The sequence below is a fragment of the Pseudomonas sp. MF6747 genome (genome assembly GCF_963890955.1).
GTDB lineage: Bacteria > Pseudomonadota > Gammaproteobacteria > Pseudomonadales > Pseudomonadaceae > Aquipseudomonas.
This window is the reverse complement of record NZ_CAWPSZ010000001.1, coordinates 57,672-114,205: the sequence shown is the minus strand read 5'-3', so window position 1 is coordinate 114,205 and position 56,534 is coordinate 57,672. Positions and strand designations below refer to the sequence as shown.

At 61.3% G+C, this 56,534-nt stretch carries 50 protein-coding genes and 2 pseudogenes (2 of these 52 cut by a window edge); 27 read left to right on the top strand and 25 right to left on the bottom strand.

Going from position 1 to position 56,534, the window contains the following annotated elements; translation table 11 throughout:
* The 4 genes from AACW30_RS00495 to betI form a co-directional block, all read right to left on the bottom strand.
* Nucleotides 1-548, bottom strand: the beginning of a protein-coding gene (locus AACW30_RS00495) for a TldD/PmbA family protein (RefSeq protein ID WP_200622105.1). 895 nt of this gene lie to the left of the window's left edge; the window shows 548 of its 1,443 coding nt (coding positions 1-548); it begins with the start codon at nt 546-548; the stop codon falls past the left edge of the window.
* A gap of 196 nt (nt 549-744) precedes the next feature.
* Nucleotides 745-2,448 (bottom strand): choline dehydrogenase, encoded by a 1,704-nt coding sequence (betA, locus tag AACW30_RS00490; RefSeq protein ID WP_119737535.1) that lies wholly within the window; start codon nt 2,446-2,448, stop codon nt 745-747.
* Between the two features lie 135 nt (nt 2,449-2,583).
* Nucleotides 2,584-4,056, bottom strand: a complete 1,473-nt coding sequence (gene betB, locus AACW30_RS00485) for a betaine-aldehyde dehydrogenase (RefSeq protein ID WP_106575609.1) — start codon at nt 4,054-4,056, stop codon at nt 2,584-2,586.
* Nucleotides 4,057-4,166: 110 nt separating this feature from the next.
* Nucleotides 4,167-4,760, bottom strand: a complete 594-nt coding sequence (gene betI / locus AACW30_RS00480) for a transcriptional regulator BetI (protein ID WP_106575608.1) — start codon at nt 4,758-4,760, stop codon at nt 4,167-4,169.
* Between the two features lie 391 nt (nt 4,761-5,151).
* On the opposite strand from betI, the gene AACW30_RS00475 reads away from it, so the two are divergent.
* Nucleotides 5,152-7,086 (top strand): BCCT family transporter, encoded by a 1,935-nt coding sequence (locus tag AACW30_RS00475; RefSeq protein WP_237266762.1) that lies wholly within the window; start codon nt 5,152-5,154, stop codon nt 7,084-7,086.
* Nucleotides 7,087-7,183: 97 nt separating this feature from the next.
* Here AACW30_RS00475 and choV read toward each other — a convergent pair whose 3' ends face one another.
* From choV to AACW30_RS00460, 3 genes are all read right to left on the bottom strand, one after another.
* Nucleotides 7,184-8,362 carry a choline ABC transporter ATP-binding protein gene (choV, locus tag AACW30_RS00470; RefSeq protein ID WP_106575606.1) on the bottom strand — a complete coding sequence of 393 codons (1,179 nt, stop codon included), beginning with the start codon at nt 8,360-8,362 and terminating at the stop codon, nt 7,184-7,186.
* Nucleotides 8,359-9,204: a choline ABC transporter permease subunit gene (gene choW / locus AACW30_RS00465; RefSeq protein ID WP_200622103.1), complete on the bottom strand. Its 846-nt coding sequence runs from the start codon at nt 9,202-9,204 to the stop codon at nt 8,359-8,361. The genes choV and choW overlap by 4 nt, the downstream gene beginning before the upstream one ends.
* Before the next feature lie 66 nt (nt 9,205-9,270).
* A complete protein-coding gene (locus tag AACW30_RS00460) occupies nt 9,271-10,218 on the bottom strand; it encodes a choline ABC transporter substrate-binding protein (RefSeq protein WP_106575605.1) in 948 nt (315 codons plus the stop codon).
* A 414-nt stretch (nt 10,219-10,632) separates the two neighbouring features.
* On the opposite strand from AACW30_RS00460, the gene AACW30_RS00455 reads away from it, so the two are divergent.
* Complete coding sequence (locus tag AACW30_RS00455) at nt 10,633-12,009, top strand: L-serine ammonia-lyase (protein WP_124418628.1); 1,377 nt, start codon at nt 10,633-10,635, stop codon at nt 12,007-12,009.
* A gap of 499 nt (nt 12,010-12,508) precedes the next feature.
* Entirely contained in the window at nt 12,509-13,612 is a 1,104-nt protein-coding gene (locus AACW30_RS00450) for a GlxA family transcriptional regulator (RefSeq protein ID WP_005792167.1), read from the top strand.
* Nucleotides 13,613-13,707: 95 nt separating this feature from the next.
* Here AACW30_RS00450 and AACW30_RS00445 read toward each other — a convergent pair whose 3' ends face one another.
* The 6 genes from AACW30_RS00445 to AACW30_RS00420 all read right to left on the bottom strand — a co-directional run bounded on the left by AACW30_RS00445 (nt 13,708) and on the right by AACW30_RS00420 (nt 19,146).
* A complete protein-coding gene (locus AACW30_RS00445) occupies nt 13,708-13,971 on the bottom strand; it encodes a hypothetical protein (protein WP_106575603.1) in 264 nt (87 codons plus the stop codon).
* A gap of 367 nt (nt 13,972-14,338) precedes the next feature.
* Complete coding sequence (locus AACW30_RS00440; RefSeq protein WP_179609933.1) at nt 14,339-15,499, bottom strand: gamma-butyrobetaine dioxygenase; 1,161 nt, start codon at nt 15,497-15,499, stop codon at nt 14,339-14,341.
* A 9-nt stretch (nt 15,500-15,508) separates the two neighbouring features.
* On the bottom strand, nt 15,509-15,988 hold the full coding sequence (locus tag AACW30_RS00435; protein ID WP_200622101.1) for a thioesterase family protein: 480 nt from the start codon (nt 15,986-15,988) through the stop codon (nt 15,509-15,511).
* A gap of 118 nt (nt 15,989-16,106) precedes the next feature.
* Nucleotides 16,107-17,072, bottom strand: a complete 966-nt coding sequence (locus tag AACW30_RS00430) for an L-carnitine dehydrogenase (RefSeq protein WP_119737551.1) — start codon at nt 17,070-17,072, stop codon at nt 16,107-16,109.
* A gap of 164 nt (nt 17,073-17,236) precedes the next feature.
* Nucleotides 17,237-18,124 (bottom strand): 3-keto-5-aminohexanoate cleavage protein, encoded by an 888-nt coding sequence (locus AACW30_RS00425; protein ID WP_200622099.1) that lies wholly within the window; start codon nt 18,122-18,124, stop codon nt 17,237-17,239.
* A 77-nt stretch (nt 18,125-18,201) separates the two neighbouring features.
* Nucleotides 18,202-19,146: a choline ABC transporter substrate-binding protein gene (locus tag AACW30_RS00420; protein WP_106575598.1), complete on the bottom strand. Its 945-nt coding sequence runs from the start codon at nt 19,144-19,146 to the stop codon at nt 18,202-18,204.
* 194 nt (nt 19,147-19,340) lie between these two features.
* On the opposite strand from AACW30_RS00420, the gene AACW30_RS00415 reads away from it, so the two are divergent.
* The gene (locus tag AACW30_RS00415) at nt 19,341-20,285 is read left to right on the top strand and encodes a GlxA family transcriptional regulator (protein ID WP_200622097.1); all 945 of its coding nucleotides are present in this window, start codon (nt 19,341-19,343) and stop codon (nt 20,283-20,285) included.
* 68 nt (nt 20,286-20,353) lie between these two features.
* Nucleotides 20,354-21,520, top strand: coding sequence for an AAA family ATPase (locus AACW30_RS00410; protein WP_106575596.1), 1,167 nt, complete (start codon nt 20,354-20,356; stop codon nt 21,518-21,520).
* Between the two features lie 123 nt (nt 21,521-21,643).
* Here the strand turns inward: AACW30_RS00410 and AACW30_RS00405 are convergent, their stop codons facing one another.
* The 3 genes from AACW30_RS00405 to AACW30_RS00395 are packed head-to-tail and all read right to left on the bottom strand — an operon-like array spanning nt 21,644 to nt 23,022.
* The gene (locus tag AACW30_RS00405; RefSeq protein ID WP_106575595.1) at nt 21,644-22,060 is read right to left on the bottom strand and encodes a DUF3010 family protein; all 417 of its coding nucleotides are present in this window, start codon (nt 22,058-22,060) and stop codon (nt 21,644-21,646) included.
* A gap of 37 nt (nt 22,061-22,097) precedes the next feature.
* A complete protein-coding gene (locus tag AACW30_RS00400; RefSeq protein WP_200622095.1) occupies nt 22,098-22,580 on the bottom strand; it encodes a hypothetical protein in 483 nt (160 codons plus the stop codon).
* Nucleotides 22,581-22,620: 40 nt separating this feature from the next.
* Nucleotides 22,621-23,022 (bottom strand): lysozyme inhibitor LprI family protein, encoded by a 402-nt coding sequence (locus AACW30_RS00395; protein WP_119737558.1) that lies wholly within the window; start codon nt 23,020-23,022, stop codon nt 22,621-22,623.
* A 218-nt stretch (nt 23,023-23,240) separates the two neighbouring features.
* Here AACW30_RS00395 and AACW30_RS00390 point away from each other — a divergent pair, with 218 nt between their 5' ends.
* The 6 genes from AACW30_RS00390 to etfB all read left to right on the top strand — a co-directional run bounded on the left by AACW30_RS00390 (nt 23,241) and on the right by etfB (nt 31,006).
* Nucleotides 23,241-24,218 (top strand): dipeptidase, encoded by a 978-nt coding sequence (locus tag AACW30_RS00390; RefSeq protein WP_119737560.1) that lies wholly within the window; start codon nt 23,241-23,243, stop codon nt 24,216-24,218.
* A 77-nt stretch (nt 24,219-24,295) separates the two neighbouring features.
* The gene (locus tag AACW30_RS00385; protein ID WP_106575592.1) at nt 24,296-24,826 is read left to right on the top strand and encodes a DUF5943 domain-containing protein; all 531 of its coding nucleotides are present in this window, start codon (nt 24,296-24,298) and stop codon (nt 24,824-24,826) included.
* A gap of 16 nt (nt 24,827-24,842) precedes the next feature.
* A complete protein-coding gene (gene dgcA / locus AACW30_RS00380) occupies nt 24,843-26,903 on the top strand; it encodes a dimethylglycine demethylation protein DgcA (RefSeq protein WP_119737562.1) in 2,061 nt (686 codons plus the stop codon).
* Nucleotides 26,904-27,061: 158 nt separating this feature from the next.
* A complete protein-coding gene (gene dgcB, locus AACW30_RS00375) occupies nt 27,062-29,005 on the top strand; it encodes a dimethylglycine demethylation protein DgcB (protein WP_200622093.1) in 1,944 nt (647 codons plus the stop codon).
* On the top strand, nt 29,005-30,225 hold the full coding sequence (gene etfA, locus AACW30_RS00370; protein WP_200622091.1) for an electron transfer flavoprotein subunit alpha: 1,221 nt from the start codon (nt 29,005-29,007) through the stop codon (nt 30,223-30,225). The genes dgcB and etfA overlap by 1 nt, the downstream gene beginning before the upstream one ends.
* A 10-nt stretch (nt 30,226-30,235) precedes the next feature.
* Nucleotides 30,236-31,006, top strand: coding sequence for an electron transfer flavoprotein subunit beta (gene etfB, locus AACW30_RS00365; RefSeq protein ID WP_119737570.1), 771 nt, complete (start codon nt 30,236-30,238; stop codon nt 31,004-31,006).
* Between the two features lie 865 nt (nt 31,007-31,871).
* Here the strand turns inward: etfB and gbcA are convergent.
* The gene (gene gbcA / locus AACW30_RS00360) at nt 31,872-33,167 is read right to left on the bottom strand and encodes a glycine-betaine demethylase subunit GbcA (protein ID WP_106575586.1); all 1,296 of its coding nucleotides are present in this window, start codon (nt 33,165-33,167) and stop codon (nt 31,872-31,874) included.
* 283 nt (nt 33,168-33,450) lie between these two features.
* Here gbcA and gbcB point away from each other — a divergent pair, with 283 nt between their 5' ends.
* The gene (gbcB, locus tag AACW30_RS00355) at nt 33,451-34,551 is read left to right on the top strand and encodes a glycine-betaine demethylase subunit GbcB (RefSeq protein WP_106575585.1); all 1,101 of its coding nucleotides are present in this window, start codon (nt 33,451-33,453) and stop codon (nt 34,549-34,551) included.
* 138 nt (nt 34,552-34,689) lie between these two features.
* Here the strand turns inward: gbcB and AACW30_RS00350 are convergent, their stop codons facing one another.
* Nucleotides 34,690-35,730 carry a threonine aldolase family protein gene (locus AACW30_RS00350; protein WP_200622089.1) on the bottom strand — a complete coding sequence of 347 codons (1,041 nt, stop codon included), beginning with the start codon at nt 35,728-35,730 and terminating at the stop codon, nt 34,690-34,692.
* 90 nt (nt 35,731-35,820) lie between these two features.
* Between AACW30_RS00350 and AACW30_RS00345 the strand changes: the two genes are divergently transcribed.
* From AACW30_RS00345 to fdhA, 10 genes and pseudogenes are all read left to right on the top strand, one after another.
* Nucleotides 35,821-36,549: a TraX family protein gene (locus AACW30_RS00345; protein ID WP_200622087.1), complete on the top strand. Its 729-nt coding sequence runs from the start codon at nt 35,821-35,823 to the stop codon at nt 36,547-36,549.
* Nucleotides 36,550-36,648: 99 nt separating this feature from the next.
* Nucleotides 36,649-36,762 (top strand): annotated as a pseudogene (locus tag AACW30_RS00340) (TraX family protein); the annotation flags it as partial.
* 92 nt (nt 36,763-36,854) lie between these two features.
* A pseudogene (locus AACW30_RS00335) lies at nt 36,855-36,962 on the top strand (TraX family protein); the annotation flags it as partial.
* Between the two features lie 234 nt (nt 36,963-37,196).
* Nucleotides 37,197-38,450, top strand: a complete 1,254-nt coding sequence (gene glyA, locus AACW30_RS00330; protein ID WP_106575582.1) for a serine hydroxymethyltransferase — start codon at nt 37,197-37,199, stop codon at nt 38,448-38,450.
* A gap of 22 nt (nt 38,451-38,472) precedes the next feature.
* Complete coding sequence (locus AACW30_RS00325) at nt 38,473-39,723, top strand: sarcosine oxidase subunit beta (protein WP_010207084.1); 1,251 nt, start codon at nt 38,473-38,475, stop codon at nt 39,721-39,723.
* 15 nt (nt 39,724-39,738) lie between these two features.
* Nucleotides 39,739-40,041 (top strand): sarcosine oxidase subunit delta, encoded by a 303-nt coding sequence (locus AACW30_RS00320; RefSeq protein WP_074847785.1) that lies wholly within the window; start codon nt 39,739-39,741, stop codon nt 40,039-40,041.
* On the top strand, nt 40,038-43,055 hold the full coding sequence (locus tag AACW30_RS00315) for a sarcosine oxidase subunit alpha (RefSeq protein ID WP_200622084.1): 3,018 nt from the start codon (nt 40,038-40,040) through the stop codon (nt 43,053-43,055). The genes AACW30_RS00320 and AACW30_RS00315 overlap by 4 nt, the downstream gene beginning before the upstream one ends.
* A gap of 122 nt (nt 43,056-43,177) precedes the next feature.
* On the top strand, nt 43,178-43,810 hold the full coding sequence (locus tag AACW30_RS00310; RefSeq protein WP_106575580.1) for a sarcosine oxidase subunit gamma: 633 nt from the start codon (nt 43,178-43,180) through the stop codon (nt 43,808-43,810).
* Between the two features lie 171 nt (nt 43,811-43,981).
* Complete coding sequence (purU, locus tag AACW30_RS00305) at nt 43,982-44,839, top strand: formyltetrahydrofolate deformylase (RefSeq protein ID WP_032883972.1); 858 nt, start codon at nt 43,982-43,984, stop codon at nt 44,837-44,839.
* A 184-nt stretch (nt 44,840-45,023) separates the two neighbouring features.
* Nucleotides 45,024-46,223, top strand: coding sequence for a formaldehyde dehydrogenase, glutathione-independent (fdhA, locus tag AACW30_RS00300; protein WP_034116135.1), 1,200 nt, complete (start codon nt 45,024-45,026; stop codon nt 46,221-46,223).
* 206 nt (nt 46,224-46,429) lie between these two features.
* On the opposite strand, the gene AACW30_RS00295 is transcribed toward fdhA, so the two are convergent.
* On the bottom strand, nt 46,430-47,107 hold the full coding sequence (locus tag AACW30_RS00295) for an anti-sigma factor (RefSeq protein WP_106575578.1): 678 nt from the start codon (nt 47,105-47,107) through the stop codon (nt 46,430-46,432).
* The gene (locus tag AACW30_RS00290) at nt 47,104-47,730 is read right to left on the bottom strand and encodes a sigma-70 family RNA polymerase sigma factor (RefSeq protein ID WP_234452425.1); all 627 of its coding nucleotides are present in this window, start codon (nt 47,728-47,730) and stop codon (nt 47,104-47,106) included. The genes AACW30_RS00295 and AACW30_RS00290 overlap by 4 nt, the downstream gene beginning before the upstream one ends.
* A gap of 151 nt (nt 47,731-47,881) precedes the next feature.
* Between AACW30_RS00290 and AACW30_RS00285 the strand changes: the two genes are divergently transcribed.
* Nucleotides 47,882-48,454 (top strand): DUF2780 domain-containing protein, encoded by a 573-nt coding sequence (locus AACW30_RS00285; protein WP_106575576.1) that lies wholly within the window; start codon nt 47,882-47,884, stop codon nt 48,452-48,454.
* Here the strand turns inward: AACW30_RS00285 and AACW30_RS00280 are convergent.
* Complete coding sequence (locus AACW30_RS00280) at nt 48,451-49,338, bottom strand: acyltransferase (protein WP_119737591.1); 888 nt, start codon at nt 49,336-49,338, stop codon at nt 48,451-48,453. The genes AACW30_RS00285 and AACW30_RS00280 overlap by 4 nt on opposite strands.
* A 170-nt stretch (nt 49,339-49,508) precedes the next feature.
* Between AACW30_RS00280 and rloA2 the strand changes: the two genes are divergently transcribed.
* The 4 genes from rloA2 to creD are packed head-to-tail and all read left to right on the top strand — an operon-like array spanning nt 49,509 to nt 53,554.
* Nucleotides 49,509-50,024, top strand: coding sequence for a retropepsin-like aspartic peptidase RloA2 (gene rloA2 / locus AACW30_RS00275; RefSeq protein WP_106575574.1), 516 nt, complete (start codon nt 49,509-49,511; stop codon nt 50,022-50,024).
* A gap of 9 nt (nt 50,025-50,033) precedes the next feature.
* Nucleotides 50,034-50,702, top strand: a complete 669-nt coding sequence (creB, locus tag AACW30_RS00270; RefSeq protein ID WP_179609926.1) for a two-component system response regulator CreB — start codon at nt 50,034-50,036, stop codon at nt 50,700-50,702.
* Nucleotides 50,702-52,141, top strand: a complete 1,440-nt coding sequence (gene creC, locus AACW30_RS00265; protein ID WP_179609925.1) for a two-component system sensor histidine kinase CreC — start codon at nt 50,702-50,704, stop codon at nt 52,139-52,141. Before creB ends, creC begins: the two co-directional genes overlap by 1 nt.
* Before the next feature lie 51 nt (nt 52,142-52,192).
* Entirely contained in the window at nt 52,193-53,554 is a 1,362-nt protein-coding gene (creD, locus tag AACW30_RS00260) for a cell envelope integrity protein CreD (protein WP_200622081.1), read from the top strand.
* Nucleotides 53,555-53,740: 186 nt separating this feature from the next.
* Here creD and AACW30_RS00255 read toward each other — a convergent pair whose 3' ends face one another.
* The 4 genes from AACW30_RS00255 to AACW30_RS00240 all read right to left on the bottom strand — a co-directional run.
* A complete protein-coding gene (locus AACW30_RS00255) occupies nt 53,741-54,370 on the bottom strand; it encodes a glutathione S-transferase (protein WP_106575570.1) in 630 nt (209 codons plus the stop codon).
* A 157-nt stretch (nt 54,371-54,527) separates the two neighbouring features.
* The gene (locus AACW30_RS00250) at nt 54,528-54,710 is read right to left on the bottom strand and encodes a hypothetical protein (RefSeq protein WP_119737602.1); all 183 of its coding nucleotides are present in this window, start codon (nt 54,708-54,710) and stop codon (nt 54,528-54,530) included.
* Nucleotides 54,707-55,810 (bottom strand): PepSY-associated TM helix domain-containing protein, encoded by a 1,104-nt coding sequence (locus tag AACW30_RS00245; RefSeq protein ID WP_169367743.1) that lies wholly within the window; start codon nt 55,808-55,810, stop codon nt 54,707-54,709. The genes AACW30_RS00250 and AACW30_RS00245 overlap by 4 nt, the downstream gene beginning before the upstream one ends.
* A 62-nt stretch (nt 55,811-55,872) precedes the next feature.
* Nucleotides 55,873-56,534, bottom strand: partial view of a TonB-dependent siderophore receptor gene (locus AACW30_RS00240; protein WP_106575567.1) — the end only. Its footprint extends 1,768 nt past the window's final position; 662 of the gene's 2,430 nt are visible here — the last part of the coding sequence; its start codon lies off the right edge, out of view — the gene reads right to left on this strand; the stop codon is at nt 55,873-55,875.

Below are 56,534 nucleotides of genomic sequence, written 5' to 3'. Positions count from 1 at the left end.
CCGTCAAACGCGGTGACGCTCAGGCCCGGGTAGACGAAACGCTGAGCCTGGCGCAGTTCGGCACCGGCGCTGTTGAGGTAGATCTGCTCCACGCGGGTGGTGCCCAGGCTGACTTCCCAACTGACCAGACGCTCGTCCTTGGGCACGCTGGCAGACTCATCGCCCAGCAATTGGTAGCAGTCGCTCAAGGACGGGAAGGGCTGGTCGAGGTCCGGTGATAGGTAGTCGGCGACGTCACTGGAGACCGGCTGCGTGTGCAGGTCGAGCAGGGCGTGGGGCAAGATTCGCCGGGCTTGCTGTTCAGCGCGCTCAAGGGCGGCTTGCAGGCCGGCAAGGGAGATATCGTTGGTGGCGGCGTAGGCTTCCACGCCGTTCAGACGCACGGTGAGCATGGCGCCCTCGTCGTGGTTCAGGTGTGGCGGCTCGGCGACGTTTTTGCGCACTGAGAGGTACTGGCCGGACTCGCGCACGTAGCGCAGGGAGAAGAAGTCGGCGGTGGTGCGCAGGGCACTGAAGTGTTTTTTGAGGGTGGCGTGGTGGTCGAACATGGGGCCTTCCTTGTGGGCGGCTCGGCGCGGGCAGGCAAATAGAGTAGGCCTGGGCTGGGAGCTGATCAAGGAAAGCGGTTTTGCAGCGTCTGGTCGGGCCCTATCGGGGGCAAGCCCCCTCCCACATTTTGACCCTGTGCACCCGATCAAGTGTGGGAGGGGGCTTGCCCCCGATAGGAGCGCCGCGGTGTATCAGTTACTGCGCGGTCGGGCCCACTTCACGCATCGGCTTGCCACGCACCGGCGCATCGCCTGCCACGTAGTAATCCGCAGTGCTGCGCGGCAGCGGCTGACGGCCACGGATCTTGTCGGCGATTTTTTCGGCGATCATGATCGTCGGCGCGTTCAGGTTACCGGTGGTGATGATCGGCATGATCGACGCATCCACAACGCGCAGACCCTGCATGCCATGCACACGGCCTTCGCCATCCACTACAGCCATCTCGTCGGTGCCCATCTTGCACGAGCAGGACGGGTGGAACGCGGTTTCGGCGTGCTCGCGGATGAACTTGTCGAGTTGCTCATCGGTTTGCACTTCAATACCCGGGCTGATTTCGCGGCCACGGTATTGGTCCAGCGCCGGCTGTTGCATGATTTCACGGGTCAGGCGGATGCCGTCACGGAATTCCTGCCAGTCCTGCTCGGTGGCCATGTAGTTGAAGAGGATGCTCGGGTAATCCCGTGGGTTCTTCGACTTCAATTGCACGCGGCCACGGCTTGGCGAACGCATGGAACCCATGTGCGCCTGGAAACCGTGCTCTTTCACACCGTTGCTGCCGTTGTAGTTAATCGCCACCGGCAGAAAGTGGTACTGGATGTTCGGCCATTCGAATTCCGGACGCGAACGGATAAATCCGCCGGCCTCGAACTGGTTGCTGGCGCCGATGCCAGTGCCGTTGAACAGCCACTCGGCACCGATGGCCGGTTGGTTGTACCAGAGCAGCGACGGGTACAGCGACACTGGCTGGGTGCAGGCATATTGCAGGTACAGCTCAAGGTGGTCCTGCAGGTTTTCGCCGACGCCTGGCAGGTCGTGAACCACCGGGATGTCGAGGCTTTCGAGCAGCTTGGCCGGGCCGACGCCGGAGCGTTGCAGCAGTTGCGGCGACGCGATTGCGCCGCTGCACACCAATACTTCTTTACGCGCACGGGCTTCAACGCGCTCTTCGGCGGCGCCGATCAGGTAACGCACGCCAACGGCACGCTTGCCTTCAAACAAGACTTTGTCGGTGAGGGCGTGGGTGACGATGGTCAGGGTCGAACGCTTTTTAGCCGTGTCCAGGTAACCGCGTGCGGTGCTGGCGCGACGGCCTTTAGGCGTGACGGTACGGTCCATCGGGCCGAAGCCTTCTTGCTGGTAGCCGTTCAAGTCGTCGGTGCGCGGGTAACCGGCCTGCACGCCGGCTTCAACCATGGCGTGGAACAGTGGGTTGTTGCCGGCTTTAGGCGTGGTCACGCTGACCGGGCCGTCGCCACCGTGGTAGTCGTTCGGGCCGATGTCGCGGGTTTCGGCTTTACGGAAATACGGCAGGCAGTCGAGGTAAGTCCAGTTTTCCAGACCTGGCAGCTTCGACCAGTTGTCGTAGTCCATCGCGTTGCCACGGATGTAGCACATGCCGTTGATCAGCGAGGAGCCGCCCAGGCCCTTGCCGCGACCGCATTCCATCCGGCGACCGTCCATGTGTGGCTCTGGATCGGTTTCGTAGGCCCAGTTGTAGCGACGGCCTTGCAGCGGGAACGCCAGCGCGGCCGGCATTTGGGTACGGAAGTCAAAACGGTAATCCGGGCCGCCGGCTTCCAGCAGCAGGACGGTGACGCCTTCGTCTTCGGTCAGACGGGTCGCCAGGGTGTTACCGGCGGAGCCGGCACCCACAATGATGTAATCGTATTCTTGGGACATAAATGCACCCTCTTTGAAGTGTGGTCAGGTCGGGCCTCATCGGGGGCAAGCCCCCTCCCACAGGGGACTGCATGCCAAATGTGGGAGGGGGCTTGCCCCCGATGGCGGCCTCGCAGGCAATCCAACGCTTGGGTGTTAGAACACCGAGGCGTAGTCGCCCAGCTCAACCTGTACCGATTTGATGCGGGTGAAGTTGTTCAGCGAGCTGATGCCGTTCTCACGGCCCACACCGGACTGCTTGTAGCCACCGACCGGCATCTTGGCGTCGGATTCGCCCCAGGCGTTGATCCAGCAGATACCCGCTTCCAACTGATGAATCACGCGGTGAGCGCGGTTCAGGTCTTTGGTGACCAGGCCAGCAGCCAGGCCGAAGTCGGTGTCGTTGGCGCGGCGGATCACTTCTTCTTCGGTCTCGTAAGTGAGGATGCTCATCACTGGGCCGAAGATTTCTTCACGGACGATGGTCATCTCGTCGGTGCAGTCGGTGAACACGGTCGGGGCCACGTAGGCGCCTTTGGCAAAGTTGCCATCGGTCAGACGGTCGCCGCCGCACAGGACGCGGGCGCCTTCTTCCTTACCTTTGGCGATGTAGCCGAGCACGCTTTCCATGTGGGCGAAGCTGACCAGCGGGCCGAAGTTGGTGTTCTCGTCTTGCGGGTCGCCAATGCGGATGCGCGCAACACGCTCAACGATCTTGGCTTCGAAGGCTGCCTGCAGGTGCTTAGGCACAAAGACACGAGTGCCATTGGTGCAGACCTGGCCGGAGCTGTAGAAGTTGGCCATCATCGCGATGTCGGCCGCGCGATCCAGGTCGGCGTCTTCGAACACGATCAGCGGCGACTTGCCGCCCAGTTCCATGGTCACTTCTTTGAGCGAAGAGCTCGAAGCGCTGGCCATGACTTTCTTGCCGGTGTCGGTGCCGCCGGTGAACGAGACTTTCTCGATGCGCGGGTGCTCGGTCAGCCAGGTGCCGACTTCACGGCCGCTGCCGGTCAGGACGTTGAACACGCCAGCCGGCACGCCAGCTTCGGTGTAGATCTCGGCGAGTTTCAGGGTGGTCAGCGAGGTGACTTCGCTTGGCTTGAAGATCATCGCGTTACCGGCAGCCAGGGCCGGTGCGGATTTCCACAGGGCGATCTGGATCGGGTAGTTCCACGCGCCGATACCGGCGACCACGCCCAGCGGCTCGCGGCGGGTGTAGACGAACGAGGTATCGCGCAGTGGGATCTGCTCGCCTTCGATGGCCGGCACCAGGCCTGCGTAGTATTCCAGCACGTCGGCGCCGGTGACGATGTCGACGTATTGGGTTTCGGAGAAGGCTTTACCGGTGTCCAGGGTTTCCAGCGCGGCCAGCTCATCGTTGCGCTCACGCAGGATGTCGACGGCACGGCGCAGGATGCGCGAACGCTCCATGGCGGTCATCGCGGCCCAGATTTTCTGGCCTTTTTCGGCGCTGACCACGGCACGTTCAACGTCTTCCTTGGTAGCACGTTGCACTTGGGCGAGAACTTCACCGTTAGCCGGGTTGATGGCTTCGAAGGTGGCATCGCTGCCAGCGTCGCTGTAGCCGCCGTCAATGTAGAGTTTTTGCAGTTCGAAACGGGCCATAAAGTCCTCGCAAGTGCATAAGTGGTTGGCGTTACCCGCCGCCGGTGAGCCATGGGGTTTCTGGCAACACTGAGCGGCAGACGTTCAGGGGTTGAGCGGTTATGTGTGCTCTAACTCACCTGCTTGGCCAATTGGAAATCCATGTATTCGTAAGCGATCCGTTGCGCCTGCTCCGTGTCGAAAGCGTCTCCCGACAGGGCGCCGCGCAACCACAAACCGTCGATCAAAGCCGCCAGGCCCCGGGCTGCGCTGCGTGCATCTTCCAGCGGCAGCACTCGGCGAAACTGGCAGCACAGGTTGGAATACAGACGGTGATCGTTGATCCGCTGCAGCCTGTGCAATGACGGGTGGTGCATGCTGGTTGCCCAGAAGGCCAGCCAGGTTTTCATCGCCGGGCCGTTGACTTGGCTGGCGTCGAAGTTGCCGCCGATGATCACCTGCAGGTGGGCACGGGGGCTGTCGTCTTTTAACGCTTGCCGGCGTTCGTGGACGTTCTCGATCAGCACATTCATCAAGTACCGCATCGTCGCGGCGATCAGGCCATTCTTGTCCTGAAAGTAGTGACTGATGATGCCGTTCGAGACGCCGGCCAAACGGGCGATCAGCGCAATGCTGGCATCTCCCATTCCGACCTGATCGATGGCCGTCAAGGTGGCTTCGATCAACTGCTGGCGGCGTATGGGTTGCATACCGACCTTGGGCATGTAGCACCTCTCCTTAGGCCTGCCGGTGGGCGATAAACGTCCGTCGGCTTGAAGGCCAGTCTATTTTGTTTTGATTGAACGTTCAATCAACAAAGAATAAGCTCTGCGACAAATGGTCGCGACCTGCAGATATTTCCTACCTGTGAGCCACTGCCTCTGACACCTGCAAAAACCCTTGAAACAGGCCGTATCAGGGCCTGGCCACTGCTTCGGCGCGGCTCAAGAATTTTCGGGGTGTCTTTATAACACCCGTCCGTCGACTGCCGAAAAATCGATGTCCCGGGATAACCGTTGCCTTGTGTTTCTCTCTCGCACTGCCTGGAGCATCTGCGCCATGAGTTCTGCCTCTCTTATAAAGACCCCGCCGGAAAAGGTCCGGGTCAACGGTTGGGTGTTCTACACCTCCACCGCGCTCATTCTGTTGTTGACCGCCATTCTGATCATCGCCCCGCAGGAGGCCGGGCGCATGCTCGGCGTAGCACAGGCATGGCTGTCGAAAAGCTTCGGCTGGTACTACATGGTGGTCATCGCTGCCTACCTCGTGTTTGTGGTCGGCCTGGCGTTTTCGTCCTACGGCAAGTTGAAACTGGGCAGCAAGGACGACACCCCGGACTTCAGCTACGGCGCCTGGGCCGGCATGCTGTTCTCGTCGGGCATCGGCATCTCGCTGTTGTACTTTGGTGCCTCGGAGCCTTTGGACCACTACTTCAACCCGCCCGAAGGCACGGCCGCCAGCAATGGCGCGGCACGCCAGGCGTTGCAACTGACGTTCCTGCACTGGGGCCTGCACGGCTGGGCGATCTATGCCTTGGTCGGCCTGGCCGTGGCGTACTTCGCGTATCGCCACAACCAGCCGCTGGCCTTGCGTTCGGCGCTGTACCCGCTGGTGGGCGAGCGTTGGGTGAAGGGCGCGGCCGGCCACGCGGTGGACGGTTTCGGCATGTTCGTGACCCTGCTGGGCCTGGTGACCAACCTGGGGATTGGTTCGATGCAAGTGTCGTCCGGGCTTGAAAACCTGTTCGGCATGGCGCACAGCAACACCAACCTGTTGATCGTGATCATCGTGATGAGCACCGTAGCGACCATCGCTGCCGTGTCGGGTGTGGAGAACGGCATTCGCCGCCTCTCCAACCTCAACATCGTGCTGTTCAGCGGCTTGCTGATCTTTGTGCTGCTGTTCGGCCCCACCCTGCACCTGCTCAATGGCTTGGTGCAGAACACCGGCGACTACCTCAACGGTATCGTGCTGAAAACCTTCGACCTGTATGTGTACGAAGGCGACGCCGACAAAACCGAGCGCTGGATGGGCCTGTGGACGCTGTTCTACTGGGCCTGGTGGATTTCCTGGGCGCCGTTTGTGGGCATGTTCATCGCGCGTATTTCCCGTGGCCGCACCGTGCGTGAACTGGTGGCCGGCGTGCTGCTGATCCCGCTGGGCTTCACCTTGGCGTGGTTGTCGATCTTCGGTAACTCGGCGCTGGACCTGGTGCTCAACCACGGTGCCGTGGAGTTGGGCAAGACGGCGCTGGAACAACCGTCGATGGCCATCTACCAATTGCTGGAGCATTACCCTGCGTCGAAAATCGTGATCGGCGTGTCGATCTTCGTGGGCTTTGTGTTGTTCCTGACCCCGGCGGATTCCGGCGCGGTGATGATGGCCAACCTGTCGTGCAAAGGCGGCAATGTGGACGAAGATGCGCCGCACTGGCTGCGGATCTTCTGGTCGGTCGTGATCACCCTGGTGACCATCGGCCTGCTGTTTGCCGGCAACTTCGAAGCCATGCAAACCATGGTGGTGCTGGCGGGGCTGCCGTTCTCGGTGGTGCTGATTCTGTTCATGTTCGGTTTGCACAAGGCCATGCGCCAGGACGTGGCCATCGAACAGGAGCAAGCGCAATTGGCTGAGCGTGGCCGCCGTGGTTTCAGCGAGCGTTTGACTGCCCTGGACCTGCAACCGAGCCAGGCCACCGTGCAGCGCTTTATGGACAAGCACGTAACGCCGGCCTTGGAAGAGGCGGCGACGGCGCTGCGTGAGCAAGGGCTGGAAGTGCAGACCTTGTTGGGCAAATCCAAGCGTTGCATCGGTGTGCGCATCGAGATGGAAGAGGGCAACCCGTTTGTCTATGAAGTGAGCCTGGATGCGTATTCGTCGGCACCGAGCGACTTGCCCGAAGAAGAGCGCACACGTTACTACCGGGCCGAGGTCTACCTGCACAACGGACCTCAAGAGTACGACCTGATGGGCTTTACCCAGGAACAGATCACCCGGGACGTGCTCGATCAGTTTGAAAGCCATCGGCAGCTCCTTGGCCGTGTCTATAGCTGATAGTTAATCCGAGTGGCGCCTTCCCTGGCGCCGCTGTTTCAAGATTGGAATGGGGTCAAATGTAGGACCCAGTTCATTCAGCCGATCTGTGCACTGCTCAGCCCAGGTTCTTGCCTAGCAGGGCATGGTAAAGCTCGCTGTCCCCCAAAATTCCCACCACCTGGTTGTTGTTATGCAGCACCAGTTTGTTCCCGGTGTGATAACGAATCTGCAACGCATCGCGCATGCCGATATTGGAGTCCACCAGCGTCGGTACCCGGCCCAACCCTTCCACGGCTTGCCCCGGTGCCCAGTTCTGCAGGTTCATCACCGCTCCATTCTGGCGGGCGCCCTGGATCGTGTTGCCTTCGGCCAGGTCCAGCCAGGAATCGCCGCCCGGATCGAGGCACACCGAGCCGTTGACCCGCGTGCAGTTGTCCAGCGTGCGCATCAGGCTGCGGCCGCACAGCACGTTCAGCGGGTTGGTATGGGCGACGAAGGTGCGCACATAGTCATCCGCCGGGTTCAGCACGATCTCTTCCGGCACGCTGTACTGGATGATCTTGCCGTCTTTCATGATTGCGATGCGGCTACCCAATTTGAGCGCCTCATCGAGGTCGTGGCTCACGAACACAATGGTCTTGCTCAGCTTGCGTTGCAGCTCCAGCAGTTCATCCTGCAGGCCTTGGCGAATGAGTGGGTCGAGGGCTGAGAAAGGTTCGTCCATCAGCAGGATATCGGCGTCCATTGCCAACGCGCGGGCCAGGCCGACGCGCTGCTGCATGCCGCCGGACAGCTCGTCGGGCTTCTTGTTACGCCATTGGGCCAGGCCCACCAGCTCGAGCTTTTCATCCACCAGCGCGCGGCGTTCTTTCTCCGGACGGCCCTGCATCTCAAGGCCGAAGCTGATGTTTTCACGCACCGTCAGCCACGGCATCAATGCGAACTTCTGGAACACCATGGCGATGCGCTTGGTGCGCATCATTTTCAGCTCGGCCGGGGTGCACGACGCAATGTCGATCTGGCGACCTTCATGCTCCACAAACAGCTGGCCACGGCTGACGGTGTTGAGGCCATTGATACAACGCAGCAAGCTGGATTTGCCGGAACCGGACAGGCCCATCAGCACGCAGATTTCGCCTTTCTCGATGTCCAGGCTGGCTTTTTCAACGCCGACAATCTGCCCGGTCTTTTTCAGGATTTCGTTGCGGTGCATGCCCTGGTCAAGCAGCTTGAGGGCTTCGCGCGGGTCTTTGGAGAAGATCACATCGACATTGTCGAATCGGATAATGCTCATGCATCACCCCCTACTTTGGCGTCGGGTTGTTTGCAGATGCGGTCGAGCATGATGGCCAGCAACACGATTGCCAGGCCGGCTTCAAAGCCCAGGGCGATGTCGGCGGTGTTGAGTGCGTTGACCACCGGCTTGCAGAGGCCGTCAGCGCCTACCAGGGCCGCGATTACCACCATCGACAACGACAGCATGATGCATTGGGTAATGCCGGCGGCAATGCTCGGCATGGCGTGGGGCAGTTCAATGCGTGAGAGCAACTGACGGCGCGAGCAGCCAAAGGCCTTGCCGGCGTCCATCAATTCTTGCGGCACATCGCGGATGCCCAGGTAGGTGAGGCGGATCGGCGCGGCAATCGCGAACACCACCGTGGAAATCAGCCCGGGCACCACACCCAGCCCGAAGAGGGTCAGGGTAGGGATGAGGTAGACGAAGGTCGGCACGGTCTGCATCAGATCGAGCACCGGCCGCATCAGGGTGTAGAACATCGGTTTGTGCGCGGCAACAATGCCCAGCGGCACGCCAATGACCACGCAGACCAGGGTGGCGAACAGCACCTGCGCGAGGGTTTCCATGGTTTCCTGCCAGTACCCCAGGTTCAGGATCAGCAGGAAGGAGGCGATGACAAATACTGTCAGGCCCCATTTGCGTTGAATGAAGTGAGCGAGTAGCGCAATCAGACCGATCAATGCCAGCGGATTGAACCAGGTCAGCGCAAACGTCACGCCGTGGATCATCGTTTCCAGGGTCGATGCGATTGCGTCGAAGTAGTTGGCGCCGTGTTGGGTCAACCATTCGACGAAGGCAGCGATGTACTGGCCTAGTGGGATTTTCTGTTCAGTCAGCATGGTAGTGAATGTCCACATGCGAAGGGGAAAACATCCCGGGCCAGCGCACCGGCCCGGGGTCAGCGATTACTTGTCCAGGTAAGCTTTGACCGCCTCCAAACCGGGTTTGCCATCCACGGTGGTCACACCGGCCAGCCAGGTGTCGAGCACTTGTGGGTTCTTCTTCAGCCAGGCTTTGGCTGCGGCGTCGGGCTTCATCTTGTCGTCGAGGACGTTACCCATCAGGGTGCTTTCCATGTTCAAGGTGAACGACAGGTTTTTCAGCAATTGGCCAACGTTGCTGCATTCCTGGGTGTAGCCCTTGCGAACGTTGGTGTAGATGGTGGCCTGGCCGTAGTTGGGGCCGAACGAGTCATCGCCACCGGTCAGGTACTTCATCTTGAAGCGGGTGTTCATCGGGTGCGGTTCCCAGCCCAGGAACACGATGGCCTGGTCACGCTTGGAGGCGCGTTCCACTTGCGAGAGCATCCCGGCTTCGCTGGACTCGACCACTTTGAAGCCGGCGGTTTTCAAGCCGAAGGCGTCTTTGTCGATGAGGGTCTGGATGGTGCGGTTGCCGTCGTTGCCCGGCTCGATGCCGTAGATCTTGCCGCCGAGTTCATCCTTGAATTTGACGATGTCGGCGAAGTCTTTCAGGCCCTTGTTGTACAGCGCCTCCGGGACCGCCAGGGTGTACTTGGCGTTTTCCAGGTTGGCGCGCACGGTTTCCACGGTGCCGGCATCACGGTACTGCTTGATGTCGTTTTCCATGGTCGGCATCCAGTTGCCGAGGAAGATGTCCATGTTCTTGCCGTCGGCCAGTGACTTGTAAGTCACCGGTACCGAAATCATCGTGGTGCGCGGCTTGTAGCCCAGGCCCTTGAGGACTTCGCTGGTGGTTGCGGTAGTCACGGTGATGTCGGTCCAGCCGACATCGGAGAAGTTGACGGTCTTGCACTGTTCCGGTTCTGCAGCGTGTGCCAGGACTGGCAGACTCAGCATGGCGGCCAACAACAACGAGGGTGAACCTTTCATCGGGGTAGACTCCTGTGTCTTTTCTGGCGGCATTCGCCGCGCTTTATAAGTGTTGCGGTTGGGGCGTGCATCGCGGCGACGGCACGGTGCCTTGCAAACGAGTCGAGACTGATCATGTACCAGTGAAAATCTGACGCCTACAGGGGGCGTCGTATCCAGTACAGGGATGGTCGTATCCAGTGTCGGTGACGTCGCTTACAGGTTTTTCCAATGGCAAAACCGCAGTTTTTACCAATCTGCACCGCTAAAAACGGCCAAAACGCCCGATCGCACGGGAGCGACGCTGGTGAGCATGGTTACGTCGGTGTGAGACGCCGTGAGGGCAAGCAAAAGCTTGATGATGCCGCCATCTGGGCGATCTGAGCGTAGCACCTCGTTCAAGCCTGGCCGTGCTTATCGAGGAGTTCTACCGCAATGGCTATCAGTGTTTTCGACCTGTTCAAGATCGGCATCGGGCCTTCTAGTTCTCACACCGTCGGCCCCATGCGCGCCGCGGCGTTGTTCGTCCAGGCATTACGTGAACGTGAACTGTTGGAACAGGTCAGGCGCGTTGAAGTTCAGCTGTACGGCTCATTGTCGGCCACCGGCATCGGCCACGGCAGCGACACCGCCACCATCATGGGCCTGATGGGCGAGTGGCCGGACGCAATCGACCCGGCGCACATCGGCTTGCGTATTCACACCCTGCGCGAGACCGACACGCTCTTGCTCGACGGCCGCCTGCCGGTGCCCTTCGTCTGGGCGCGCGACATGCGCCTGCTTGACGAAAACCTGCCGTTTCACCCTAACGCCATGACCCTTGTGGTGTTCGGCGATGACGGCGAGCTGCACCGCGATACCTACTATTCGGTCGGCGGCGGTTTTGTGGTGGACCAGGCCCAGGCGCAAAGCGGCGTGGCTGACATGGACCGTACCGAGCTGCCGTATGATTTTTCCAGCGCTGTAGAGCTGTTGCAGCTGTGCAAAACCCATAACCTGCGCGTGGCCGAGTTGATGCTGGCCAACGAAAAGACCTGGCGCAGCGAAGAAGAAATCCGCAGCGGCCTGATGAAGCTCTGGCGCGCCATGCAGGATTGCGTGGAGCAGGGCCTCAAGCACGAAGGCATCTTGCCGGGTGGCTTGAACGTGCGGCGCCGCGCCGCCAAGTTGCACCGCAGCTTGCAGGAGTTGGGCAAGCCGAACGTGATTGGCTCGACCTTGAGCGCGATGGAGTGGGTCAACCTGTTCGCCCTGGCGGTGAATGAGGAAAACGCAGCGGGTGGGCGCATGGTCACCGCACCGACCAATGGCGCGGCGGGGATCATCCCGGCGGTGCTGCACTACTTCATGAAATTCAGCGACGAGGTCACCGAAGCCAACGTGGTCGACTATTTGCTCAGCGCGGCGGCCGTGGGAATTTTGTGCAAAAAGAACGCCTCGATTTCCGGCGCCGAAGTCGGCTGCCAGGGTGAAGTGGGTTCGGCGTGCGCCATGGCCGCGGCGGGGCTGGCGGAAATTCTTGGCGCCACGCCGGAACAATTGTGCAACGCCGCCGAAATCGGCCTGGAACACAACCTCGGCCTGACCTGCGACCCGGTGGGCGGGCTGGTGCAAGTGCCGTGCATCGAACGCAATGCGATTGCGGCGGTGAAAGCGATCAACGCAGCGCAGATGGCCCTGCGTGGCGATGGCCAGCACTTTATCTCCCTGGACCGGGTGATCCGCACCATGCGTGATACCGGCGCGGACATGCACGACAAGTACAAAGAAACCTCGCGGGGCGGGTTGGCGGTGAGTGCGGTTGAGTGTTGATCCAGTGATACCGCCATCGCAGGCAAGCCAGCTCCCACAAGGGAATGCATTCCAAATGTGGGAGCTGGCTTGCCTGCGATAGCGTTAGATGCAGCAACACTGCTCATAAAGTGAACACCCGGATCCAAAAGCGCCACCTTTTAGCGCGTCGCAAACAGATAAGTAGCCCCCAAACGATTTCCCGTCCGCCCACCGGGTTCCCGTGCGTGCGGTGACAGACGTTTCCTACGCCCGCAAAGCGCCTTCCCACAAGTGCTACCGATCTGCTCACACCCTGTGAGCGGGCGCGCTCCGACGTCCTTTTCGGGGCCTATCCCGCACTTCCCACGCGGGCTTATATAGACGCGTCATCAGGTCGTTTTCAGGAGTTATTGAATGGCCATTCAATTTTAGGCATGGCATTTGCTCTATCAATTCAAAGCCTCTCCTTTCCAGGGTGAGCGCAATAACAAGAGCCTCGCCTGAGGCCATCACCCGCTTTGTGTGAGGAGATACCGCGATGACGTCGTTCAACTCCGGGGCTCAACCCCAGAACCGTGCGCCTCAATCCATCGGCTTTTTGCTGCTGGACAATTTCACGCTGATTTCCCTGGCCTCGGCAGTGGAACCCCTGCGCATGGCCAACCAGCTGTCCGGCCGCGAGCTGTATCGCTGGACAACCCTGAGTGTCGACGGAAACCAGGTGTGGGCCAGCGACGGTCTGCAAATCACCCCCGATGCCTCCATGCACAAAGCCCCGGCCCTGGACACTGTGATCGTGTGCGGCGGCGTGGGAATCCAGCGTACCGTTACCCGTGAGCACGTGTCGTGGCTGCAAAGCCAGGCGCGTCAGTCGCGTCGTCTTGGCGCGGTGTGCACCGGCAGTTGGGCCTTGGCCTGCGCCGGTTTGCTCGACGGTTTTGATTGCAGCGTGCACTGGGAATGCCTGGCGTCGATGCAGGAAGCCTTCCCGCGCGTGGCCATGAGCACGCGCCTGTTCACCCTCGACCGCAATCGCTTCACCAGCTCCGGCGGCACCGCGCCGCTGGACATGATGCTGCACCTGATCAGCCGCGACCACGGCCGTGAACTGTCCGCCGCCATCTCCGAAATGTTTGTGTACGAACGCATCCGCAACGAACAGGATCACCAGCGCGTGCCGCTCAAGCACATGCTCGGCACCAACCAGCCGAAGCTGCAGGAAATCGTCGCGCTGATGGAAGCCAACCTCGAAGAGCCGATCGACCTGGACGAGCTGGCGGTGTACGTCGCCGTGTCGCGTCGTCAGTTGGAGCGGCTGTTCCAGAAATACCTGCACTGCTCGCCGTCGCGTTATTACCTGAAGCTGCGCCTGATTCGTGCGCGGCAACTGCTCAAGCAAACGCCGATGTCGATCATCGAAGTGGCCTCGGTGTGCGGGTTTGTGTCCACGCCGCACTTCTCCAAGTGCTACCGCGAATACTTTGGCATTCCGCCGCGCGATGAGCGCGTGGGGTCCAACACCACCCAGCAAGTGGCGATGATGCCGATTCCACAGGCGCTGGTGTTGTCACCGTTGTCCGGGCCGATGTCGGCGTTGAGCCAGGCCAGGAATGAGTCGACGTTTGCGAGTGTGAGGCTCTAGACCGAGTCGGCTTCACCGCAGGCAAGCCAGCTCCCACATTTTGATCTGTGAATACAGTCAAATGTGGGAGCTGGCTTGCCTGCGAAAGCGATCTATCAGGCGCCAGAGTTCTGCTTGAACTGCACCAACGCCGGCAACAACTGCTTGTCGATCGCCTGGCGCACCGCCGGCAAGATCGTCGCACTGCCGGTGTACATCTGTTCCACCATGCCCTTGAGCGCCTTGGCCCGTGCAGCGCTCAAACCACGTACCGCGCACTCGCAAGCCTGCTCGGCGGTGGCACCGCTGGAGACTTCAAAACCCAGCGAGCGCAGTTGGCCCAGCAGGTCATCCTGGTCAATCAAATCCGCGTGCATCATGACGTTCATCCTGGTGTAGGGAGCGGGGACTGACTGGGATTCTGGTAGCCCCCCGGCCGGTCGGCAAGGGCAGAATTGACGAATGGCTCATATGGCTATGAGCAGGTCGTTTTCGGGTCATTTACCGAAAGAAGTAATAGGCACACTGAATGCCAGGCACGCACCTTGAAGGTTTGGTCACCCTCGGGATGTCACGCTCACACCAAGCACTCTGCCCCGATCCAGTCACGGCTTGATCGGGGCTTTTTTTGCCTGGGGTTTGTGGTGATTGCACTGGCCTCTGCGCGAGCAAGCCCGCTCCCACATTTTGAATTGTGAACGCAGTCCAATGTGGGAGCGGGCTTGCTCGCGAAGGGCGCACCTCGGTTTACCTTTGCAACACCAATATCCTGGACAGCAACTCATCCCGGTCAATGTAACAACCCTGAAAATGCCGCGCCCCGGAAGCTGGGTCAAACGCATTGCGCGCATGCAAGGTGCGGCGGTTATCAAAGCACCACAACTCCCCCGGATTCAGCCGTTTGACCAGCCTGAAACGGTCCTCGCGGGTCATCGCAATAAAGCGCCGATACGCGCGATACAACAACGGCATCTGCTCCACCGGCGCCTCGAACGGCCCGCGCAGAAAGTTGGCCATGCGGATCTCCGCCACGTCACCCAAGGCATCCAGCGCAATGATCGGCGCCAGGCGGCGATAGTCGCTGTGACGGTCTTTATTGCGAAACTCCACGGGGATTTCACACAGCGCGCGAAACGCCTCGGGGTCTTCAGTGCGCAGCGCATGGGCGATGGCGAACCCATCGACAAAAATGCTCTCGCCGCCCGTGGCCTCGTTCACCAGGCAATGCAGAAATTGCAGCCCCGGTTGCAGCTCGCGCGTTGGCAAATCGCTGTGCAACGGCAGGTTGAAAGCGGTGTACGCATTGCTGTCGGCATCGGCCTTGGACTGCACGTTGAACAGCACACCGAAGTTGCTCTCGCGGATAAACGAAATGCGCTTGGCGATCAGCGCCAGCGAGCCAGGTTCGGTGGGCACGCCACGGATTTGCGTGAGGCCCGAGTCACGCAAGGCCAGCAACCATTGCAGCAGGATGTTCGGGTCTTGCATCACGGCCGCGTAGTCGAAAACGGGCAACGCGAAGGTGCTGTCCCATCGCTGCGATGCGGGCTTGGCTGCACGGCGTTCGGCGCGTGATTCGTCGTCATAGGCATGGGCCCGCAACCAGCCCGGATCGTAGTGGCTGCGATGGCCGCCGCTCCATTGCACACTCAGGCATCCCTGATCGATATGCGCGCTGACGGCAGTCAGGTGTTCGTCGACATCGACAATCTCGAGCACCTGCTCGCGGGTCACGCTGTACACGCATTGCGCGCACGGGCAGTTGTCGCGCAGCCACTGATGATGAAACGGACTCACCCGCCCATCGGCCCATTGCACGCGTAGCTGATCGGTCAGCACCTGCACCTCGGCGAGGTCGCTGATCGTTGGGTAGGTACGAAAATCGGCAACAGCGGCGGCGGTTTGCATGGTGGCTCCTTATTGTTTTTTGGGCGGCAATCCAATCACGCGGCCGAGGAGGGCGGGGCGCGCCAGCTCGGCCTGCTGCGCGCTGATCGCGGTGAGTTTTGCCAGGGTGGCCTCGGTAAACGGCGCCGAATGCGGACCGGCGAGATCGACGTGCAGCAACATCTGTTCGTTGCCCGCCAATTCCTTCTCGTCGCCCACCAAGTGCAGACTGTGATAGAGGTGCAGACGCTTGGCATCGTGGGCGATCAGCTGAGTGCGCACCTCTACCTCGGCACCGAGTTTCACCTCATGCAGGTAGTTTAGGTGCAGTTCCAAAGTGAACAGTGAATGGCCGCTGGCCTCACGGTTTTCACTGTCCAAACCCAGGGTGTCCATCAGTGCGTCGGTGGCGTAGCTGAAGATCAGCAGGTAGAACGCATCGCGCAGGTGGCCGTTGTAATCCACCCACTCGGGCTGGATTTTGGTGGTGTAGGTGGTCAATGCAGGCATGTCTGGGATTCCAGGTCATTACTCGGTCAACTGTGGGAGCGGGCTTGCCTGCGATGGCGGCGGTGAGTCGTACACCGCTGTCGCAGGCAAGCCCGCTCTCACAGGAAATCAACAGCCGTTACTCAGCGAAGCTCATACCGTGTTTGGCTTTGGTGGTCTTCACCGCCTCAAGCACCGCCAACAGGCAATCATCACGATAGCGTTCCAGCGCCGAAATGCTGTGTGTGCCCAACTGCTCACTGGTGCCATCGACCACATCGTCGATCAACTTGTCGGTCAACTCCGGTGCCGGCAAATACGTCCACGGCAACTGCAGCGCCGGGCCGAACTGCGCCATGAAGTGGCGCATACCGGCATCGCCGCCCGCCAGCGTGTAGGTGAGGAAGGTGCCCATGAACGACCAGCGCAAGCCGGCGCCAAAGCGGATCGCATCGTCGATTTCACCGGTGGTCGCCACGCCGTCATTCACCAGGTGCAGCGCCTCACGCCACAGCGCTTCGAGCAAGCGGTCAGCGATAAACCCCGGCACTTCCTTACGCACGTGCAACGGGCGCATGCCAAGGGATTCATACACCTTGATCGCCGCCTGAATCGCTTCGGGCGCGGTGTTTTGGCCGCCCACCACTTCCACCAGCGGCAGCAGGTAAACCGGGTTGAACGGGTGGCCGACCACGCAGCGTTCCGGGTGGGTGGAACCTTCGTAGAACTCACTCGGCAACAGACCCGAAGTACTCGACCCAATCAGTGCATTCGGCTTGGCCGCCGCGCTGATTTTGCTGTGCAGTTCAAGTTTCAGCTCCAGGCGTTCCGGGGCGCTTTCCTGGATGAAGTCGGCGTCTTTCACGCACGCTTCAATGGTGGTAACAAAGCGCAGGCGGTCTTGAGACGCACCCGGTGCCAAACCTTGTTTCTCCAACGCGCCCCAGGCATTGGCGACGCGCTTGCGTAGGGCCGCTTCGGCGCCGGGCGCGGGGTCCCAGGCGACCACATCCAGGCCGTGGGCGAGGGCGCGAGACACCCAGCCGCTGCCGATAACGCCGCTGCCGAGGGCGGCGAAGGTTTTGATTTCAGTGATAAAGCGCATGGCAATTTCCTAAAGTATTCGCAAATTCTGTGTGAGGAACCGGTTCAAATGTGGGAGCGGGCTTGCTCGCGAAGGCGGTGTGTCAGTTGTTGCATTCGGTGACTGATTCACCGCCTTCGCGAGCAAGCCCGCTCCCACCTTTTTAATTCGGTTTCGGCAGGAAGTTAGCCGCGCTTGGTCAGGCCCATCTTGATTCGACCTTGCGCCGGGGTCATGACCCGCGCGCCGAGGCGGCTGAGGATTTCACTGGCGCGTTCCACCAGTTGGCCATTGGTGGCGAGCACGCCCTTGTCCAGCCACAGGTTGTCTTCCAGGCCGACGCGCACGTTGCCGCCCAGCAGCACCGCTTGGGCCGCCATCGGCATTTGCATACGGCCGATACCAAAGCCGGCCCACACCGCATCGGCGGGCAGGTTGTCGACCATGGCTTTCATCGTGGTGGTGTCGGCCGGAGCCCCCCAGGGGATGCCCAGGCACAGTTGGAACAGCGGGTTGTCGAGCAGGCCTTCCTTGATCATCTGCTTGGCGAACCACAGGTGGCCGGTGTCGAAGATTTCCAGCTCGGCCTTAACGCCCAGCTCCTGGATACGCTTGGCGCCAGCACGCAGCTGGGCCGGGGTGGAGACGTAAATGGTGTCGCCATCGCCAAAGTTCAGCGTGCCGCAGTCCAGGGTGCAGATTTCCGGCAGCAGCTCTTCCACGTGCGCCAGGCGCGTCAGCGGGCCGACCAGGTCGGTGTTGGGGCCGAACGCCATCGGGTGTTCGCCGCCGCCGATTTCCAGGTCGCCGCCCATGCCGGCGGTGAGGTTGACGATGATGTCGATGTCGGCCTCGCGGATGCGCTCCATCACTTCGCGGTACAGCGCGACGTCGCGGCTGAATTTGCCGGTTTGCGGGTCACGCACGTGGCAGTGCACCACGGTGGCACCCGCCTTGGCGGCTTCCACGGCGGCGGCGGCGATTTGTTTGGGCGTGACCGGCACGTGTGGGCTTCTGCCGGTCGTGTCGCCAGCACCGGTGAGTGCGCAGGTGATGATGACGTCGTGGTTCATGAGTCGGTTCCTTACAGGCGGGCGTAGTGATGCCGCTCGCAGCCAACAGCGGCTGCGACGCGGTGATTCGGATCAGGTTATTGGCTGGTCAATTGCAGGTTGGCTGCGGCCGGTTTGCCATCGAAGGTGGTCACGCCTTCCAGCCAGCGCTGCTGGTCCTGCGGGTGGTCCTTGAGCCACTGCCTGGCGGATTCGAGCGCGTCTTTGTGATCCAGCAACGGCTGCATCATTCGGCTTTCGTCGGCGGCGGTGAAGGTCAGGTTGGTCAGCAGCTTGTGCACGTTCGGGCACTGTTCGGCGTAGGTCGGCGAAGTGACGCTCCACACCGTGGCCATGCCTTCGTTCGGGCCCAGGGCGTCGTCGCTGCCGGTGAGGTAGGTCATGGCAACGTTGACGTTCATCGGGTGTGGCGCCCAGCCAAAGAACACCACGGCTTCCTTGCGGCGTACCGCGCGGTCGACGGCGGCGAGCATGCCGGCTTCACTGGACTCCACCAGCTGGAATTTGCCCAGGCCGAACTGGTTTTTGGCGATCATCGCCTTGATCTGGGTGTTGGCGCCCGAACCTGGCTCGATGCCATAGATCTTGCCGCCCAGTTCTTTCTCGAACCTGGCGATGTCGGCGAAGGTTTTCAGGCCCTTGTCCGCCAGGTAAGTCGGCACGGCGAGGGTGGCGCGTGCGTCTTCCAGGCTGGGTTTTTCGAGGACTTTGACTTGCTTGGCGTCGACAAATGGCGTGATGGTCTGGGTCATCAGCGGGTTCCAGTAACCCAGGAACAGGTCCAGGCGTTGGTCGCGAATGCCGGCGAAGATGATTTGCTGGGAGGCGCTGGTCTGTTTGGTCTTGTAGCCGAGGCCGTCGAGCAACACTTGGGTCATGGCGCTGGTGGCGATCACGTCGGTCCAGTTCACCACGCCCATGCGCACGTTCCGGCAAGATTCTGCATCGGCCGCGAGTACGCTGGTGCTCAAAATGGCGCTGGCGCTGAGTGCAAGCACGCAGCGGCTGATCAGTCGGTTCATGGTGGTTCCCTCGGCAGGTCGTTATTGTGGGTTCCGGCGTCTTTGTGCGCCGTGGCATCAAGTTACGTACCTTCGGGCCCGACAAAACGCACGGCGGCGACCCGCTCTTGCACTGCAGCGACCTGTGCTCTTGAATGGCCGGTTGAACTGGCGTATCACAGTGACCACGCTGCCCGTCTTACGAGAGCGCCACCATGTCCCAGGATTTCTACTTTCTGCTGATGCCGGGTTTCTCGGCCATCGGCTTTATCTCTGCGCTCGAACCGCTGCGCGTCGCCAACCGCTTTCGCGGCGAGCTGTACCGCTGGCACGTGCTGAGCGCCGATGGCGGCGCGGTGCTGGCGAGCAATGGCATGTCGGTCAATGCCGACGCCGCATTGGAGCCGCTGAAAAAAGGCGCGACGCTGATGGTGGTCGCCGGCTTCGAACCCTTGAAGTTCACCACGCCTGCGCTGGAGCACTGGCTGCGCCGCCTCGACCACGACGGCGTCACCCTCGGCGCCATCGACACGGGCGCCTGTGTGCTCGCCGAGGCCGGCTTGCTCGATGGCCACCGCCTCACGCTGCATTGGGAAGCTATTGACGCCTTTAAGGAATCTTATCCACAGCTCACCGTGACCCAGGAGCTGTTCGAAATCGACCGTCGTCGCATCACGTGCGCGGGCGGCACGGCGTCCATCGACCTGATGCTCGACCTGATCGCCCAGGCCCACGGCCCGGACCTTGCGATCCAGGTTTCCGAGCAATTCGTACTCGGGCGCATCCGCCCACGCAAAGACCACCAGCGCATGCAGATCGCCACGCGCTACGGCATCAACAACAAGAAGCTGGTGCAAGTGATCGGTGAAATGGAACAACACACCGAACCGCCGCTGACCACCCTGGCACTGGCCGAGGCGATCAAAGTCACCCGGCGCCAGTTGGAGCGGTTGTTTCGTCTGCATTTGAACGACACGCCAAGCAACTTCTACCTCGGCCTGCGCCTGGAAAAAGCCCGGCAGCTACTGCGTCAGAGCGACATGAGTGTGCTGGAGGTGAGTATTGCGTGCGGGTTTGAGTCGCCTTCTTACTTCACGCGCAGCTATCGGGCGCGGTTTGCCAAGTGCCCAAGGGAGGATCGGCGACGAGAGGCGGTTTGACGGGCAATTATAGTCAATTATACTCGCCACTATAATTTATAGTCCTTTCCATAATTGAGTATAAAAGCATGTCGAAGAACAGCGGCTTCGTGTTTCGCCGCCCCGCCCTGGCAAGCAGTATTGCCGACGGTTTGGTGGGGGCCGGTATTCAGGATTTTACCTCTGGCCTGTTTCTCGCGGCGCCGCGCCGCACCGGCAAAAGCACCTTTTTGCGTGAAGACCTGATCCCCGAGTGTCAGCTGCGGGGTTGGCTGGCGGTGTATGTCGATCTCTGGGCCGATAAAGAGAAAGATCCGGCGGAATTGATCGCCAGCGCCATTGCCGCTGCGCTGGTTCCCTTTGAGAAGGGCATTCGCAAATTGGCCAAGAACATTGGCATCGAGAAACTAAGCTTTCTGCGCACCCTGTCCTGGGACTTCACCAAGCCACAATTGCCCGTCGGTGCCACACTGACCCAAGCCCTGGAGTTGCTGCACAGCGCGGCGGAAAAACCTGTGGTGCTGGTGATTGACGAAGCCCAGCATGCTTTAACCACCGAGTCCGGTATCAACGCGATGTTCGCGTTGAAGGCCGCCCGGGATCAGCTCAACCAAGGCCGTGACGAGGAGGGCAGCGGCTTGCGCCTGGTGTTTACCGGTTCCAACCGCGACAAGCTGGCGCATTTGGTGTTGGGCAAAAGCCAGCCGTTCTTCGGTTCCAGCATCACGCCGTTTCCCTTGCTCGGCAAAGCGTTCACCCAAGCCTACACCGCGCACCTCAACGCGCATTTGGCCAGCACCAATCAGTTCGACGCCGCCGACATTGATGAGGCGTTTGAGTTGGTCGGCCGTCGCCCCGAGATGCTGCGCACCATCATCGGTGAGGTGGCGCTGGAACTGGGTGAGGCCAGCAACCTGGGCCAATTGCTGCACAGTCGCGCCGAATTCCTGCGCGCGGGCGTGTGGACGGAGTTCGAAAGTGCCTGGAACAACCTCACCGTCCCCCAGCGCGCTGTGCTGGAGGTGATGGTGGCGCGTTCACAAAACAATGAACCCTTTGCGCCCTTTACCGACAGCACCCTCACGGCGGTCAGCAAGGCGCTGGAAGACATGGGCAGCGATGTGGTGCCGGGCACCCAGACCATACAGGCGTGCATTGATGCGCTGCGCGACAAGGAGCTGGTGTGGAAGTCGAGCCGTGGCGGGTATGCCCTGGAAGACAAGTCATTCGGGGATTGGCTGCTGCACAAGCGCTGAAGCGCACCACAAAACCAATGTGGAAGGGGGCTTGCCCCCGATAGCGGTGGGTCAGCAGCCTATAAATGACTGACACCCGACATCGGGGGCAAGCCCCCTCCCACATCTGACATGCGTCGTGGTTTATTTCTTTACCAGCGCCGAGCACGCCGCTTTGTAAGCCTCGTGCTGATACTTGTTCAGCGAAGCCGGCAACTCAAAGTTGTGCTTCTTGTTCTGCGCATTGATGGTCTGCGGCGACAGCAGTGTCACCTCAACCCCCTCCAGCAACTGAAACACGCCTTCAATCTTGAACGTGGTCGGGCCACCGGCAAATTCGCCTTTCTTGCTGCGCTTCTTGATCGCGATGCGGGTGATGGCGTTTGCCTGCACAAACGCCTTCACCTGGGCGGCGAAAGCTTTGACGTTCGCCGCTTCATCGTCATCCTCAAGCGCGATTTTCTTGGTGGCCAGGGCGACGTGGGTCAGCGCCTGATTGTCCTGAGAGGCGACAGCAATGATGGCTTCGCTGCCTTTGATTTCGATGCCGCAGATAGTCATTCAATGGCCTATTAAAAATGGGGCTGAGTGGCGAGTATCAGTAATGCCGGTCTTCTTCTTGATGTTGATAGATCTGATGCGCCGTCCAGAACATCAGTATCGAGAACACCACCATCAGGCCGACGCTTACGCTCATGATGTAGAAGTTAGGCGAACTCGATTTAAAGTTCGCCTTGATGTTATGCACCGTCGGAAACCATTTTGAGTACACCACGGGGACCGGGCCGCCCACTTCGTAGCCAGGGTCGTCGACGTAGCTGCTGTTGTTCACCATGCCTTCGATGCGTTGGTCTTCATGCTCGAAGGCGTAATACACGTTGATGCTGGAGGCCCAGGCGCTGAGGCGTTCCAGTTGGGTGATGTGCCCGATGGTTTCGATGGGCGCCGCCTTTATCAGTGCAAAAGGTGCGCCCCGGCTCACCGACAAACTCAGCATCAGCGACAGTATCAGCATGGCCAAAAACAGCAGGGCGGCGCGCGTGTAGAGGAAATCCCTCTGCGCTTCGCGTGGGTAATACATGTGAATTCCTTTTCAATAATCCTTGGCGCTTGCAACCGGCTTATTCCTGGCCGATCGACTCCAAAAACTCCGACCGCTCATCACTCATCCGCGCCAGGCAGTCATTGAGTTGAATCGCGTATTCCTTGCTGCCGTTGACTGCCGGAAAGGTGTCCACTGCGCAATCGGCGTCACGTAGTTTTTCCCACTTTTGCTGAGCATCCTTCAGACGAGCGGTAATGTCGGCCAATTGCGACTTGTTGCTGCCATAGGTCGAACCCATGCGTTCCAGCAGGCCTTGATAGTTGTCTTTGAGCAATTGTTCGGCGGTGGTTTTGTTGTAAGTGGCGCATTCCAGGGTTTGTTTGTCGTTTTCGATGCCATCGCAGGGCGTGTTGTCGGTGTCTTCGGCCGCGTGGACGCCGGTTGCGATGAGTGCCAAAGCCAGGAAAATCGATTTCATTGCGCCGTCTCATTTCAGGTGATGCGGAATTCTGGCTCAAGCGTAAGACAAAGAACAGTCGTCAGTCAGACGTGTCATGTAGGCCTTTGTCGCGGATTGACGCTTTCGGCAATTCCCCTGTCGTTTTTGCACCCGGTTCGTTCAGCCCCTGGGCATATGCTGGCCCCAAAGCGCCGGCAGACGATTCGGCGCATGAATCGCCAATAAGGGGACGCCTGATGAGCCCAGCGCAATTGCACGCCGACAGCATCGTTATCGACGGGCTGATCATTGCCAAGTGGAACCGCGACCTGTTCGAGGACATGCGCAAAGGTGGGCTGACCGCCGCCAACTGCACCGTGTCGGTGTGGGAAGGCTTCCAGGCCACGATCAACAACATCGTGGCCAGCCAGACCCTGATCCGTGAGAACAGCGACCTGGTGATCCCGGTGAAAACCACCGCCGACATCCGCAAAGCCAAGGAACAGGGCAAAACCGGCATCATCTTCGGCTTCCAGAACGCCCATGCGTTTGAAGACCAGTTGGGCTACGTCGAGATCTTCAAGCAGCTCGGGGTTGGCGTGGTGCAGATGTGCTACAACACCCAGAACCTGGTGGGCACCGGTTGCTACGAGCGCGACGGCGGCCTGTCAGGCTTTGGCCGTGAGGTCGTCGGCGAGATGAACCGCGTCGGCATCATGTGCGACCTGTCCCACGTCGGCTCCAAAACCAGCGAAGAAGTCATCCTCGAATCGAAAAAGCCGGTGTGCTACTCCCACTGCCTGCCGTCCGGGCTTAAAGAGCACCCACGCAACAAATCCGATGAAGAACTCAAGTTCATCGCCGACCACGGCGGTTTTGTCGGCGTGACCATGTTTGCGCCATTCCTGGCCAAGGGTATTGATTCGACCATCGACGACTACGCCGAAGCCATCGAATACACCATGAACATCGTCGGCGAAGACGCCATCGGCATCGGTACCGACTTCACCCAGGGCCATGGCCAGGATTTCTTCGAAATGCTGACCCATGACAAGGGCTACGCCCGCCGCCTGACCAGCTTCGGCAAGATCATCAACCCGCTGGGCATCCGCACCGTGGGCGAGTTTCCCAACCTCACCGAGACCTTGCTCAAGCGCGGTCACAGCGAGCGCGTGGTGCGCAAGATCATGGGCGAGAACTGGGTCAACGTCTTAAAGGACGTCTGGGGCGAATAAGCCACCGCCAACACTTCTTTTCCCCAGGCCATCCGGTGCCTGGGGCATTCAAACGAATTTTCTGGAGTTAAGTTTCCATGGCCAAGATCGCCCCGCAATTGCCTATCGAAGTCGACAGCGAAACCGGTGTCTGGACCTCCGACGCCCTGCCGATGCTGTACGTGCCGCGCCACTTTTTCGTCAACAACCACATGGGCATTGAAGAAGTCCTGGGCAGCGAGGCCTACGCCGAAATCCTCTACAAGGCCGGCTACAAATCCGCCTGGCACTGGTGTGAAAAAGAAGCTGAATGCCACGGCCTGGAAGGCGTCGCGGTGTTCGAACACTACATGAAGCGCTTGTCGCAACGCGGCTGGGGCCTGTTCAAGATCCAGGACATCGACCTCGACAAAGGCACCGCCAGCGTCAAGCTCGAGCACTCGGCATTTGTCTACGTGTACGGCAAGGTCGGGCGCAAGGTCGACTACATGTTCACCGGCTGGTTTGCCGGCGCCATGGACCAGATTCTGCAGGCGCGCGGCAGCCAGATCCGCACCGTGGCCGAGCAAGTGTACGGAGGCTCCGAAGAGGGCCACGACGACGGCCTGTTCACCGTCAAGCCGTTGTAAGTCGAGGAACCGTGCCATGGCTTTCGAAGCAATGTTCGCGCCGATCCAGATCGGCAAACTGACCATCCGCAACCGCGTGCTCAGTACCGCCCATGCCGAGGTGTATGCCACCGACGGCGGCATGACCACCGACCGCTATGTGAAGTATTACGAAGAGAAAGCCAAGGGCGGGATCGGCCTGGCGATCTGCGGCGGTTCTTCCAGTGTGGCCATCGACAGCCCGCAAGGCTGGTGGAAGTCGGTGAACCTGGCCGACGACCGCATCATCCCGCACTTCCAGAACCTGGCCGATGCCATGCACAAGCATGGCGCCAAGATCATGATCCAGATTACCCACATGGGCCGTCGCTCACGTTGGGACGGTGAGCATTGGCCCACGCTGCTGTCGCCCTCGGGCATCCGCGAGCCGGTGCACCGCGCCACCTGCAAAACCATCGAGCCGGAAGAAATCTGGCGCGTGATCGGCAACTACGCCAGCGCGGCGGCGCGCGCCAAGGCCGGTGGCCTGGACGGCGTGGAGTTGTCGGCGGTGCACCAGCACATGATCGACCAGTTCTGGAGCCCGCGCGTCAACAAGCGCACTGACGAATGGGGCGGCAGCTTCGAAAATCGCATGCGTTTCGGCCTTGAGGTATTGAAGGCTGTGCGGGCTGAGGTCGGCCCGGATTTCTGCGTCGGCATCCGCCTGTGCGGTGATGAATTTCACCCGGACGGCCTGTCCCACGAGGACATGAAACAGATCGCCAAGTATTACGACGACACCGGCATGTTGGACTTTATCGGTGTGGTCGGCTCGGGCTGTGATACCCACAACACCCTGGCCAACGTGATCCCGAACATGAGTTATCCACCGGAGCCGTTTTTGCACCTGGCCGCCGGCATCAAGGAAGTGGTCAAGGCCCCGGTGCTGCACGCGCAGAACATCAAGGACCCGAACCAGGCCACGCGCATTCTGGAAGGCGGCTACGTGGACATGGTCGGCATGACCCGTGCGCACATCGCCGATCCGCACCTGATCGCCAAGATCAAGATGGGCCAGATCGACCAGATCAAGCAGTGCGTCGGCGCCAACTATTGCATCGACCGCCAGTACCAAGGGCTGGATGTGCTGTGCATCCAGAACGCCGCGACCTCGCGTGAATACATGGGCGTGCCGCACATCATCGAGAAATCCACCGGGCCCAAACGCAAAGTCGTGGTGGTCGGTGCCGGGCCCGCCGGGATGGAAGCGGCGCGCGTCGCCGCCGAGCGTGGGCATGACGTGACGTTGTTCGAGAAGAAAGAGTTTATCGGCGGGCAAATCACCACCGCTTCCAAAGCGCCGCAGCGCGACCAGATTGCCGGGATCACGCGCTGGTTCCAGCTGGAGCTGGCGCGCCTGAACGTGGACCTGCGCCTGGGCGTGGCGGCGAACGCCGATGCGATCCTCGACTTGCGCCCGGACGTGGTGGTGCTGGCCGTCGGCGGGCACCCGTTCCTGGAGCAGAACGAACACTGGGGCGCAGCAGAAGGCCTGGTGGTCAGCAGTTGGGACGTGCTCGACGGCAAGGTCGCGCCGGGCAAAAACGTGCTGGTGTACGACACCATCTGCGAGTTCACCGGCATGTCGGTGGCGGACTTTTTGGCGGACAAAGGCAGCCAGGTCGAAATCGTCACCGATGACATCAAGCCGGGCGTGGCCGTGGGCGGTACGTCGTTCCCGACGTACTACCGCAGCATGTACCCCAAAGAAGTGATCATGACCGGCGACATGATGCTGGAAAAGGTCTACCGCGAAGGCGACAAGCTGGTGGCGGTGCTGGAGAACGAATATACCGGCGCCAAGGAAGAACGCGTGGTCGATCAAGTGGTGGTCGAGAACGGTGTGCGTCCGGATGAGGAAATCTACTACGCGCTCAAGCAGGGTTCGCGCAACAAAGGCCAGATGGACATCGAAGCGCTGTTCGCGATCAAGCCGCAGCCGTGCCTGAGCGAGCCGGGCGAGGGGTACTTGCTGTTCCGCATCGGTGACTGTGTGGCGCAGCGTAATACCCACGCCGCGATCTATGACGCCCTGCGCCTGTGCAAGGATTTCTGACGAGGTGAACTCGGCCAAAAAGGTGGGAGGGGGCTTGCCCCCGATGGCGGCGGGCCAGGTGATACAGCTGTAGCTGACCCACCGCTTTCGGGGGCAAGCCCCCTCCCACATTCAGGCCCGTTTCACAGTAGATATGTGCGGTTTGTGGGAGCTTCACCATGTTGAACACCTTGCTGCCTGTTCTTTTGTTCGCGGCGCTGGGCCTGGCTTTGCTGGGCGCCCTGCGCCGGGTGAACATGTGGCGCCGCGGCCGTGCCTCCAAGGTCGACCTGCTCGGCGGTCTGCTGGCCATGCCCAAGCGCTACATGGTCGATCTGCACCACGTGGTGGCCCGCGACAAATACATCGCCAACACCCACGTCGCCACCGCCCTGGGCTTTGTGCTCTCGGCGTTGCTGGCGATTCTGGTGCACGGTTTCGGCCTGCATAACCGCATCCTCGGCTACGCCTTGCTGCTGGCGTCGATGCTGATGTTTGTCGGCGCCACGTTTGTCTATCTGCGCCGTCGTAACCCGCCGTCGCGCCTGTCGAAAGGCCCGTGGATGCGCCTGCCGAAAAGCCTGATGGCGTTCTCGGTGAGCTTCTTCCTGGTGACTTTGCCGGTGGCCGGGATTCTGCCGGCCGACTTCGGCGGCTGGCTACTGGCGGCATTGCTCAGCCTGGGCGTGCTGTGGGGCGTGTCGGAAATGTTCTTCGGCATGACCTGGGGCGGCCCGATGAAACACGCCTTCGCCGGTGCGCTGCACCTGGCCTGGCACCGCCGCGCCGAACGCTTTGGTGGCGGCCGCTCCACCGGCCTGAAGCCGCTGGACTTGAGCGATAAAACCGCGCCGCTGGGCGTGGAAAAACCCAAGGACTTTACCTGGAACCAACTGCTCGGCTTCGACGCATGCGTGCAGTGCGGCAAGTGCGAAGCCGCGTGCCCGGCGTTCGCCGCCGGCCAGCCGTTGAACCCGAAGAAGTTGATCCAGGACATGGTCGTCGGCCTGGCCGGTGGCACTGATGCCAAGTTCGCCGGCAGCCCGTATCCCGGCAAACCGGTGGGCGAACACGGCGGCAACCCGCACCAGCCGATCGTCAACGGGCTGGTGGATGCCCAAACCCTGTGGTCATGCACCACCTGCCGCGCCTGCGTGGAAGAGTGCCCGATGATGATCGAGCACGTGGACGCCATCGTCGACATGCGCCGCCACCTCACCCTGGAAAAAGGCGCGACGCCGAACAAGGGTGCCGAAGTCCTGGAAAACCTGATCGCCACCGATAACCCCGGCGGTTTCGCACCGGGCGGCCGCCTGAATTGGGCGGCGGATCTGAACCTGCCGCTGTTCAGTGAAAAAGGCAGCGCCGACGTGTTGTTCTGGGTCGGCGACGGTGCCTTCGACATGCGCAACCAACGCACCCTGCGCGCCTTCGTCAAAGTGCTGAAAGCGGCCAAGGTCGACTTCGCGGTGCTCGGCCTGGAAGAGCGCGACAGCGGCGACGTCGCGCGGCGCCTGGGCGATGAAGCCACGTTCCAACTGTTGGCCACGCGCAATATCCAGACCCTGGAAAAATACTGCTTCAAGCGCATCGTCACCTGTGACCCCCACAGCTTCCACGTACTGAAAAATGAGTACGGCGCCTTCAACGGTAACTATCGGGTGCAGCACCACAGCACCTTTATGGCCGAACTGATCGGCGAAGGCGCGTTGAACCTGGGTCAGCACAAAGGCAACAGCGTGACCTATCACGACCCTTGTTACCTGGGCCGTTACAACGGCGAATACGAGGCGCCGCGCCAAGTGCTGCGCGCGCTGGGCATCGAGGTCAAGGAGATGCAACGCTCGGGCTTCCGTTCACGCTGCTGCGGTGGCGGTGGCGGTGCACCGATCACTGACATTCCCGGCAAGCAACGTATTCCCGACATGCGCATGGACGACATCCGTGAAACCGGCGCCGAGCTGGTGGCCGTGGGTTGTCCACAGTGCACGGCGATGCTTGAAGGTGTGGTTGAACCACGCCCATTGATCAAGGACATCGCCGAACTGGTGGCTGACGCTTTGCTTGAAGACGCAGCACCGGCCAAGTCTGCAACCCAACGTGAACCTGCGGAGGTGCATTGATGAGCGACGTTATCCGCCGAGACCCACGGGCCGAATGGATCGCCCGCAACCGCCTGCACCCACTGCATGCGGCGATGCAGCCGCAGCAACACAGCTGGATGGGACCCAACGGCGTCATCCGCAAGAACGTACATGGGGTCGGTTTTATCGGCCCTAACGGTATCAAGCGTATCGACCGCAGCGGTGCCCAGCAGGGCGGCGCGGCCAAGCGCAAAGCGGCGGTGGAGGTGCTGTTGCCATTGCATCAGGTGCCAGCGCCGGCGTTTTACATCAGCGTGGTGCCGGACATGGTCGGCGGCCGCCTGAGCAGCCACGACCGCGACGTGCTCGGCTTGGCGCGGCAACTCGCCGGCAGCGACGGCGCCGTGCTGGCGGTGGTGTTTGGCGAGCACAAGGAAAGTGCCTTTGCCACGGCAGGCGTTGATCGCCTGCTGGTGTTGGAAGGTCACGCATTCGACGGTTATTCACCGGAGCAACGCGTGCAAGGCCTGCGGGCTGTGGATAACCAGTTCAACCCGCGCCACTGGCTGCTGCCGGACAGCCGCAGCGGCGGTGGTGAGTTGGGGCGGCGCTTTGCCGCGAGCCTCAAGGAACGCCCGGCCACGCGGGTGTGGCAGATCAAGGGCGAGGAGTGCATCGGCCGCGCGGGTGCGGGCCAGGAAGACCTGGCCCGGCAATTGCCGCGCCTGATCCTGGCGGCCGTGGAGTGCGCCGAACCGGTCAGCGAAACACGTCACGAAGCGTTGCCCGTGGAGTTATCCACACCCTTGGCGCGCAGCTTGCCGCGTATCGAAGACCTCGGCGCGGTGGCGGTGGACCCCGGCGCGATTCCCATGGCCGAAGCGGAGTTTATTTTCTCCGGCGGCAATGGCGTGAAGGACTGGGCACTGTTCCACCGGACCGCCGCGGCGCTGGGCGCCACCGAAGGCGCCTCGCGGGTGGCGGTGGACGATGGCTTTATGGCGCGTGATCGCCAGGTCGGCGCCAGTGGCACCTGGGTCACCGCGCGGGTTTACGTGGCCGTGGGCATTTCCGGGGCGATCCAGCACCTGCAAGGCATTGGCGCCTGCGACAAGGTGGTGGCAATCAACCTCGACCCCGGCTGCGACATGATCAAGCGTGCCGACCTGTCGGTGATCGGCGAGAGCGCCGCGATTCTGCAAGCCTTGATCGCTGCGGTCGAGGCCTACCGTAACGGCGCCAAGCGCGATGCGGCTTAAGGACATGACCATGACAACGCCTGTAATCAGCTTGGTATCCATCGGCGCCCACCCCACTTCCGGCCGGCCACGCCGCGCGGAGCAGGATGCCCGCGCCGTCGAGTTGGGCCTGCAAATGGCGGGGGATAAGTTGCAGGTGCTGCACGCCGGCAACATTCACGAGCCGACGTTGCGCAGTTACCTGGGCATGGGTTTGGCGCAATTGCACGTGCTTGAGCAGCCGGCCGGCGCTGACGCCTTGCCGGCCCTCAGCGATTACCTGCGCGATGCCGGTGCCCAGGTGGTGCTCACCGGCAGCCAGGCGGAAACCGGCGAGGGCTCGGGCATGTTGCCGTTTCTGCTGGCCGAGCAACTGGGCTGGCCGCTGATTGTCGGGCTGGCGCAGGTGGAGTCCATCGACGGCGGCATCGCCCACGTGCTGCAAGCCTTGCCGCGTGGGCAGCGGCGGCGCTTGAAGGTGCGCCTGCCGTTTCTGGCCACGGTGGACAACGCCGCGCCCAAGCCACGGCAAAGCGCCTACGGCCCTGGGCAGCGCGGCGCATTGGCCGCCCATGACGTCGAGATTGAGCAGGACGAGTTATTCACAGGTGCGGTGCTGCAGCCGGCGAAGCCTCGGCCCAAGCGCCTCAAGGTGATCAAGGCCAAGAGCGGCGCCGACCGTATGAAGGCTGCCACGGCCAAGGCCAGCGGCGGCGGTGGGCAAGTGCTCAAGGGGCTGAGCCCCGAGGCGGGTGCCGAGGCCATTCTCAAGCTGCTTATTGAAGAAGGCGTGGTGCGGTGATTTTCTGTCGGAGCTGGTTTGTGTGGGAGCTGGCTTGCCTGCGATAGCCTCACGTCGGTCTAACTGATAAACCGAGTTGCCTGCATCGCGGACAAGCCCGGCTCCCACATTTGATTAGTGGGCTTACCCACAATCCCTGTTGATCCACCTGTGGATAACCTGTTCGCGGCTGTCCACACCCCCTGTATATCAAGCCCTGCAGCCCGCTGTACGAAAAACAACCAGCCTAACTGACGGTTTTTGCTTGGGTTTTTCCACAAGCGTGGGCATCGCCCGAGACACACTTGCCCCCAAAGTCTGTTGGCGCTTCTGTGGATAAGATGTTCGCTATCGGCTACAGGCCTTATAAAAAAAGGCCTTCAGTGGGTTGTTTAAAATATGATCAATTCGTCTGGTTTGCCGACGGAAACCCCTGAATCGCCTGAATTGTGAAGCTTTGACGCGGTTTTCCACAGCATTGACAAAGTTGCCCCCAAAGTCTGTTGGTGCTTCTGTGGATAAGGTGTTTGCGTAGTTCTACAGGCCACGTGATCAGAGGCTTTCAGAGGTTTGGTTAATAAATGATCAGGTGCGGTGAAAACTGCAAGACTTGAATAAGTCACGGATTTTCTTCATTTAATTCGAAGAAGAAGGTGCACTTGCCCACAATTGCTGTGGGTGGCTTTGTGGATAAGTTGTTGGGCGAAGGCTGGAGGGCAGGGCCGTAAAGGGTTGCAAGGCAGTTGATCAACTTTTGAACAGTGCGCAAACCTAATGTGGGAGCGGGCGTGCTCGCGAAGGCGGTCTGTCAGTCGCCACATGTGCTGGCTGATCCGCCGCATTCGCGGGCAAGCCCGCTCCCACATTTTGATCGGTCGCGTGTCAGTTACTCGTGTACGGCCACGCCCTTGAGATACGGCGCAGGCGCAGCGCCCAGGTTGCTCAGCAAACGCTCGCTGTACCAATCCACAAAATTCACCACACCAAACTCATACGTCTTGGAGTAAGGCCCTGGCTGATAGGCGGTGGAGTTGATCCCGCGCTGGTTTTCTTCAGCCAGGCGACGGTCCTGGTCGTTGGTGGCGTCCCACACTTTGCGCATGCGCTCCACGTCGTAGTCCACGCCTTCGACGGCGTCCTTGTGCACGATCCACTTGGTGGTAACCATGGTTTCCTGGGCGCTGATCGGCCACACGGTGAACACGATGATGTGATCGCCCATGCAGTGGTTCCACGAGTGCGGCAGGTGCAGGATGCGCATCGAGCCCAGGTCCGGGTTCTTGATGCGGCCCATCAGCTTGTTGCAGCCTTGTTTGCCGTCCAGGGTCATCGACACGGTGCCTTTGAGCAGTGGCATGCGCACGATGCGGTTACGCAGGCCGAAGCTGGCGTGGGCGTAAGGGATCTTCTCGGCATCCCACGCGGCGGCGGAAGCGGCGACGTGGTCCTTGAAGGCCTGGTCGGCGCGCGGATCGGTGACGTCGTCCCACTCCAGCAGGGTTTTCAACAGTTCCGGGTGCGAGGCGTTGCAGTGGTAGCACTCGCGGTTGTTTTCCAGCACCAGCTTCCAGTTGGCTTTTTCGAACAAGGTGGTCTGGATCGCCACCTTGGTGTTTTCCATGTCGTAGGGTTCCATGTAGTGGTTCAGCGTCGACAGGAAGTCGTCGATGGCCGGCGGGTTCTCGGCCAGGCTGATGAAGATGTAGCCGCCGGCGGTCTTCACGTTCACGGGTTTCAAGCCGTACTGCTTCATGTCGAAGTCGGCGCCCATCTCGGTGCCGGCGAACAGCAGGCGGCCGTCCAGCTCGTAGGTCCACTGGTGGTAGTGGCAGACGAGTTTGGCGACCTTGCCCTTGTCGCTGGTGCACAGGCGTGAGCCACGGTGACGGCACACGTTGTGAAAGGCATGCACCACGCCCTCGGCGCCACGGATCACGATGATCGGATTCTTGCCCACTTGCAGGGTCAGGTAGTTGCCCTTGGTGGGAATCTCGCAGGTCATGCCGGCGATCAACCACTCTTTCTGGAAGATCTCCTGCATGTCGATATCAAACAGCCGCTCGTCAGAGTAAAACGGCTGCGGCAGCGAAAAAGTGCGCTCGCGCTCTTGCAGCATTTGCGCGGTGGCCTTGCGTGCGGGTTCCAGCGGATCGCCCAAGCTTAAGGTTGCGGTGACGTCCATCGTGTGTGTCCTCAGGGCCATTCTGTGTGGCCGGCGAAAAGTGGCTAATCAGGTTTTGCAGCAAGGCGTAAAGAAAGCGTCTGTGTTGGGAGCGAGTGTGGGCCCGGCAAAGGCCAGAACCTTGTCCATTAGCGACATGGCCCACTCTGATCCCGACGCGCAACCCCCGTGGTATGGGGGCTGGTCGCGATAAGTATGTGAATGTCGCAGATAGGTAAATGGACGCTTCTCGCGTTACGCAGAATCGCCACCATCAGGCCGATATACGGCTGCGGAGAACAGCATGTCCAACAGCTTCCTGAATCCGGTCACCACCCAGACCTGGGCCAATGGTCGGCACATTGTCCGTTGCGTCAAAGTCATCCAGGAAACCTGGGACGTGCGCACCTTCTGCTTTATGGCCGACCAGCCGATCCTGTTCTTTTTCAAGCCGGGGCAGTTCGTCACCCTGGAGCTGGAAATCGACGGCCAGCCGATCATGCGCTCCTACACCATCTCCAGTTCACCGTCGGTGCCGTACAGCTTTTCGGTGACGATCAAGCGCGTGCCGGGCGGCAAAGTCTCCAACTGGCTGCACGACACGCTGCACGAAGGCCAGGAGCTGGCGGTGCACGGGCCGGTGGGGCTGTTCAATGCCATCGATTTCAGCAACCCGAAAGTGCTGTATCTGAGCGGCGGCGTCGGTATCACGCCGGTGATGTCCATGGCGCGTTGGTATTACGACACCAACGCCAATGTCGACATGACGTTTATCCACAGCGCGCGCTCGCCCAAAGACATCATTTACCACCGCGAGCTGGAACACATGGCATCGCGAATCGACAACTTCAGCCTGCACCTGATCTGTGAAAAACACGGCCTCGGCGAGCCCTGGGCCGGTTATCGCGGCTACCTGAACCACAAGATGCTCGAACTGATGGTGCCGGACTTCCTTGAGCGCGAAGTGTTCTGCTGCGGCCCTACGCCGTACATGAACGCGGTGAAGCGTCTGCTGGAAGTGGCGGGCTTTGACATGACGCGCTACCACGAAGAGTCCTTCGGCGCGACGCCGCCGGAAGCGCGTGCCGACGCGGTGGAGCAAGCCGAACAGGCCGCTGACGCCCCCGAAATCGACTTGGCCGACCTGCATCAGGTGGAGTTCATTGCGTCGGGCAAGAGCATTCGCGTGGCGCCGGGCGAAACCGTCCACGCCGCTGCGGCCAAGCTTGGTTTGCTGATTCCCAAAGCCTGCGGCATGGGCATCTGCGGCACCTGCAAGGTGATGAAGCTGGGCGGGGAGGTCGAGATGGACCACAACGGCGGGATTACCGAGGAAGACGAGGCCGAAGGCTACATCCTGTCGTGCTGCAGCGTGCCGAAGGGTGATGTTCGGATCGAGTTCTGATAGGCCAAACCCTCAAGCGGGCAGGGGCAAATGTGGGAGGGGGCTTGCCCCCGATGGCAGTGGAACAGTCACTGATGCATTGACTGAAAGACTGCTATCGGGGGCAGGCCCCCTCTCACATTTTGTTCAGTGGTGAATTCAGGCGCCCATCACTTCGCGTATATCGGCTGCCAATTCGCGCACGCGCTCTTCCTCGGTATCCCAGGCACACATGAACCGCGCGCCACCTTTGCCGATGAAGGTGTAGAAGCGCCAGCCCTTGGACGTCAGCGCCTCGATGGCCGCTTCCGAGAGCTGCAGGAACACGCCGTTGGCTTGCACCGGGAACATCAACTCCACACCAGGAATGTCCGCCACCAGGCTGCTCAGCAATTGCGCGCAGTGGTTGGCGTGACGGGCGTGTTTGAGCCAGGCGTCGTTTTCCAGCAAGCCCACCCAGGGTGCCGAGAGAAAGCGCATCTTTGATGCAAGCTGACCGGCCTGTTTGCAGCGGTAATCGAAGTCTTCAGCCAATTTGTGGTTGAAGAACAGGATGGCTTCACCCACCGCCATGCCGTTTTTCGTGCCGCCGAAGCACAATACGTCCACGCCGGCTTTCCACGTCAGGTCGGCCGGGGAGCAGCCGAGGAACGCGCAGGCGTTGGAAAAGCGTGCGCCGTCCATGTGCAGGTTCAGGCCCAGTTCCTTGCAGGTGGCACTGATCGCGCGGATTTCTTGCGGGGTGTACACGCTGCCGACTTCGGTGGCTTGGGTCAGGGTGACTACGCGTGGTTTGGGGTAGTGAATGTCCTGGCGCTTGAGCGCGATCTCGCGGATCGACTCGGGGGTCAGCTTGCCGTTTTCGGTGCGGGCGGTGAGCAGCTTGGAGCCGTTGGAGAAAAACTCCGGCGCGCCGCATTCGTCGGTTTCGACGTGGGCGGTTTCCGAGCAAATCACGCTATGGTAGCTCTGGCACAGCGAGGACAACGCCAGGGAGTTGGCGGCGGTGCCGTTGAAGGCGAAGAATACTTCGCAGTCGGTTTCGAACAGATTGCGGAAACCGTCGGCGGCGCGGTGGGTCCATTCATCATCGCCGTAGGCGCGCTGATGGCCCTGGTTGGCGAGTTCCATGGCGGCCCAGGCTTCCGGGCAAATGCCGGAATAGTTGTCGCTGGCGAATTGTTGGCTCTTGTCGGTCATGGCCCATTCCTGTGGTCGATGTTGGTGCGCACTGTAACCAAGAATGTTGGGCGGGCGCACGCACTGTAAATGCAAAGTCACTGGGGAATTATGCACGGTACTGAAACGATTCCTGCCAAGCAGGCGCGCGATGGCGCCCTGGACCTGCTCAAGTGGCTGGCGCTGCTGAGCATGGTCCTGGATCACCTGCGCTATGTCGGCTTGAGCCTGGATGGCCTGTATGTGCCGGGGCGCCTGGCATTCCCCTGGTTTTGCCTGGCGATTGCGGCGAACCTGCACCGGGTCAAAGATGCGCCGGTAACGGGCCAATGGCGTTACCTGGGCTGGCTGCTGCTGTTCAGTGTGATCAGTGAAGTGCCGTACCGATTGTTTATCGACGATGCCGATACCTTGAACGTGTTGCCGACCCTGGCGCTGGGCCTGCTGGTTGCCCGAGGATGGCAGCAGAAGGCGCTTGTTGGTCGAGGATTGGCGCTGATCGCCCTCGTGCTGGGCGTGGTGTTTTCCACTCAACTGATGTTCGGGATTTTCGGTGTATTGCTGCCGCTGGCGATGCTGCTGGTGTTCAGTCGGACATGGTATTTCGGCGTGTTGCCGGGGTTGGTCTGCGTGGCGGCGAATCAATGGCAGATTTTGCTCAACAGCGGCTCAACCGTGGCACTGACCGGGTTGGCCGCCTGCCTGATCGCGCCTTTGGCTGGCTTGGTCTTATTGCGACATGCCCAAAACGTCTCGCCGCCCGCCATGCGGCGCTGGGCGTATGCACTCTATCCCGTGCATTTTCTGCTGCTGCTACTCGTGCGCCAGATCATCGCCTAACCCCTGTGGGAGGGGGCTTGCCCCCCGATTGCGGTGTGTCAGCCAGCCTAGGTGTAAGCTGATCCGCCGCTATCGGGGGCAAGCCCCCTCCCACATTTGATCGTCTTATTGCGACACGCCAACCCTGTGACGCCACCGCCCATGCGGCGCTGGGTGTATGCACTCTATCCCGTGCATTTCCTGCTGCTACTCGTGCGCCAGATCATCGCCTAACCCCTGTGGGAGGGGGCTTGCCCCCGATTGCGGTGTGTCAGCCAGCCTAGGTGCAAGCTGATCCACCGCTATCGGGGGCAAGCCCCCTCCAACATTTGCAACACGCCAACCCTGTGACGCCGCCCGCCATGCGGCGCTGGGCGTATGCCCTCTATCCCGTGCATTTTCTGCTGCTACTCGTGCGCCAGATCATCGCCTAACCCCTGTGGGAGGGGGCTTGCCCCCGATTGCGGTGTGTCAGCCAGCCTAGGTGCAAGCTGATCCACCGCTATCGAGGGCAAGCCCCTCCCACATTTGATCGGTGTTGTTGCCGCTATGTCGTAAACGCACCTTTGCGTGGCGTCCGTAGGCATTTGACCTGTCTGCGCCAGCCCTACCATCGCATCAAAGGCCCTGCACGGGCCTCAACAATACGAAAGGCTGGGAGAGACGCGATGTTCAGCAAAAAAGACCAGATCCAGGGATATGACGACGCCTTGCTGGCGGCGATGAATGCCGAGGAGCAGCGTCAGGAAGATCATATCGAGCTGATCGCGTCAGAGAACTACACCAGCAAACGCGTGATGGAAGCTCAGGGCAGCGGCCTCACCAACAAATACGCCGAAGGCTACCCCGGCAAGCGCTACTACGGCGGCTGCGAGCATGTGGACAAGGTTGAAGCCCTGGCCATCGAGCGCGCCAAGCAGCTGTTCGGCGCCGATTACGCCAACGTTCAGCCGCACTCCGGCTCGTCCGCCAACAGCGCGGTGTACCTGGCGCTGCTGAACGCCGGCGACACCATCCTCGGCATGAGCCTGGCCCATGGCGGTCACTTGACCCACGGCGCCAAAGTGTCGTCCTCGGGCAAGCTGTACAACGCGGTGCAATACGGCATCAACACTGACACCGGCCTGATCGACTACGACGAAGTCGAGCGCCTGGCGGTGGAGCACAAGCCGAAGATGGTGGTGGCCGGTTTCTCCGCTTACTCCAAAACCCTGGATTTCCCGCGTTTCCGCGCGATCGCCGACAAGGTTGGCGCGCTGCTGTTCGTCGACATGGCCCACGTCGCCGGCCTGGTGGCCGCCGGTTTGTACCCGAACCCGCTGCCGTATGCCGATGTGGTCACCACCACCACCCACAAGACCCTGCGCGGTCCGCGTGGCGGCTTGATCCTGGCCAAGGCCAACGAAGAGATTGAGAAAAAACTCAACGCCGCCGTATTCCCCGGCGCCCAGGGCGGCCCGCTGATGCATGTGATCGCCGGCAAGGCGGTGTGCTTCAAGGAAGCGGCGGAGCCTGGCTTCAAGGTCTACCAGCAACAAGTGATCGAAAACGCCCAGGCCATGGCCAGTGTGTTTATCAAACGTGGCTACGACGTGGTGTCCGGCGGCACCGACAACCACCTGTTCCTGGTCAGCCTGATCCGTCAGGGCCTCACCGGCAAAGAGGCGGACGCCGCCCTTGGTCGCGCCCACATCACGGTCAACAAGAACGCCGTGCCGAATGACCCGCAGTCGCCGTTCGTGACCTCGGGCCTGCGCATCGGCACCCCGGCGGTGACCACACGTGGCTTCAAAGTGCCGCAGTGCATCGAGCTGGCCGGCTGGATCTGCGACATCCTCGACAACCTCGGCGACGCCGATGTCGAGGCCAACGTGGCCAAGCACGTGTCTGCCCTGTGCGCTGATTTCCCGGTTTATCGCTGAGCGCGGTTTTGGAGTAATGACTATGCAACGCTACTCGGGCTTCGGCCTCTTCAAGCACTCACTCAGCCACCACGAAAACTGGCAGAAGATGTGGCGCACGCCCACACCGAAAAAGGTCTACGACGTGGTCATCGTCGGCGGCGGCGGGCATGGTCTGGCGACCGCCTACTACCTGGCCAAAGAACACGGCATCACCAATGTGGCCGTGGTCGAGAAAGGCTGGCTGGGCGGCGGTAACACCGCGCGCAACACCACCATCGTGCGTTCCAACTACCTGTGGGACGAGTCGGCGCACCTGTACGAACACGCGATGAAACTGTGGGAAGGCCTGTCCCAGGACCTGAACTACAACGTGATGTTCTCCCAGCGTGGCGTCTACAACCTGTGCCACACCCTGCAAGACATCCGTGACTCCGAGCGCCGCGTCAGCGCCAACCGCCTCAACGGCGTGGACGGCGAACTGCTCAACGCCAAACAAGTGGCCGACGAGATCCCGTACCTCGACTGCTCGAAAAACACCCGCTACCCGGTACTCGGCGCCACCGTGCAACGGCGCGGCGGCGTGGCCCGTCACGATGCCGTGGCCTGGGGTTTTGCGCGAGCTGCCGACGCCCTCGGCGTGGACTTGATCCAGCAGACCGAAGTGATCGGCTTTCGCAAGGAAAACGGCGTGTGCATCGGTGTGGAAACCAACAAGGGCTTTATTGGCGCCAAGCGCGTCGGTGTGGTGACGGCCGGTAACTCCGGGCACATGGCTTCGCTCGCGGGCTTCCGCCTGCCGATCGAATCCCACCCGCTGCAAGCGCTCGTTTCCGAGCCGATCAAGCCGATTATCGACAGCGTGATCATGTCCAACGCCGTGCACGGTTACATCAGCCAGTCCGACAAGGGCGACCTGGTGATCGGCGCCGGCATCGACGGCTACAACGGCTATGGCCAGCGCGGCTCGTACCCGGTGATCGAACACACCATTCAGGCCATCGTCGAGATGTTCCCGGTGCTGTCGCGCGTACGCATGAACCGTCAGTGGGGCGGCATCGTCGACACCACGCCGGACGCCTGCCCGATCATCTCCAAGACGCCAGTGCCGAACATGTTCTTCAACTGCGGTTGGGGCACCGGTGGCTTCAAGGCCACGCCGGGCTCAGGCAACGTGTTTGCCGCGAGCCTCGCCAAGGGTGAAATGCACCCGCTGGCCGCGCCTTTCTCCATCGACCGTTTCCACAACGGCGCGTTGATCGACGAACACGGCGCTGCGGCCGTCGCCCACTAACAGGAGAAATTTCCTATGTTGCATATCTTCTGTCCTCACTGTGGCGAACTGCGCTCCGAAGAGGAATTTCACGCGTCCGGCCAAGCGCACATCCCGCGCCCGCTGGACCCGAATGCCTGCACTGATGAGCAGTGGGGCGACTACATGTTCTTCCGCGACAACCCCCGCGGGCTGCACCACGAGCTGTGGATTCACGCCGCCGGTTGCCGCCAGTATTTCAACGCCACGCGCGACACCGTGACCTACGAAATTCTTGAAACCTACAAGATAGGCACTCAGCCGCAATTCACCGCCAAGGCTTCTGGAGAGAAGGTATGAGCCAGATCAATCGCCTGTCCAACGGTGGTCGCATCGACCGTAACAAAGTCCTGACCTTCAGCTTCAACGGCCAGAGCTACAAAGGCTTTGAGGGCGACACGCTGGCCGCCGCCTTGCTGGCCAATGGCGTCGACATCATCGGCCGCAGCTTCAAGTACTCGCGCCCGCGCGGCATCTTTGCCGCCGGTGCCGAAGAGCCGAACGCGGTGCTGCAGATCGGCGCCACCGAAGCCACGCAAATCCCTAACGTGCGTGCCACGCAACAGGCGCTTTACCAGGGTTTGGTCGCCACCAGCACCAACGGCTGGCCGAGCGTGAACAACGACATGATGGGCATTCTCGGCAAGGTCGGCGGCAAGCTGATGCCACCGGGTTTCTACTACAAAACCTTCATGTACCCGCAATCGTTCTGGATGACGTACGAGAAGTACATTCGCAAGGCAGCAGGTCTGGGGCGCTCGCCCACCGAGAACGACCCGGACACCTACGACAACATGAACCGTCATTGCGACGTGCTGATTGTGGGCGCAGGCCCTGCCGGTTTATCGGCCGCCCTGGCGGCTGCGCGCAGCGGCGCGCGAGTAATCATCGCCGACGAGCAGGAAGAGTTCGGCGGCTCGCTGCTGGATTCGCGCGAAAGCCTCGACGGCAAGCCGGCCACCGAGTGGGTTGCCAGTGTGATCGCTGAGCTCAAGGCTCTGCCGGACGTGGTGCTGCTGCCCCGCGCCACCGTCAACGGTTACCACGACCACAACTTCCTGACCATTCACGAACGCCTCACCGACCACCTCGGTGACCGTGCGCCGATTGGCGTGGTGCGTCAGCGCATCCACCGTGTGCGGGCCAAGCGCGTGGTGCTGGCGACCGGTGCCTGCGAGCGCCCGTTGGTGTACGGCAACAACGACGTGCCGGGCAACATGCTCGCCGGCGCGGTCTCGACTTACGTGCGTCGTTACGGCGTGGCACCCGGTAAAAAACTGGTGCTTTCGACTAATAACGACCACGCCTACCGCGTGGCGCTGGACTGGTTCGACGCGGGCCTCACCGTCGTCGCCGTGGCCGATGCGCGCCACAACCCTCGCGGTGCGCTGGTGGAAGAAGCCCGCGCCAAAGGCATTCGCATCCTCACCGGCAGCGCCGTGATCGAAGCGCGTGGCAGCAAGCACGTGACCGCTGCTCGCGTCGCCGCCATTGACGTTAAAGCGCACAAAGTCACCAGCCCCGGTGAGTGGCTGGACTGCGACCTGGTCGCCAGCTCCGGCGGCTACAGCCCTGTCGTTCACTTGGCTTCGCACCTCGGCGGCAAGCCGACCTGGCGTGAAGACATCCTCGGTTTTGTGCCGGGCGAAGCACCGCAAAAACGCGTGTGCGTCGGTGGCATCAATGGCGTCTACGGCCTTGGCGATTCCCTGGCCGATGGCTTTGAAGGCGGCGTGCGCGCGGCCAGCGAAGCCGGTTTTGCGCCGGTGGAAGGCACACTGCCGAAAGCCTTGAGCCGTCTGGAAGAGCCGACCCTGGCGCTGTTCCAGGTGCCGCACGAGAAAGCCACTGCACGGGCACCGAAGCAATTCGTCGACCTGCAAAACGACGTCACCGCCGCCGCCATCGAACTCGCCACTCGCGAAGGTTTCGAGTCGGTCGAGCACGTCAAACGCTACACCGCGCTGGGCTTCGGCACTGACCAGGGCAAGCTCGGCAACGTCAACGGCCTGGCCATCGCGGCCCGCTCGCTGAACGTCACCATCCCGCAGATGGGCACCACGATGTTCCGCCCCAACTACACGCCGGTGACCTTCGGCGCCGTAGCGGGCCGCCACTGTGGGCACATCTTCGAACCGGTGCGCTACACCGCGCTGCACGCCTGGCACGTGAAAAACGGCGCCGAGTTTGAAGACGTCGGCCAGTGGAAACGCCCGTGGTACTTCCCGCGTAACGGTGAAGACCTGCACGCCGCCGTCAAACGCGAATGCCTGGCGGTGCGCGACAGCGTCGGCCTGCTGGATGCGTCCACCCTCGGCAAGATCGACATTCAAGGCCCGGATGCCCGCGAGTTCCTCAACCGCATCTACAGCAATGCCTGGACCAAGCTCGACGTGGGCAAGGCGCGCTACGGCCTGATGTGCAAGGAAGACGGCATGGTCTTCGACGACGGCGTGACCGCCTGCCTCGCTGACAACCACTTCCTGATGACCACCACCACCGGCGGCGCCGCGCGCGTATTGCAATGGCTGGAGATCTACCAACAGACCGAGTGGCCAGACCTGAAGGTGTACTTCACTTCGGTCACCGACCACTGGGCAACCATGACCCTGTCCGGCCCCAACAGCCGCAAGCTGCTGGCCGAAGTGACTGATATCGACCTGGACAAGGACGGCTTCCCGTTCATGACCTGGAAAGAAGGCCTGGTCGGCGGCGTGCCGGCGCGGGTGTTCCGTATTTCGTTTACCGGCGAGCTGTCGTTTGAGGTCAACGTGCAGGCCGACTACGCCATGGGCGTGCTCGAGCAGATCGTCGAGGCGGGCAAAAAGTACAACCTGACCCCGTACGGCACCGAGACCATGCACGTGCTGCGGGCCGAGAAGGGTTTCATCATCGTCGGCCAGGACACCGACGGCTCGATGACCCCGGACGACCTGAACATGGGCTGGTGCGTAGGCCGCACCAAGCCGTTCTCGTGGATCGGCTGGCGCGGGATGAACCGTGAAGACTGCGTACGTGAGGAGCGCAAGCAACTGGTGGGCTTGAAGCCGATTGATCCGACGGTGTGGCTGCCGGAAGGCGCGCAGCTGGTGTTCGATCCGAAGCAGACGATCCCGATGAAGATGGTCGGCCACGTGACCTCAAGCTATGCGCATAACTCGCTGGGTTACTCGTTTGCGATGGCGGTGGTGAAGGGCGGTTTGAAGCGCATCGGCGAGCGGGTGTTCTCACCGCAGGCCGATGGCAGCGTGATCGAGGCGGAGATTGTGTCCTCGGTGTTCTTTGATCCGAAAGGTGAGCGGCAGAACATCTGATAGACCGAGGTGCCTGTATCGGGGGCATGCCCCTCCCACATTGTGAAATGCATTCCCCTGTGGGAGGGGGCTTACCCCCGATGAGGCCAGTAGCCCCACAACAGAATTCAGATAGGTGCTTTATGACAGCAGCCAATGTTTACCAACAACGCCCCACCGCCGGCGCCAAGGCCGAGTCGTCGCTGCACCATGCCGACCTCGCCAGCCTGGTGGGCAAGGGCCGCAAGAACGCCGGCGTGACCGTGCGTGAAAAGAAACTGCTCGGCCACCTGACCCTCCGTGGGGATGGCCACGACGCGGCCTTCGCTGCCGGCGTGCACAAAGCCCTCGGCATCGAACTGCCTGGCGCCCTGCAAGTCATCATCAACGGCGAAACCAGCCTGCAATGGCTCGGCCCGGATGAGTGGCTGCTGGTGGTGCCAAGCGGTGAAGAATTTGCCGCCGAACAAAACCTGCGGGCTGCCTTGGGCGACCTGCACATCCAGGTCGTCAACGTCAGCGGCGGTCAGCAGATCCTCGAACTCAGCGGCCCGAACGTGCGCGACGTGCTGATGAAGTCCACCAGCTACGACGTGCACCCCAACAACTTCCCGGTGGGCAAGGCGGTGGGCACGGTGTTCGCCAAGTCGCAATTGGTGATCCGCCACACGGCTGAAGACACTTGGGAACTGGTGATTCGTCGCAGCTTCTCGGATTACTGGTGGTTGTGGCTGCAGGATGCCTCGGCCGAATTCGGCCTGAGTGTTCAAGCCTGATCGAATGAACACCAGAGGGCTGTTGTGGCGAGGGGCTTGCCCCCCGTTGGAGCGCGCAGCGGTCCCAGGATTCGCGTATTTTTTCTGAAACAGCCGAGTGGCAGGTTTTGGGGCTGCTTCGCCGCCCAACGGGGGGCAAGCCCCCTCGCCACAAGGGCCTGAGGATTCACTATGAGCCGCGCACCTGATACATGGATTTTGACCGCCGACTGCCCCAGCGTGCTCGGCACGGTGGACGCGGTCACCCGCTACCTGTTCGAACAGGGCTGCTACGTCACCGAGCACCATTCGTTCGATGACCGACTCTCGGGCCGGTTTTTTATTCGCGTGGAATTCCGCCAGCCCGACGGGTTTGACGAGCAGGCGTTTCGCGACGGCCTGGCCACGCGCGGTGAAGCGTTTGGGATGATCTTCGAGCTGACGGCGCCGAATTACCGGCCAAAAGTGGTGATCATGGTCTCCAAGGCCGATCACTGCCTCAACGACCTGCTGTACCGCCAGCGCATCGGCCAACTGTCGATGGACGTGGTCGCCGTGGTGTCCAATCACCCTGACCTCAAGCCATTGGCCGACTGGCACCAGATTCCCTACTACCATTTCCCCCTCGACCCCAACGACAAGCCGTCCCAGGAGCGTCAGGTGTGGCAAGTGATTGAAGAGACCGGCGCCGAACTGGTGATTCTTGCGCGCTACATGCAAGTGCTGTCGCCAGAGCTGTGCCGCAAGCTGGATGGCAAAGCCATCAATATCCATCACTCGTTGCTGCCGGGGTTCAAAGGCGCCAAGCCGTACCACCAGGCCTACAACAAGGGCGTGAAACTGGTCGGTGCCACCGCGCATTACATCAACAACGACCTGGATGAAGGCCCGATCATCGCCCAGGGCGTGGAGGTGGTGGACCACAGCCACTATCCCGAGGATTTGATTGCCAAGGGGCGGGATATCGAAGGGCTGACGCTGGCCCGGGCGGTGGGGTATCACATTGAGCGGCGGGTGTTTTTGAACGCCAATAGAACGGTGGTGCTTTGACTGACGCCATCGCGGGCAAGGCCCCTCCTACCTTTGATAGGTGAATGCAGTCAAATGTGGGAGGGGGCTTGCCCCCGATGAGGCCCTGACAAACAACGCAAACACAGCATCTGTAACCCGAGCACTTAAACGCGCTGCCTGCCTGGGCAACGCGGTTCCATAAAAACAACAGCGAGGTGAAAGCATGTCTGGTAATCGTGGTGTCGTGTATCTCGGCAACGGCAAGGTCGAAGTACAGAAAATCGACTACCCCAAAATGCAGGACCCCCGTGGCAGGAAGATTGAGCACGGCGTCATCCTGCGCGTGGTCTCCACCAACATCTGCGGCTCCGACCAACACATGGTGCGCGGCCGCACCACCGCCCAGACCGGCCTGGTCCTGGGGCACGAAATCACCGGCGAAGTGATCGAGAAGGGCAGCGACGTCGAAAACCTGAAAATCGGCGACCTGGTCTCGGTGCCGTTCAACGTCGCATGCGGCCGCTGCCGCTCGTGCAAAGAACAACACACCGGCGTGTGCCTGACCGTCAACCCGGCCCGTGCCGGTGGCGCATACGGTTATGTCGACATGGGCGACTGGACCGGCGGCCAGGCCGAATACGTGCTGGTGCCGTACGCCGACTTCAACCTGCTGAAACTGCCGGACCGCGACAAGGCCATGGAGAAAATTCGCGACCTGACCTGCCTCTCCGACATCCTGCCAACCGGCTATCACGGCGCCGTCACCGCTGGCGTTGGTCCGGGCAGCACGGTGTATATCGCCGGCGCCGGCCCGGTTGGCCTGGCCGCGGCCGCTTCGGCGCGGTTACTGGGCGCCGCTGTGGTGATCATCGGCGACGTCAACCCGATCCGCCTGGCACACGCCAAGGCGCAGGGCTTTGAAATTGCCGACCTGTCCAAAGACACGCCGCTGCACGAACAGATCGCCGCACTGCTGGGCGAGCCCGAAGTTGACTGCGCCGTCGATGCGGTGGGCTTCGAAGCCCGTGGCCACGGCCATGAAGGCGCCAAGGCAGAAGCACCGGCCACCGTGCTCAACTCGCTGATGGGCGTGGTCCGCGTGGCGGGCAAAATCGGTATCCCTGGCCTGTACGTCACCGAAGACCCAGGCGCCGTCGACGCCGCCGCGAAAATGGGCAGCCTGAGCATTCGCTTCGGTCTGGGCTGGGCTAAATCCCACAGCTTCCACACCGGCCAAACCCCAGTGATGAAGTACAACCGCCAGCTGATGCAGGCGATCATGTGGGACCGTATCAACATTGCTGAAATTGTTGGTGTGCAGGTCATCAGCCTGGATGACGCGCCGCGTGGGTACGGCGAGTTCGATGCGGGTGTGCCGAAGAAGTTTGTGATTGATCCGCATAAGTTGTTCAGTGCGGCGTAAGGCTTAGGCCAAACAAAAGGGCGACCCATGGGTCGCCCTTTTTGCGTCGAGTGCTTAAGCCTGCAAGCGCTGTGAGCAAGTCGTTTGGCCGACGACGATCAAAATGTGGGAGCTGGCTTGCCTGCGATGGCGGCGGGCCTGTTGACCTATCCTTGGCTGACCACCGCTATCGCAGGCAAGCCAGCTCCCACAGGTATCGAATGGTGTCAGCGAGAGGCGAGTGCGCCTTGGTACAGGACCGGTCCGGTTGGCTGCCCGGTCGGCGAGCCGCCTTGCGGCTCCAGGCTGACGGCGAGGGTCACGGGTGCAGCCAGCAGCGCTTGCTGTTCCTTGCTCAGCTGGATTCGGCCTTTACCCGAGCTGGGCACCAACCCCAGAGAAACCGGTTTGCCACCGGGCGCAATGACCCACAGTTCCAGCGCGCGCGTCGGCTCTACCGCCGCCAACGTCAGCGGCTCCACTTGCAGGTGATCGCCAAACGCCTGGATCTGCATTGCCGGTTGCTGGTTAGCCGCGACCAGCGTGGCGTTGTACTCGGCGCCGATATCACGCTGATAAAGCACTCCGACCAGCACGGCAACCACGACTGCGCAGGCAGCCGCCAGCAGACGCACGTTCATCCAGAACGGTTTCTTCGCCGGCACATGCAGCACTTGCGGCTCGATCCGTGCCTTGATGCCTGCCCACACATGATCCGGCACCGGCCGTTCGGGCAGCGCGCCGGTCAGGCTGGCGAGGGCATCCTGCCAATGGCCGAGTTCGACGCGCAGCGCAGCGTCTTCCAATAACAGGGCGTCGAAGCGCCGACGGGCGGTAGCCGGCATCAGGCCGATCGCGTAGTCGGCGGCGAGGGCGCGGCGCAGGGCGGTGGTTTGGTAGTTCATGATTCAAGGCACCTGCGCAGGCGCTCCATGCCGCGGCGAATCCAGGATTTGACCGAGCCCAGGGGCGCAGCCAAGTGGTTGGCCAATTCCGAGCACGACAGGCCCTGGAAGTAAGCCACGGTGATCGATTGGCGCTGCATGCCATCGAGTGTGTCGAGGCAGCGGTTCAGGGCGCGGGCCTCGCGCTCGCTGTCGAGTTGCTCGTGGGCGCTGGGGCTGTCGTCAAGCATTGCGTCCTGCTGGCCATCGGCCAAGGGCTGTTCACGGTGCTTGCGCAACTGGTCGATGGCCAGGTTACGGGTGATATTCACCATCCAGGTCATCGGCGCCGCCAGGTGCGCCTCATAGCGCGAAGCGTTGTACCAGATGCGCACAAAGGCTTCCTGCAGGACTTCTTCAGCCAGGTCCTTGCGGCCCATGAACCGGAACGCAATACCGTGCAGGCGTGGCGAAACACTGCGGTAGAGGGTCTCGAACGCCTGGCGGTTGCCCAGGGCGCACTGCGCCAGCAGGGGCTGCAAGGGGTCAGCATCGTTGATCGAAATAGGGCTTCTCCAGGCTCTCGAACGAGGGCGACGGGACTGCGCACGGTAGGCAGAGGGTAGTCCAGCTTGAGCATTCATTCCATCCGACTCCGAGCGGTGCATGCTGGGTATACGCGCGGGCGGGTAATTTGGATGCAGCTTTTTCTGAACTAATCTTCAGGTGGGAACAATCCTTCGGGACTGTCAGTCCAACGCCTGCTTTTAGCTCCTACATTCAGAGGTTGTCTTAATGAAGATTTCACGCGGTTTTGCCCTGTCCTGCCTGATGACCGTGGCCGCCAGCCCGGTGTTTGCCGCAGGTTTCAGCCTCGGTGACGTGGCCAACGCCGTTTCCGGCGCCCAGGGCAGCAACAACAAGGCGGCTGCTGCAGCGCCAAGTTCCCAGACCGCAGGGCTGCTGAGCGCCCTGACTTCGCAACTGAACGTCACCCCTGAACAAGCCGTCGGCGGCACTGGCGCCATGTTGGGCCTGGCCAAGAACCAATTGAGCAGCACCGACTATTCGCAATTGGGCAAAAGCGTGCCCGGCCTGGACAAACTCTCGGGGAGCAACTCTCTGGGCAGCCTCGGTGCCTTGAGCGGGATGCTCGGCCAGAGCGGCGGCAGCAAAACCAGCGGCCTGGACAGCGTGCTGGGTAACGTGAAGAACACCAACGACTTGAACACCGCCTTCAGTGCGCTGGGCATGGATAACAGCATGATCGGCAAGTTTGCGCCGGTGATCCTGCAATACCTGGGTGGCCAGGGCGCCAACGAGTCGGTGCTGGGCAAACTCGCCTCGGCCTGGGGCACTGGCAGCTAAATAGGCTCCGCGCGCAGGTGTGTGATGCGCGCGTCCTTCTCCCTCCAGAGCTGGTTCACCCAGTTCTGGACGGTCTGGCGAAAGGCCGGATCATTCTCGTAATCGCCCTGCCATAGCGCCGGGTCGAGTTCACGGGTGCGAATGTCGATGATCACTTTGGGCACCGCGCCGCTGATCAAATCCCAAAACCCCGGAATTTTTTGCTGCGGATAGACCACGGTCACGTCGAGCACCGCATCCAGCTGTTCACCCAGCGCTGCCAGCACAAACGCCACACCGCCCGCCTTGGGTTTGAGCAACCGGGCATACGGTGAGTCCTGCTGCTTGTGTTTGGCCGCGTTGAACCGCGTGCCTTCCAGGTAATTCACCACGGTCACCGGCTGGCGCTTGAACAGCTCGCAGGCTTGTTTGGTGATTTTCAGGTCCTGGCCTGCCAGCTCCGGGTGCTTGGCCAGGAATGCCTTGGTGTAGCGCTTCATGAATGGGTAATCCAGCGCCCACCAGGCCAGGCCGAGGAAGGGCACCCAGATCAGCTCTTTTTTCAGGAAGAATTTGAAGAACGGCGTGCGCCGGTTGAGCGCCTGGATCAGCGCCGGAATGTCGACCCACGACTGATGGTTGCTGATCACCAGGTAAGAGGTGTCGCCACGTAGCTGCGCGCCACCGCGGATGTCCCATTGGGTGGGGATGCACAGCGAAAAAATCAGCTTGTCGATTTCAGCCCAGGTCTCGGCGATCCACATCACCGCCCACGAGGCATAGTCGCGATAGCGCCCGGGCGCCACCAGCTTGAGCAGGGCAAACAGCATCAACGGCCCGAACAGCACCAGGGTGTTGAGCAATAGCAGCAGTGTGACGAAACAGCCGGTGAGCAGGCGGCGCATAAGTAACTCTTGCAATCCTGTGGGCGGGCCATGATAAGCAAGCTGAGTCTAGAGGCCAAATCGCAAATCGCTGGACGAATGTTTCACAATATTCCGGGTATGGTTGAGAACTAACTAAGTGCTGCCTTTGCGGTCTAGAATCCGCCTACTTCTTTCGAGGAAATCACTTCGTGAAACTGCTCCTTGCCGCGTTCGCCCTCGTTCTTCCTGTTGTGGCTGCCCAGCCTGTCCTGGCCGCCGAGCCGACCCTTTACGGTCGCTACGAATACATCCAGTTGCCGGAGATCGGCGAAACCTTCAAGGCCAAGATGGACACCGGTGCGCTGACCGCCTCGCTGTCGGCCCGAGACATCGAGACCTTCACCCGTGATGGCGACGATTGGGTGCGCTTCCGCCTTGGCGGCAAGGACGCGACCAACAAGGTCTACGAACACAAAGTCTCGCGCATCAGCAAAATCAAAAGCCGCGCTGACGAAGACGATGACAAGGACGAAGCCACCGTGGCCAAGCGCCCTGTGATCGATCTGGAAATGTGCCTGGGCAACGTCAAGCGCACCGTTGAGGTCAACCTCACCGACCGCAGCAGCTTCAACTACCCGCTGCTGATCGGCGCCAAGGCGCTGCGTGAATTCGGCGCAGCGGTGAATCCGGCGCGTCGTTACACTGCTGACAAACCGGACTGCTGACGGACCCACATGCCGCATATCCTGATTGTCGAAGACGAAGCGGCGATAGCCGATACGCTGATTTTCGCCCTGCAAGGCGAGGGCTTCACCACCACCTGGCTGAGCCTTGGCCAGGAGGCGCTGGCCCATCAGCGCCAGTCGCCCGCTGACTTGATCATCCTCGACATCGGCCTGCCGGACATCAGCGGCTTTGAAACCTGCAAACAATTGCGCCGTTTCAGTGAAGTGCCGGTGATGTTCCTCAGTGCGCGGGATGCAGAGATTGATCGCGTGGTGGGCCTGGAGATCGGTGCCGACGATTATGTGGTCAAGCCGTTCAGCCCGAGGGAAGTGGCGGCGCGGGTGCGGGCCATCCTCAAACGTGTCAGTCCAGGCGCCGCGCCTGCCGTGTTCCAGGTTGACCTGGAACGCATGCAAATCCATTACCGCGGCCAGCCCCTGAGCCTGACGCGTCATGAGTTCCGCTTGCTGCAAAGCCTGCTCGAGCAACCCGAACGCGTGTTCAGCCGCGAGCAACTGCTCGACGCGGTGGGCGTGCCTGCCGACGCTGGCTACGAACGCAATATCGACAGCCATATCAAAAGCCTGCGCAGCAAACTGCGAAGCGTGGCCGCCGACGCCGAGCCGATCCAGACCCACCGTGGCCTGGGTTACAGCTACAGCCCGAGCCACAGCTGATGCGCCTGGGGCTGCGGATTTTTCTGGTGTACGCGCTGTTTATCGGCCTGACCGGCTATTTCGTGCTTAACACCGTGATGAAAGAGATCCGCCCCGGCGTGCGCCAGTCCACCGAAGAAACCCTGGTGGACACGGCCAACCTGCTGGCCGAAATCCTGCGGCTGGACGTGAAGAACGGCACCCTCGGCCAAAGCCACTGGCCGGAGCTGCTCAAGGCCTACGGCAGCCGCCAGCCGGGCGCGACCATTTGGGGCCTGCCGAAAAACCAGGTCAACCACCGTATCTACGTGACGGACGCCAAGGGCATTGTGTTGCTCGATTCCACGGGCGAGGCGGTCGGCCAGGACTATTCCAAATGGAACGATGTGTACCTGACCTTGCGCGGCGAATATGGCGCGCGGTCGACCAAAAGCGAACTGGATGACCCCAACTCGTCGGTGATGCATGTGGGCGCGCCGATCCGCGATAACGGCCAGATCATCGGCGTGGTCACCGTGGCCAAGCCCAACAGCTCGTTGCAGCCCTATGTCGACCGTACCGAGCACCGGCTGCTGTGGTACGGCGCCGGGTTGGTGATCCTCGGCCTGCTGCTCGGCGCAGCATTGTCGTGGTGGCTGAGCGTGGCGCTGCATCGGCTGACGGCGTATGCCCAGGCTGTGAGCGAAGGCCGGCGCGCGGAGTTGCCGCATTACCGTGGCGGCGAGCTCAAGCAGCTGTCCACCGCCGTCGAGCACATGCGCACGCAGCTGGAGGGCAAGGCCTACGTCGAGCGTTACGTGCACACATTGACCCACGAGCTGAAAAGCCCACTGGCGGCAATTCGTGGCGCGGCTGAGCTGTTGCAGGGCGACATGACCCGTGAGCAACAGCAGCGTTTCGTCGGCAATATCGACAATGAAAGCGCGCGCTTGCAACAGTTGATCGAGCGCCTGCTGAACCTCGCCCAAGTGGAGCAGCGCCAAGGTCTGGAAGAGCAAGTCAGCATGCCGTTGGCGGCCTTGGTCGACGAGGTACTCAAGGCCCAGTGCGCGCGCATTGAAGGCGCCGGCTTGCACGTCGAACAGGCGATTGCCGCGGATGTGAAGGTATTTGGCGAGCCGTTCCTGCTGCGCCAGGCCTTGGGTAATCTGCTCGATAACGCCCTGGACTTCACGCCGCCCGGTGGCACCTTGAGGTTCAGCGCACACACGCAGCACAACGACGTGCAGGTCAGCCTGTTCAACCAGGCTGCGGCCATTCCCGACTATGCCTTGCCGCGCCTGAGTGAGCGTTTCTACTCGCTGCCACGCCCGGCCAGCGGGCGCAAAAGCACCGGCCTGGGCCTTAATTTCGTGGAAGAAGTGGTGAAGCTGCACGGCGGCGCGTTGCAGATCGGCAATGTGCAAGGCGGCGTGCAAGTGGTGCTGCATCTCCACACAGTCTCCACATTGCCCACATAAATCTCCCATCTGCGCGGTTCACGCTCTGCCCATCAAAACAGGGAGAGACCCATGAACCGCAGCCTGCTTTTCAAACTTGGCGCGATTGCGCTACTGATTCTGCTGTTGCTGATTCCGTTGCTGATGATCAACGGCATTATCAGCGACCGCCAGCAACTGCGCGATGGCGTACTGATGGACATCGCCCGCAGCTCCAGTTACAGCCAGCGCCTCACCGGCCCGGTGATGGTGGTGCCGTATCGCAAGACGGTCCGGGAGTGGAAGCTCAATGAAAAACTCAACGAGCGCTACGAGCAAGTCAGCGAGGTGCGTGGTCGTCTGTATTTCTTGCCGGAGCAGTTTGAACTCGACGGCAAGGTGCAAACCGAGCTGCGTTCGCGGGGCATTTACCAGGCGCGGCTGTTCCATGCCGACAACCGCATCAACGGGCGGTTTGTGCTACCGGAGCAACTGGGTATCAAGGAAAACTTTGCCGATTACCGCTTTGACCCGGCGTATCTGGCGGTGGGTATCAGTGACATTCGCGGCATCGAGAATGCGCTGAAACTGGAGCTGGGCAGCCAACGCCTGGAGTTCTCGCCAGGCACTCAAGTGGCGTGGCTGGGCGAGGGCGTGCACGTGATGCTGCCCGAGCAAGACAGCAAAAAGCCGGCGCCGTTGGACTTCGCTTTTGACCTGCGCCTGCAAGGCACCGAGCAGCTGCAAGTGGTGCCGGTGGGCAAGATCAGCCAGGTCAAACTGGCATCGAATTGGCCGCACCCCAGCTTCATTGGCAACTTCCTGCCGGCCCAGCGTGAGGTCAGCGCGCAGGGCTTCAGCGCCAATTGGCAGACCACGTTTTTCTCCACCAACCTGGAAGAAACCCTGCGCGGCTGTGAGTGGGACAAAGTGTGTGACGACTTCAATAGCCGCAGCTTCGGCGTGAACTTCATCGACCCGGTGGACCAGTACCTCAAGAGCGACCGTGCGATCAAATACGCGTTGCTGTTTATCGCCCTGACGTTTGCCGGCTTCTTCCTGTTCGAAGTGCTCAAGAACCTGGCGGTGCACCCGATTCAATACGCGCTGGTGGGCGTTGCCCTGGCGTTCTTTTACCTGCTGTTGTTGTCGTTGTCCGAGCACATGGGCTTTGGCCCGGCGTACCTGTTGTCGGCGAGCGCCTGTGTGTTGTTGATCGGCTTCTACGTGTGCCACGTGCTGCGCAGCATTGCCCATGGGCTGGGCTTTTCGGTGGGGCTGGCGGCGTTGTATGGCCTGTTGTATGGGCTGCTCAGTGCCGAGGATTACGCGCTGCTGATGGGCTCGCTGTTGCTGTTCGGGCTATTGGGCACGGTGATGGTGCTGACGCGCAAACTGGATTGGTATGGCGTGGGCAAGCGCAAGGTGCAGTTTGACCTGGAGGCGGTGCAATGATTGGGTTACGGGAAGATCAGCAGTTGGGTGAGCAGTTGGCCGCCAGCATTGTCATTTTCCTCAACTCCACCACCTTCCAATGTGGGAGCGGGCTGGCCCGCGAAGGCGGTGGGTCAGAAACAGATGCGCTGAATGACCCGCCGCAATCGCGGGCAAGCCCGCTCCCACAGTAGGTTGGGGTGAGTATCAGACCGGCGGCTGGGTCTGCAGCATCGACGGCCGCTGGCTGACCTTGGCGTACCAATCGGCAAGCTGGGGATTCGCGGCGCGCCATTGCAGGTCAGGGTGGCGGAAGTCGAGGTAGCCCAAGGCGCAGGCCACGCTGATCGACGCAATGTCGAAGTGGCTGGCCAGCTCGGCAATCGCATTGGCTTCCAACTCCGCCAGGGTGCGACGGATCTTGTTGCGCTGCTCATTCAGCCATTGGTCCCAGTGCTTTTCTGCCGGGCGCATGGCGGTTTCGTAGCGCACCAGCACGGCGGCGTCCATGATGCCGTCGGCCATTGAGGCCAGGGTCAGGCGGCGCCAGCGTGCCGAGCCGTCACGAGGAATGAGGGGGTTGCCGACATGCTGGTGGTCGAGGTAATCGAGGATCACCCGGCTGTCGTGCAGGGCGCTGCCGTCGGCCAGGCGCAGGGCCGGGATCTTGCCCACGGGGTTTTCGTGCACCAGCTGCGCGTCCGGGTTGACCGGTGTCGGCATGCAGCCTTGCAGGGTCACGCGGTCCTGCTGGCCGGTTTCGATCAGCAGCACGCGGACTTTACGAACAAAGGGTGAGGCTGGGTTGTGAAACAAGGTCATGCTGGGCGCGGACATGGGCATTCCTCGAAATGGGCAGTGGCTAGCCTAGAGGGTTGCGCGGTGGCTGGCGAGGGGGTCTTTGGGTGTTTTTGAGGGCCTCATCGCAGGCAAGCCAGCTCCCACGGGGGCAATGCATTTCAAGGTGGGAGCTGGTTTGCCTGCGCTAGCGCCCTCAGCCGCGCCGCTTGAATAATGCCCAAACACCAATGACCGCAGGAATCCCCAAACCGACCCAGCTCAATGAATCCCACAGCCCATCCCCGAGCAACGCGGCAAACAACCCGGCCGCGCTGAGCACGCCAATCCCCAGCGGAATGCCAAACACCTTCCAGAAGTTCGACTGACGCGGCTTCATACCTTGGCCGCCTTGCGCCGCACGATCCACAGGTAAACGCCGCTGCCCAGCACGATGATGGTCAGCACATCGAGCACCGCCCAGAGAATCTTCATCGGCATGCCGCCGTAGTCACCAAAGTGCAATGGCTGGGACATGCCCATGGCGTCCATGTACCACGGCCGCTCAGCGATGGCGGTGACGGCCAGGGTGCTGGCGTCGATCAGCACCGGCGTGAGCAGGTGCGAGGTCAGGTGCGTGCTGCCCTTCATGAACACCGCGTAATGGTGCTCACTGGAAAAACGCGTGCCGGGGAAGGCGATAAAGTCCGGCTCCATGCCGGGCGCGGCCTTCGCGGCAATGTTCAGCAGCTCGGTGGCCGGGGCGCGTTGGGTCAGTGGCGGCGCGTTTTTGTAGGGTTCGATCATCGCGCTGAGGCTGTCCTGGCGCCAGGCGGCGATGATCAGGTCGGCGCAGGCGCTGATCACACCGGTCACGCCCACCACCAGCGCCCAGGTCAGCGTGACGACGCCGATCAGGTTATGCAGGTCGAGCCAGCGCAAGCGCGTGGACTTGTCCTGGCGCACGGTGGCGAACTTCAAGCGGCGCATGAACGGCAGGTACAGCACCGTGCCCGAGACAATCGCCAGCACAAACAAAAGGCCCATGAAGGCCAGCAGCAACTTGCCCGGCAGGCCGGCGAACATGTCCACATGCAGGCGCAGCAGGAACAGTGTCAGGCCGCCATTGGCCGCTGGGGTTTCGACGGCTTCACCGGTGCGCGCATCGAGCATGAAGGTGTGCGACGAGTTGGGTTCGGTGCCGGCCGTAGCGGCCATGATTGCGATCACGCCGTTCTTGTCGTCTTCGTCCCACGCCAGGTATTGCATCGCCTCACCCGGGCGATGCGCCTGGGCTTTGGCCACCAGTTGCTCAAGGTTCAACTGCGGGGTGTCGGCGGGCATCTGCGCCAGTTCAGGCTCATTGCCCAGCAGGTGATCGATCTCATGGTGAAACACCAGCGGCAGGCCGGTAAGGGCGAGCAACAGGAGGAAGACTGTGCAGATCAGGCTGGTCCAGGTGTGGATGAAGGACCAGCGGCGGATGGTTTTGCTTTTCATTTTCTAGCCTTCAGACACACCAAAGCCGCCCTGGAGGACGGCCTGGTTATTAACTCAGCCGATTACCACTGGTAGGTAGCGCTGGCGACGACGCTGCGCTGGTCACCGAAGTAGCAGTAGTTGCCGTCGCAGGTGGAAAGGTAGTCTTTGTTGAACAGGTTGGTGGCGTTCAATTTAACCGATGCGCCTTTCAGGCTGTTATCCAGGCGGCCCAGATCGTAATGCACCGAACCATCGAACACGGTGTAGGCGTTGGCCTTGCCCAGCCAGGTGTTGGCCTGGTCGCCATACGTGTTGCCAGTGTAGCGGGCACCAAAACCGATACCGAAACCGTCAAGTACGCCGCTGTGCCAGGTGTAGTCGGTCCACAGCGAGGCTTGCTGGTTTGGCATCAATGTCAGGCGGTTACCTTTGTAGATGCCTTTTTGCACCTCGGATTTTGCCAGGGTGTAGGCGGCGATGACCTTGAGGTTCTCGTTCACGTCAGACACGGCTTCCAGTTCCAGGCCCTTGACCTTCACTTCGCCGGTCTGGCTGTTGATTTGCTGGCCGCCTGGGCCGAGGTTAGTCACCTGCACGTTCTTCTGGGTCAGGTCGTAGACCGCCGCGCTCAGCAATGTGTTGGAGCCGGGCGGCTGGTACTTCACCCCCATTTCCCATTGCTTGCCTTCGGTCGGTTTGAACGTCTTGAGCGCATTGGTATCTGCGTTGCTCGCCGGCTGGA

Excerpts from the sequence above, each read along its gene's own strand:
- betA (WP_119737535.1), bottom strand. The coding sequence starts at position 2,448 with ATGTCCCAAGAATACGATTACATCATTGTGGGTGCCGGCTCCGCCGGT.
- betB (WP_106575609.1), bottom strand. The coding sequence starts at position 4,056 with ATGGCCCGTTTCGAACTGCAAAAACTCTACATTGACGGCGGCTACAGC.
- betI (WP_106575608.1), bottom strand. The coding sequence starts at position 4,760 with ATGCCCAAGGTCGGTATGCAACCCATACGCCGCCAGCAGTTGATCGAA.
- choV (WP_106575606.1), bottom strand. The coding sequence starts at position 8,362 with ATGAGCATTATCCGATTCGACAATGTCGATGTGATCTTCTCCAAAGAC.
- choW (WP_200622103.1), bottom strand. The coding sequence starts at position 9,204 with ATGCTGACTGAACAGAAAATCCCACTAGGCCAGTACATCGCTGCCTTC.
- AACW30_RS00460 (WP_106575605.1), bottom strand. The coding sequence starts at position 10,218 with ATGAAAGGTTCACCCTCGTTGTTGTTGGCCGCCATGCTGAGTCTGCCA.
- AACW30_RS00455 (WP_124418628.1), top strand. The coding sequence starts at position 10,633 with ATGGCTATCAGTGTTTTCGACCTGTTCAAGATCGGCATCGGGCCTTCT.
- AACW30_RS00450 (WP_005792167.1), top strand. The coding sequence starts at position 12,509 with ATGACGTCGTTCAACTCCGGGGCTCAACCCCAGAACCGTGCGCCTCAA.
- AACW30_RS00445 (WP_106575603.1), bottom strand. The coding sequence starts at position 13,971 with ATGATGCACGCGGATTTGATTGACCAGGATGACCTGCTGGGCCAACTG.
- AACW30_RS00440 (WP_179609933.1), bottom strand. The coding sequence starts at position 15,499 with ATGCAAACCGCCGCCGCTGTTGCCGATTTTCGTACCTACCCAACGATC.
- AACW30_RS00435 (WP_200622101.1), bottom strand. The coding sequence starts at position 15,988 with ATGCCTGCATTGACCACCTACACCACCAAAATCCAGCCCGAGTGGGTG.
- AACW30_RS00430 (WP_119737551.1), bottom strand. The coding sequence starts at position 17,072 with ATGCGCTTTATCACTGAAATCAAAACCTTCGCCGCCCTCGGCAGCGGC.
- AACW30_RS00425 (WP_200622099.1), bottom strand. The coding sequence starts at position 18,124 with ATGAACCACGACGTCATCATCACCTGCGCACTCACCGGTGCTGGCGAC.
- AACW30_RS00420 (WP_106575598.1), bottom strand. The coding sequence starts at position 19,146 with ATGAACCGACTGATCAGCCGCTGCGTGCTTGCACTCAGCGCCAGCGCC.
- AACW30_RS00415 (WP_200622097.1), top strand. The coding sequence starts at position 19,341 with ATGTCCCAGGATTTCTACTTTCTGCTGATGCCGGGTTTCTCGGCCATC.
- AACW30_RS00410 (WP_106575596.1), top strand. The coding sequence starts at position 20,354 with ATGTCGAAGAACAGCGGCTTCGTGTTTCGCCGCCCCGCCCTGGCAAGC.
- AACW30_RS00405 (WP_106575595.1), bottom strand. The coding sequence starts at position 22,060 with ATGACTATCTGCGGCATCGAAATCAAAGGCAGCGAAGCCATCATTGCT.
- AACW30_RS00400 (WP_200622095.1), bottom strand. The coding sequence starts at position 22,580 with ATGTATTACCCACGCGAAGCGCAGAGGGATTTCCTCTACACGCGCGCC.
- AACW30_RS00395 (WP_119737558.1), bottom strand. The coding sequence starts at position 23,022 with ATGAAATCGATTTTCCTGGCTTTGGCACTCATCGCAACCGGCGTCCAC.
- AACW30_RS00390 (WP_119737560.1), top strand. The coding sequence starts at position 23,241 with ATGAGCCCAGCGCAATTGCACGCCGACAGCATCGTTATCGACGGGCTG.
- AACW30_RS00385 (WP_106575592.1), top strand. The coding sequence starts at position 24,296 with ATGGCCAAGATCGCCCCGCAATTGCCTATCGAAGTCGACAGCGAAACC.
- dgcA (WP_119737562.1), top strand. The coding sequence starts at position 24,843 with ATGGCTTTCGAAGCAATGTTCGCGCCGATCCAGATCGGCAAACTGACC.
- dgcB (WP_200622093.1), top strand. The coding sequence starts at position 27,062 with ATGTTGAACACCTTGCTGCCTGTTCTTTTGTTCGCGGCGCTGGGCCTG.
- etfA (WP_200622091.1), top strand. The coding sequence starts at position 29,005 with ATGAGCGACGTTATCCGCCGAGACCCACGGGCCGAATGGATCGCCCGC.
- etfB (WP_119737570.1), top strand. The coding sequence starts at position 30,236 with ATGACAACGCCTGTAATCAGCTTGGTATCCATCGGCGCCCACCCCACT.
- gbcA (WP_106575586.1), bottom strand. The coding sequence starts at position 33,167 with ATGGACGTCACCGCAACCTTAAGCTTGGGCGATCCGCTGGAACCCGCA.
- gbcB (WP_106575585.1), top strand. The coding sequence starts at position 33,451 with ATGTCCAACAGCTTCCTGAATCCGGTCACCACCCAGACCTGGGCCAAT.
- AACW30_RS00350 (WP_200622089.1), bottom strand. The coding sequence starts at position 35,730 with ATGACCGACAAGAGCCAACAATTCGCCAGCGACAACTATTCCGGCATT.
- AACW30_RS00345 (WP_200622087.1), top strand. The coding sequence starts at position 35,821 with ATGCACGGTACTGAAACGATTCCTGCCAAGCAGGCGCGCGATGGCGCC.
- glyA (WP_106575582.1), top strand. The coding sequence starts at position 37,197 with ATGTTCAGCAAAAAAGACCAGATCCAGGGATATGACGACGCCTTGCTG.
- AACW30_RS00325 (WP_010207084.1), top strand. The coding sequence starts at position 38,473 with ATGCAACGCTACTCGGGCTTCGGCCTCTTCAAGCACTCACTCAGCCAC.
- AACW30_RS00320 (WP_074847785.1), top strand. The coding sequence starts at position 39,739 with ATGTTGCATATCTTCTGTCCTCACTGTGGCGAACTGCGCTCCGAAGAG.
- AACW30_RS00315 (WP_200622084.1), top strand. The coding sequence starts at position 40,038 with ATGAGCCAGATCAATCGCCTGTCCAACGGTGGTCGCATCGACCGTAAC.
- AACW30_RS00310 (WP_106575580.1), top strand. The coding sequence starts at position 43,178 with ATGACAGCAGCCAATGTTTACCAACAACGCCCCACCGCCGGCGCCAAG.
- purU (WP_032883972.1), top strand. The coding sequence starts at position 43,982 with ATGAGCCGCGCACCTGATACATGGATTTTGACCGCCGACTGCCCCAGC.
- fdhA (WP_034116135.1), top strand. The coding sequence starts at position 45,024 with ATGTCTGGTAATCGTGGTGTCGTGTATCTCGGCAACGGCAAGGTCGAA.
- AACW30_RS00295 (WP_106575578.1), bottom strand. The coding sequence starts at position 47,107 with ATGAACTACCAAACCACCGCCCTGCGCCGCGCCCTCGCCGCCGACTAC.
- AACW30_RS00290 (WP_234452425.1), bottom strand. The coding sequence starts at position 47,730 with ATGAATGCTCAAGCTGGACTACCCTCTGCCTACCGTGCGCAGTCCCGT.
- AACW30_RS00285 (WP_106575576.1), top strand. The coding sequence starts at position 47,882 with ATGAAGATTTCACGCGGTTTTGCCCTGTCCTGCCTGATGACCGTGGCC.
- AACW30_RS00280 (WP_119737591.1), bottom strand. The coding sequence starts at position 49,338 with ATGCGCCGCCTGCTCACCGGCTGTTTCGTCACACTGCTGCTATTGCTC.
- creB (WP_179609926.1), top strand. The coding sequence starts at position 50,034 with ATGCCGCATATCCTGATTGTCGAAGACGAAGCGGCGATAGCCGATACG.
- creC (WP_179609925.1), top strand. The coding sequence starts at position 50,702 with ATGCGCCTGGGGCTGCGGATTTTTCTGGTGTACGCGCTGTTTATCGGC.
- creD (WP_200622081.1), top strand. The coding sequence starts at position 52,193 with ATGAACCGCAGCCTGCTTTTCAAACTTGGCGCGATTGCGCTACTGATT.
- AACW30_RS00255 (WP_106575570.1), bottom strand. The coding sequence starts at position 54,370 with ATGTCCGCGCCCAGCATGACCTTGTTTCACAACCCAGCCTCACCCTTT.
- AACW30_RS00250 (WP_119737602.1), bottom strand. The coding sequence starts at position 54,710 with ATGAAGCCGCGTCAGTCGAACTTCTGGAAGGTGTTTGGCATTCCGCTG.
- AACW30_RS00245 (WP_169367743.1), bottom strand. The coding sequence starts at position 55,810 with ATGAAAAGCAAAACCATCCGCCGCTGGTCCTTCATCCACACCTGGACC.